This is a genomic window from Pseudoalteromonas sp. NS-SX12 (assembly GCF_057367955.1).
Map to the genome: position 1 here is coordinate 1,499,459 of NZ_CM170635.1, position 57,671 is coordinate 1,557,129.

At 40.2% G+C, this 57,671-nt stretch carries 49 protein-coding genes (2 of these 49 running past the window's edge); 23 read left to right on the top strand and 26 right to left on the bottom strand.

Annotation, left to right across the window (positions count from 1 at the left end; translation table 11 throughout):
• The 5 genes from AC2IOM_RS21115 to AC2IOM_RS21135 form a co-directional block, all read left to right on the top strand.
• Positions 1-331, top strand: the final stretch of a protein-coding gene (locus AC2IOM_RS21115) for a MipA/OmpV family protein (protein WP_100914972.1). Its footprint begins 473 nt before the window's first position; 331 of the gene's 804 nt are visible here — the last part of the coding sequence; its start codon lies off the left edge, out of view; the stop codon is at positions 329-331.
• A gap of 9 nt (positions 332-340) precedes the next feature.
• The gene (locus tag AC2IOM_RS21120) at positions 341-769 is read left to right on the top strand and encodes an excinuclease ABC subunit A (RefSeq protein ID WP_100914973.1); all 429 of its coding nucleotides are present in this window, start codon (positions 341-343) and stop codon (positions 767-769) included.
• A gap of 62 nt (positions 770-831) precedes the next feature.
• Entirely contained in the window at positions 832-1,047 is a 216-nt protein-coding gene (locus AC2IOM_RS21125; RefSeq protein WP_010559403.1) for a VF530 family protein, read from the top strand.
• A gap of 67 nt (positions 1,048-1,114) precedes the next feature.
• A complete protein-coding gene (locus tag AC2IOM_RS21130; RefSeq protein ID WP_010559402.1) occupies positions 1,115-1,375 on the top strand; it encodes a DUF3081 family protein in 261 nt (86 codons plus the stop codon).
• Positions 1,376-1,449: 74 nt separating this feature from the next.
• The gene (locus AC2IOM_RS21135; RefSeq protein WP_486360076.1) at positions 1,450-1,977 is read left to right on the top strand and encodes a hypothetical protein; all 528 of its coding nucleotides are present in this window, start codon (positions 1,450-1,452) and stop codon (positions 1,975-1,977) included.
• A 67-nt stretch (positions 1,978-2,044) separates the two neighbouring features.
• On the opposite strand, the gene AC2IOM_RS21140 is transcribed toward AC2IOM_RS21135, so the two are convergent.
• The 6 genes from AC2IOM_RS21140 to AC2IOM_RS21165 form a co-directional block, all read right to left on the bottom strand.
• A complete protein-coding gene (locus AC2IOM_RS21140) occupies positions 2,045-2,743 on the bottom strand; it encodes a TorF family putative porin (protein WP_486360077.1) in 699 nt (232 codons plus the stop codon).
• Between the two features lie 4 nt (positions 2,744-2,747).
• Positions 2,748-3,965, bottom strand: a complete 1,218-nt coding sequence (locus tag AC2IOM_RS21145) for a BCCT family transporter (RefSeq protein ID WP_486360078.1) — start codon at positions 3,963-3,965, stop codon at positions 2,748-2,750.
• A gap of 134 nt (positions 3,966-4,099) precedes the next feature.
• On the bottom strand, positions 4,100-5,749 hold the full coding sequence (betA, locus tag AC2IOM_RS21150; protein WP_486360079.1) for a choline dehydrogenase: 1,650 nt from the start codon (positions 5,747-5,749) through the stop codon (positions 4,100-4,102).
• 11 nt (positions 5,750-5,760) lie between these two features.
• Complete coding sequence (gene betB / locus AC2IOM_RS21155; protein WP_486360080.1) at positions 5,761-7,224, bottom strand: betaine-aldehyde dehydrogenase; 1,464 nt, start codon at positions 7,222-7,224, stop codon at positions 5,761-5,763.
• A gap of 2 nt (positions 7,225-7,226) precedes the next feature.
• Complete coding sequence (gene betI / locus AC2IOM_RS21160) at positions 7,227-7,817, bottom strand: transcriptional regulator BetI (RefSeq protein WP_010559396.1); 591 nt, start codon at positions 7,815-7,817, stop codon at positions 7,227-7,229.
• A gap of 591 nt (positions 7,818-8,408) precedes the next feature.
• Positions 8,409-8,801, bottom strand: a complete 393-nt coding sequence (locus tag AC2IOM_RS21165) for a hypothetical protein (protein WP_486360081.1) — start codon at positions 8,799-8,801, stop codon at positions 8,409-8,411.
• Between the two features lie 139 nt (positions 8,802-8,940).
• On the opposite strand from AC2IOM_RS21165, the gene AC2IOM_RS21170 reads away from it, so the two are divergent.
• Positions 8,941-10,881: a TonB-dependent receptor plug domain-containing protein gene (locus AC2IOM_RS21170; protein ID WP_486360082.1), complete on the top strand. Its 1,941-nt coding sequence runs from the start codon at positions 8,941-8,943 to the stop codon at positions 10,879-10,881.
• Between the two features lie 58 nt (positions 10,882-10,939).
• Here AC2IOM_RS21170 and AC2IOM_RS21175 read toward each other — a convergent pair whose 3' ends face one another.
• Complete coding sequence (locus AC2IOM_RS21175; protein WP_336436762.1) at positions 10,940-12,310, bottom strand: hypothetical protein; 1,371 nt, start codon at positions 12,308-12,310, stop codon at positions 10,940-10,942.
• Between the two features lie 175 nt (positions 12,311-12,485).
• Between AC2IOM_RS21175 and AC2IOM_RS21180 the strand changes: the two genes are divergently transcribed.
• The gene (locus AC2IOM_RS21180) at positions 12,486-14,525 is read left to right on the top strand and encodes a S9 family peptidase (protein ID WP_486360083.1); all 2,040 of its coding nucleotides are present in this window, start codon (positions 12,486-12,488) and stop codon (positions 14,523-14,525) included.
• A 72-nt stretch (positions 14,526-14,597) separates the two neighbouring features.
• Here AC2IOM_RS21180 and AC2IOM_RS21185 read toward each other — a convergent pair whose 3' ends face one another.
• From AC2IOM_RS21185 to AC2IOM_RS21215, 7 genes are all read right to left on the bottom strand, one after another.
• Positions 14,598-15,632, bottom strand: a complete 1,035-nt coding sequence (locus AC2IOM_RS21185; protein ID WP_486360084.1) for an NAD(P)H-dependent flavin oxidoreductase — start codon at positions 15,630-15,632, stop codon at positions 14,598-14,600.
• Between the two features lie 124 nt (positions 15,633-15,756).
• Positions 15,757-22,782: an Ig-like domain-containing protein gene (locus tag AC2IOM_RS21190; protein ID WP_486360085.1), complete on the bottom strand. Its 7,026-nt coding sequence runs from the start codon at positions 22,780-22,782 to the stop codon at positions 15,757-15,759.
• A gap of 760 nt (positions 22,783-23,542) precedes the next feature.
• Positions 23,543-24,025 carry an MgtC/SapB family protein gene (locus tag AC2IOM_RS21195; RefSeq protein WP_105171920.1) on the bottom strand — a complete coding sequence of 161 codons (483 nt, stop codon included), beginning with the start codon at positions 24,023-24,025 and terminating at the stop codon, positions 23,543-23,545.
• 15 nt (positions 24,026-24,040) lie between these two features.
• A complete protein-coding gene (paeA, locus tag AC2IOM_RS21200) occupies positions 24,041-25,369 on the bottom strand; it encodes a polyamine export protein PaeA (RefSeq protein WP_486360086.1) in 1,329 nt (442 codons plus the stop codon).
• A 272-nt stretch (positions 25,370-25,641) separates the two neighbouring features.
• Positions 25,642-26,196 (bottom strand): rhomboid family intramembrane serine protease, encoded by a 555-nt coding sequence (locus AC2IOM_RS21205; RefSeq protein WP_486360087.1) that lies wholly within the window; start codon positions 26,194-26,196, stop codon positions 25,642-25,644.
• A 247-nt stretch (positions 26,197-26,443) separates the two neighbouring features.
• Positions 26,444-26,758, bottom strand: a complete 315-nt coding sequence (locus AC2IOM_RS21210; protein WP_105171918.1) for a hypothetical protein — start codon at positions 26,756-26,758, stop codon at positions 26,444-26,446.
• A gap of 164 nt (positions 26,759-26,922) precedes the next feature.
• A complete protein-coding gene (locus AC2IOM_RS21215; RefSeq protein WP_486360088.1) occupies positions 26,923-27,876 on the bottom strand; it encodes an alpha/beta fold hydrolase in 954 nt (317 codons plus the stop codon).
• Between the two features lie 166 nt (positions 27,877-28,042).
• Here AC2IOM_RS21215 and AC2IOM_RS21220 point away from each other — a divergent pair, with 166 nt between their 5' ends.
• Positions 28,043-29,197, top strand: a complete 1,155-nt coding sequence (locus AC2IOM_RS21220; protein WP_486360089.1) for a murein transglycosylase domain-containing protein — start codon at positions 28,043-28,045, stop codon at positions 29,195-29,197.
• Here AC2IOM_RS21220 and AC2IOM_RS21225 read toward each other — a convergent pair.
• Entirely contained in the window at positions 29,194-29,823 is a 630-nt protein-coding gene (locus tag AC2IOM_RS21225) for a LysE family translocator (RefSeq protein WP_486360090.1), read from the bottom strand. The two genes, AC2IOM_RS21220 and AC2IOM_RS21225, sit on opposite strands and share 4 nt — an antisense overlap.
• A 481-nt stretch (positions 29,824-30,304) precedes the next feature.
• Here AC2IOM_RS21225 and AC2IOM_RS21230 point away from each other — a divergent pair, with 481 nt between their 5' ends.
• The 5 genes from AC2IOM_RS21230 to AC2IOM_RS21250 all read left to right on the top strand — a co-directional run bounded on the left by AC2IOM_RS21230 (position 30,305) and on the right by AC2IOM_RS21250 (position 35,502).
• Positions 30,305-30,532 (top strand): hypothetical protein, encoded by a 228-nt coding sequence (locus tag AC2IOM_RS21230; protein WP_486360091.1) that lies wholly within the window; start codon positions 30,305-30,307, stop codon positions 30,530-30,532.
• Positions 30,533-30,724: 192 nt separating this feature from the next.
• Entirely contained in the window at positions 30,725-31,102 is a 378-nt protein-coding gene (locus AC2IOM_RS21235; RefSeq protein WP_486360092.1) for a hypothetical protein, read from the top strand.
• A gap of 479 nt (positions 31,103-31,581) precedes the next feature.
• Positions 31,582-31,986: a hypothetical protein gene (locus AC2IOM_RS21240; RefSeq protein WP_486360093.1), complete on the top strand. Its 405-nt coding sequence runs from the start codon at positions 31,582-31,584 to the stop codon at positions 31,984-31,986.
• Positions 31,987-32,223: 237 nt separating this feature from the next.
• On the top strand, positions 32,224-34,371 hold the full coding sequence (locus tag AC2IOM_RS21245; protein ID WP_486360094.1) for an alkaline phosphatase family protein: 2,148 nt from the start codon (positions 32,224-32,226) through the stop codon (positions 34,369-34,371).
• 360 nt (positions 34,372-34,731) lie between these two features.
• Complete coding sequence (locus AC2IOM_RS21250; RefSeq protein WP_486360095.1) at positions 34,732-35,502, top strand: hypothetical protein; 771 nt, start codon at positions 34,732-34,734, stop codon at positions 35,500-35,502.
• 32 nt (positions 35,503-35,534) lie between these two features.
• Here AC2IOM_RS21250 and AC2IOM_RS21255 read toward each other — a convergent pair whose 3' ends face one another.
• The gene (locus tag AC2IOM_RS21255; protein WP_010559376.1) at positions 35,535-36,266 is read right to left on the bottom strand and encodes a glutathione peroxidase; all 732 of its coding nucleotides are present in this window, start codon (positions 36,264-36,266) and stop codon (positions 35,535-35,537) included.
• 239 nt (positions 36,267-36,505) lie between these two features.
• Between AC2IOM_RS21255 and AC2IOM_RS21260 the strand changes: the two genes are divergently transcribed.
• Positions 36,506-37,474, top strand: a complete 969-nt coding sequence (locus AC2IOM_RS21260) for a DUF4382 domain-containing protein (protein ID WP_486360096.1) — start codon at positions 36,506-36,508, stop codon at positions 37,472-37,474.
• Here AC2IOM_RS21260 and AC2IOM_RS21265 read toward each other — a convergent pair whose 3' ends face one another.
• The gene (locus AC2IOM_RS21265) at positions 37,475-38,167 is read right to left on the bottom strand and encodes a glutathione S-transferase family protein (RefSeq protein WP_486360097.1); all 693 of its coding nucleotides are present in this window, start codon (positions 38,165-38,167) and stop codon (positions 37,475-37,477) included.
• A gap of 156 nt (positions 38,168-38,323) precedes the next feature.
• On the opposite strand from AC2IOM_RS21265, the gene AC2IOM_RS21270 reads away from it, so the two are divergent.
• Positions 38,324-38,974, top strand: coding sequence for a hypothetical protein (locus AC2IOM_RS21270; protein WP_486360098.1), 651 nt, complete (start codon positions 38,324-38,326; stop codon positions 38,972-38,974).
• 104 nt (positions 38,975-39,078) lie between these two features.
• On the opposite strand, the gene AC2IOM_RS21275 is transcribed toward AC2IOM_RS21270, so the two are convergent.
• Positions 39,079-40,008, bottom strand: a complete 930-nt coding sequence (locus AC2IOM_RS21275; RefSeq protein ID WP_486360099.1) for a hypothetical protein — start codon at positions 40,006-40,008, stop codon at positions 39,079-39,081.
• A 312-nt stretch (positions 40,009-40,320) separates the two neighbouring features.
• On the opposite strand from AC2IOM_RS21275, the gene AC2IOM_RS21280 reads away from it, so the two are divergent.
• The 4 genes from AC2IOM_RS21280 to AC2IOM_RS21295 all read left to right on the top strand — a co-directional run bounded on the left by AC2IOM_RS21280 (position 40,321) and on the right by AC2IOM_RS21295 (position 46,272).
• Positions 40,321-42,291 (top strand): BCCT family transporter, encoded by a 1,971-nt coding sequence (locus AC2IOM_RS21280; protein ID WP_486360100.1) that lies wholly within the window; start codon positions 40,321-40,323, stop codon positions 42,289-42,291.
• 338 nt (positions 42,292-42,629) lie between these two features.
• Positions 42,630-42,935 (top strand): DUF1294 domain-containing protein, encoded by a 306-nt coding sequence (locus tag AC2IOM_RS21285; protein ID WP_486360101.1) that lies wholly within the window; start codon positions 42,630-42,632, stop codon positions 42,933-42,935.
• A gap of 137 nt (positions 42,936-43,072) precedes the next feature.
• The gene (arfB, locus tag AC2IOM_RS21290) at positions 43,073-43,483 is read left to right on the top strand and encodes an alternative ribosome rescue aminoacyl-tRNA hydrolase ArfB (protein ID WP_100915022.1); all 411 of its coding nucleotides are present in this window, start codon (positions 43,073-43,075) and stop codon (positions 43,481-43,483) included.
• Between the two features lie 203 nt (positions 43,484-43,686).
• Positions 43,687-46,272: a TonB-dependent receptor plug domain-containing protein gene (locus tag AC2IOM_RS21295; RefSeq protein WP_486360684.1), complete on the top strand. Its 2,586-nt coding sequence runs from the start codon at positions 43,687-43,689 to the stop codon at positions 46,270-46,272.
• 47 nt (positions 46,273-46,319) lie between these two features.
• Here the strand turns inward: AC2IOM_RS21295 and AC2IOM_RS21300 are convergent, their stop codons facing one another.
• Together AC2IOM_RS21300 and AC2IOM_RS21305 are read right to left on the bottom strand one after the other, a co-directional pair.
• On the bottom strand, positions 46,320-47,552 hold the full coding sequence (locus AC2IOM_RS21300; RefSeq protein ID WP_486360102.1) for an EAL and HDOD domain-containing protein: 1,233 nt from the start codon (positions 47,550-47,552) through the stop codon (positions 46,320-46,322).
• A gap of 108 nt (positions 47,553-47,660) precedes the next feature.
• The gene (locus AC2IOM_RS21305; RefSeq protein WP_105171899.1) at positions 47,661-49,034 is read right to left on the bottom strand and encodes a DNA-binding protein; all 1,374 of its coding nucleotides are present in this window, start codon (positions 49,032-49,034) and stop codon (positions 47,661-47,663) included.
• Between the two features lie 888 nt (positions 49,035-49,922).
• Between AC2IOM_RS21305 and soxR the strand changes: the two genes are divergently transcribed.
• Positions 49,923-50,363: a redox-sensitive transcriptional activator SoxR gene (gene soxR / locus AC2IOM_RS21310; RefSeq protein ID WP_486360103.1), complete on the top strand. Its 441-nt coding sequence runs from the start codon at positions 49,923-49,925 to the stop codon at positions 50,361-50,363.
• 191 nt (positions 50,364-50,554) lie between these two features.
• On the opposite strand, the gene AC2IOM_RS21315 is transcribed toward soxR, so the two are convergent.
• Together AC2IOM_RS21315 and AC2IOM_RS21320 are read right to left on the bottom strand one after the other, a co-directional pair.
• Positions 50,555-51,940 (bottom strand): aspartate ammonia-lyase, encoded by a 1,386-nt coding sequence (locus tag AC2IOM_RS21315; RefSeq protein ID WP_486360104.1) that lies wholly within the window; start codon positions 51,938-51,940, stop codon positions 50,555-50,557.
• Between the two features lie 161 nt (positions 51,941-52,101).
• Positions 52,102-52,986: a LysR substrate-binding domain-containing protein gene (locus tag AC2IOM_RS21320; RefSeq protein ID WP_486360105.1), complete on the bottom strand. Its 885-nt coding sequence runs from the start codon at positions 52,984-52,986 to the stop codon at positions 52,102-52,104.
• Positions 52,987-53,054: 68 nt separating this feature from the next.
• On the opposite strand from AC2IOM_RS21320, the gene AC2IOM_RS21325 reads away from it, so the two are divergent.
• Positions 53,055-53,639, top strand: a complete 585-nt coding sequence (locus tag AC2IOM_RS21325) for a hypothetical protein (protein ID WP_486360106.1) — start codon at positions 53,055-53,057, stop codon at positions 53,637-53,639.
• Between the two features lie 35 nt (positions 53,640-53,674).
• Here the strand turns inward: AC2IOM_RS21325 and AC2IOM_RS21330 are convergent, their stop codons facing one another.
• A complete protein-coding gene (locus AC2IOM_RS21330; protein WP_486360107.1) occupies positions 53,675-53,959 on the bottom strand; it encodes a DUF1496 domain-containing protein in 285 nt (94 codons plus the stop codon).
• Positions 53,960-54,099: 140 nt separating this feature from the next.
• Here AC2IOM_RS21330 and AC2IOM_RS21335 point away from each other — a divergent pair, with 140 nt between their 5' ends.
• On the top strand, positions 54,100-54,906 hold the full coding sequence (locus tag AC2IOM_RS21335; RefSeq protein WP_486360108.1) for a hypothetical protein: 807 nt from the start codon (positions 54,100-54,102) through the stop codon (positions 54,904-54,906).
• A gap of 6 nt (positions 54,907-54,912) precedes the next feature.
• Here AC2IOM_RS21335 and maiA read toward each other — a convergent pair whose 3' ends face one another.
• Both maiA and hmgA read right to left on the bottom strand, forming a co-directional pair.
• On the bottom strand, positions 54,913-55,539 hold the full coding sequence (gene maiA, locus AC2IOM_RS21340; RefSeq protein ID WP_486360109.1) for a maleylacetoacetate isomerase: 627 nt from the start codon (positions 55,537-55,539) through the stop codon (positions 54,913-54,915).
• 99 nt (positions 55,540-55,638) lie between these two features.
• Positions 55,639-56,934, bottom strand: a complete 1,296-nt coding sequence (hmgA, locus tag AC2IOM_RS21345) for a homogentisate 1,2-dioxygenase (RefSeq protein ID WP_138633186.1) — start codon at positions 56,932-56,934, stop codon at positions 55,639-55,641.
• 226 nt (positions 56,935-57,160) lie between these two features.
• Here hmgA and AC2IOM_RS21350 point away from each other — a divergent pair, with 226 nt between their 5' ends.
• A complete protein-coding gene (locus AC2IOM_RS21350) occupies positions 57,161-57,586 on the top strand; it encodes a MarR family winged helix-turn-helix transcriptional regulator (protein WP_486360110.1) in 426 nt (141 codons plus the stop codon).
• A gap of 70 nt (positions 57,587-57,656) precedes the next feature.
• Here AC2IOM_RS21350 and AC2IOM_RS21355 read toward each other — a convergent pair whose 3' ends face one another.
• Positions 57,657-57,671 carry the end of a TonB-dependent receptor gene (locus AC2IOM_RS21355; protein WP_486360111.1) on the bottom strand. The gene runs 3,078 nt beyond the window's last position, so 15 of the gene's 3,093 nt are visible here — the last part of the coding sequence; the start codon falls outside the window, past its right edge; the stop codon is at positions 57,657-57,659.

Here is a 57,671-nt window from a genome sequence, read left to right on the forward strand (position 1 = left end):
GCAGATTTATCAAGATGGTCAGCATCAGGTAAACCTTACTGGACGTTTTAGTACCCGTTTTGGCAGCCATGCTTACAACAGCTACTTTTATCACGTTGCTGAACAATTTCAAACAATTGACCGTTTGTCTTTTGATGCTGATGCGGGTTATCTTGCATCGGTATTTAGTTTAGGATTAACTTACGATAACGATTGGCTTTGGGCCGGCGGTTTTCTTCGTTATTATAATTATTCACACAGTGCAAATCAGCAAAGTCCCCTGTTGCGTGATAATCACAACGTTGCACTTGGTTTTGGCTTTGCATGGAAGTTCTATTCATTAAAAAATTAGGGAGAAGTAATGAAAAAATTAATTCTTGGTGTTTCGCTTGCACTTGCTGCAAGTACTGCAACGGCGCGTGATGATATTGGTCGTTACTCGGTTGAAGAGCTATTAAGCACAGCAAAAGCTGAGCAAGCGCTTGACCCAAACATTAAACTATTTTTTGGTAAGCAAAAAGCGGGCGAAGTAAAGTCAACTTACGGTGAAGTGCAAACCAATAAAAAAACCAATGCGTTCAACAAAAGTGATAAAGAAGCGTGCCAATGGGTAATGCTTAGCGCATTGAAATCATTACAAGAGCGCGCGCGTAGAGAAGGCATGAATGCCGTAATGAACATTAGTTCGTACTACAAAAAACGCGAATTTGTAAGTGAAACTGAATTTGAATGTGGTGCAGGTTTTGTAATGGCCGGTGTGACATTAAAAGGTGATTTGGTTAAACTATAAGAGTTCAACCATTCTTTAAAAAAAGCCCGTTTAGGGCTTTTTTAATATTTAAGGCAGCAAAAATGCAAAACCAACCAAATAACCCATTACATGGCTTAACGTTAGAGAAAATTGTGACACAATTGGTCGAAGAGTATGGTTGGGATGGTCTTTACCGCGAGATTAAGATTAACTGTTTTTCAAACGATCCTTCAATCAAATCATCGCTAAAATTTTTACGTCGTACCCAATGGGCACGTGATAAAGTTGAAGCACTTTACCTTGATACGTTCCGCTAACTGATCTAAACGTCCAGTAACTCACTATAATTAAGTAACAATTTGAGAAATCAGGGAGTGCTTAATTATGAAAAACGAGCTAGACGCCAAACTATTATTGAAAGTATTCGACCTTATCTACCAAAAAGGCGAAGACTTTGAAGACGGTAAACTCTATCAAGGGATCACCGCGTTTTCAGATATTGACGGCTACACCATTTACCTGAAAGGAAATGGTGTATTGCTACGTTTTGGCTTTCACAACACCTATCATCTTGATTATGAACACAGTAAATTAAAAGACGTGTTTATGAGCAAACTCGAATCTTTGGTTAAAGAAGTAGAATAGCGCGTTCCCTTAGCTACTTAACTAACTTAAATCTAAAAATTTAAATTAAAAAACGCGATACGCGCGAGGAGCTTATGAGACAGATAGTTATTGTAATTCTTTTGCTGTTAGTTACCGGATGCACAACGCATTATCCAAACCAAGATATTGAAGGTAAACGGTTTCCAAATGTCACAGGCACGAGTTTAGAAAAGCAAACCGTTAGTTTACCAGCGCATGTTGCTGGCAAGCCAAGTATATATTTAATTGGCTATAAACAAGATTCGCAATTTGATATTGATCGCTGGTTAATTGGACTTGATATGAAAGAAGTGGACGTGGTTGCTTTTGAATTACCTACTATTGCAGGCATGTTTCCGCGTATGTTTAGCACGCAAATAGACGAGGGTATGCGGCGCGGCATTCCAAAAGAGTTATGGGGTGGGGTAATTACAATTTATGAGGACGGTGAGCGTATTCAGGCTTTTACCGGCAATGAAAAACCAAACAACGCAAGGGTTTTGTTGCTAGATGAAAAGGGTAACGTTGTTTATTTTTATGACAGCGGTTTTAGCGTTGCTGCGCTCAATGAGCTAATTACCCGTTTGGCAGAGCTAGGTTAATTTAATTTAGGTAAAAGAAAAGGCGCAATGTGCGCCTTTTTACTTTTATGCGTTTAAATATTGCAGGTTACAGCGAGAATGTTCTTGAAATAGAGAACACTAAGCGCTCATCTGCGGTGTCCCAATCAAGGTTCGTGTTTTCTGCCGCAAGCTCTAGGTTAAAACCTTTAAAGCTGGTTTGATAGGCTAATCGATAGTGATGGTATGACGAATTATTGCCATCCCATAACCACTTATCGCCATCAAGTGAGTTTGATACATCAAAACTTGCACGTAGTGTATGATTTGGCGCGATTTCATAAGAATGCGCTAGCATCGCAATAGTGTGGCCTGCACCTGTGCCAAAGTAATCCCAGCTGTACCAGAAGTTAAACTCGGTATTACCCAAGGCTGATGAATAGCCAAATTTTGCATAAGCTTCTGGGTAGTTACCATCATCTGAATAGCTTGCACCGTGGTAGGTGTAATACGCGATACCATAATCAAGGCTTAACGCATCGTTAAGGCTGATATAGTGACCAGCATAAAAGTCCCACTCAATGTTAGTGTCGTCACCAAAATCTACATTTGATGCCCAACTACCCGCGTAAAAGCCATTTTCAAATGATTTGTCGAGACTAACCTGTAGCGCTGGGTCGTTCATGGTTTGGCTAACACCGTTGAAAGTGTAGTCAGATGCCCCAGTTACCGTTGTACTCCAATCGGCATGCGCCACGTTTGTCATTACTGCAACCGGGATTAGTGATAATTTAATTAAATTTTTCATATGATCAGCTTATTGTCTCTATTTTATTAAAATCAATTGCGTTTTCTTTTGGTGAACTATGAATCGTCTTAACTGTTTTGAATTTATTAACCAAAATAAAACCAAAACCAGCAAAGAAAATTGCAATAACAATGGCACCAACCCATTGGATTTGTAGAAAGTTCAGTTTAAATAATAGTGTTAAAAGTGAAAGTGCAACAATATTTAGTAACAGATAATTGCGCTTACCTAAACGGGCAACGGTAAGGTTAAGATTATCTGTGTATAAGCGGATCAGTGAATCTAGTGAATTGATCACAAACACAATACCAACAAATACCATGGCAAAGTTCACCAGACCATCGGTTGCAATACCGGCATCATGGTAGTGATACAGCACGGCAAACCAAGCAGCAATTGGAATTGATGGGAAAATTAACATCGCTGCGAGTACTTGGTAGGTTTTAAGTCCACCAACAAAACGAGAGGTGAATTGACCTATCATAATGCTCCACGCAAACCACCAGAATAAATAGAATTCATGGTAGTCGTTAAGCGGCAATACAAAATGGTGAATATTCGCAAAGTAGTCGCCAATCAGTGCTAAGTTATTTGTATAGGCACTCATTTCGCTGTCGCCAAATAAAAAGGCGCCTACCCACATAGCAACAATTAACGCGATAAATACCCAGGTTGTTGTAATACTTAAAAAGCGTACATAACGAATACTGGTACTTGAATAAGCAGCAAAACAAATTGCAGCAAATACAATTAAGTAAAACGTTGGCACAATTGATTCGCCATCACCTACCGCAGGTAGGTACCATGGTAAGTTACTCAGTAACAAAAAGGCGGTAAACGCACATGTGCCGATAATCACCACGTTGTTAACCAATTTTACCAGTGGAATTTCGAAAAATTTCACTTTAGGTTCAATTACACAGAAATAAAAACAGGTCAAAAAGTAGAAACCCCAAATTAAGAATCCCCAAAAACCAAACTCAATTGCGAGTGGGTTTGTGAAACCATATTCTGGGCTTGCTTTTATGTCTGCATAACCGGCAAACTCGGTTAGCGGAAACATGATAAGGCCAACGTCGAGGCCAGATGTAAACAGAATTGCAACAAAGGTAAAGGTTTTAACAGGGGTGACCCCCACTACTTGCATATTGCCCCATTTATATAAAATAAAGGCGATTGAAAGTAAGGTGAACAAAATGCCAGCACTAAGCCATAAGGTCATTGTCACCCTCCCAGTATAAGTAAAAATAGTCCATAGTTTTCCTATTTGTTGTTGTCATAGTTAATCAATAGCGAGTTGCTATTTGTTGAAAATAACGATGAAAGTTGTGATGCTTTCATCGCTACTACCAATTTTTAGCGCTGTTGCTGCTGCCAATCTGGCTTAATGCCAACAGGCACTGCAGTTGAATTAAGCGCTGGCTTTGCCAAAATGATGTCAGCCGCCTTTTCTGCAACCATAATGGTTGGCGCATTTAAATTGCCATTCGGTATGGTTGGGAAAATAGAAGAGTCAACCACGCGTAAATTACTTATTCCACGCACTTGTGTATTTGAATTTACTACCGCCATATCGTCTTCTCCCATTTTGCATGAGCAACTTGGGTGATAAGCACTTTCAACGGCATCACGCACAAAGGCATCAATTTCTTCATCAGTTTGAATTTGTTCGCCAGGTTGAATTTCACCGTCGCGGTAATCATCAAACGCAGGCTGTGCGATAATTTCGCGAGTTAAACGCACGCAAGCGCGGAACCCTTCAATATCGTCGGGGTGCTGCAAGTAATTAAACTGAATCTTTGGTGCAATACTCGGATCAGAGGATTGAATTGTCACTGCACCACGACTTTTCGGTTTGTTGTGGCCTACATGTACCTGAAAACCATGGCCATCAAAAGCCGATTTACCATCGTAACGAATTGCCGCAGGTAAAAAGTGATATTGAATATCAGGCCATTCAACGCCCGCTTTTGAGCGAATAAACGCACAGGATTCAAAGTGGTTAGTAACTCCAAGACCTGATTTTGCAAACAACCATTGTGCGCCAATTAATCCTTTTGAAATTAACCCCAATTTACCGTTTAACGTAATTGGCTTTTTACATTTGTACTGAAAATAAAACTCTAGATGATCTTGTAAGTTTTGACCGACACCCGGTAACTCGTGCTGCACTTTTACGCCGGCTTGTTCAAGCACGTCGCGTGGTCCAATGCCCGATAATTGCAAAATATGGGGTGAGCCAATCGGCCCCGCGCTTAAAATAACCTCTTTATTAGCAATGGCACGATGCGCTTTCCCTTTAATGGTGTAGTTCACACCCGTTGCTTTTTTGCCTTCCAAACGTACTTTAGTTACCAGTGCATTGGTTACTATGGTTAAATTCTTGCGGTGCTTTATTGGATCTAAATAAGCGCGACTTGCCGAGCAGCGAATGCCGTTTTTAACGGTCATATGCATTGGGCCAAAACCTTCTTGGTTTTCACCGTTGTAATCATGAGTATGATCATAACCTGCTTGTTTACCCGCTTCGATAAATGCGCGGTACAAAGGGTTAGCCATCTCATTACCGTTATTAACGCCAAGTTCACCATTGCCGCCGCGATAATTATCTTCACCTAAATACCAGCTTTCGGCTTTTTTGAAGTAAGGTAAACACGCTTGGTAATCCCAGTTTTCGGCGCCGTGTTCGGCCCATTCGTCAAAGTCTTTTGCATGACCACGTACATACACCATGCCATTAATTGACGAAGAGCCGCCCAATACTTTGCCGCGCGGGCAGTGCATACTGCGATTATTAAGGTAAGGCTCTTTTTCAGTATGAAATTGCCATGCGTATTTATCGCCATTCATTGGAATTGATAACGCCGTTGGCATTTGAATAAAAATACTTTTATCCGAACCACCGGTTTCCAGTAAAAGTACCGAATGTTCAGGATTTTCAGATAAACGGTTGGCGAGCACACACCCAGCTGAGCCTGCGCCGACAATAATATAATCGTACTGCATAAAATTACTCGCTAAAATGGGCTTTCAATTTGGCTCATGCCAACATAAATTGATTTGGTTTGGGTGTAGCTATTTAGTGTTTCAACACCGTTTTCGCGGCCAATACCCGAGCGCTTGTATCCGCCAACGGGCATTTCAGCAGGCGAATTGCCATAGCTGTTTATCCAACAAATACCGGCATTTAATTGATGAATCACGCGGTGAGCACGTTTAATATTTTGACTAAAGACACCCGCGGCTAAACCAAGTTCTGTGTTATTAGCGCGTTTAATCACGTCGTCTTCATCGTCAAACGGCAGTACACACATCACTGGGCCAAAAATTTCTTCTTTGACTATGGTCATGTCGTCACTGCAATCGACAAAAATAGTTGGCGCAACGAAGTTACCGTTAGGTGCAGATTCTGGCGTTGCCTGATAACCCCCAGTTAAAACAGTGGCACCTTGCTGTTTACCAAGCTCGATATAGTTTAAAACTAAGGCTAAGTGTTTTTTCGAAATTAGCGCGCCTAAATTAACATTTGGATCGAGTGGATCGCCCATTACAATGTTATTCTCGGTGCGTTTTTTTAACTCTTCGATAAACTCATCGTAAACATTTGTTTGAACATAAACACGGGTACAGTTGGTACACACTTCACCTTGGGTATAGAAGTTACCAAGCATTGCAGCGCTTACCGCTTCGGTGATTTCGGCATCATCGAACACGATTAGCGGCGATTTACCGCCAAGTTCCATGGTCACTTCTTTTAAGTTACTGGCCGCACTTTGCATCACTTTTTGTCCCGTGCCCACTTCGCCGGTGAACGAGACTTTTTCAATATCTGAGTGTGTAGTTAACCATTGACCAACATCGCCTGCGCCGTGTACCACGTTGAATACACCTGCTGGCATACCAGCTTCATTAAATATTTTGGCAAGTTCAATCGCACCGCGAGGTGTTTCTTCAGATGGTTTGAAAATTAAAACGTTACCTGCCGCAAGTGCCGGGCCCGACTTCCAACAGGCAATTTGAAGTGGATAGTTCCACGCACCAATACCAGCGCAAATGCCTAAAGGTTCTTTTCGCGTATAAAAGAAGTCATTACCAACCGTTTGCTGCGAACCAAGTTGTGTTGGTGCAAGGCCTGCAAAATATTCAATAACATCGGCACCTGTTTCAATATCCACACAGTCGGCTTCTTGAATTGGCTTACCTGTATCCAGTACTTCAATTTTTGCCAAATCGTCGTTGTGCTCACGCAATAGGGCAACCACTTTTAATAAAATTCGACTACGTTCTACAGCGCTCATTGCTGACCAAGTGGCAAAACCTTGCTTGGCACTTTCAATGGCTTGCTCTTTTATAAAGTCGTCTGCGATTTCAGTTTGGTAAATAACCTCGTTTGTAGCGGGATTGATAACATCAAACGACTGACCTGATTTGTTTTCAAGCAGTTCGCCATGAACAAAGTTGAGCAATTTAGGAAGAGACATAATTAATCCTGACACACGGGAATTAGAGAGTTAACGTAGTTTTTAGCAAGCAATTCGGCATTGCTAAATTCGGCTTCGTTTGCTTTGGTTAATACGGCACGTAACCAAAGGCCGTCGATCATCGCTGCGCTAAGGGTTGCAGCTTGTAATGCTTGTTCATAAGGCAATAACGTTTTGAACGAATACAGTAAATTGCTGTACAGACGTTTTGCGTTAACCGCTTGCAAGCGGTGTAATTGTTCGTCATGCATTGATTCTGCCCAAAAACTCAGCCACGTTTTGGTGACATGAGCCTGCTTTTGTACAACTGAGAAATTTGCTTCGACGATTAACATAAGACGTTGTTGCTGACTTATGTTTTCGTCGATTTTTGAGATTAAGCTGGATTTTAAACTGGTTAGTAAGTAACGCACGGTCGCTTCAATTAACCCATTCTTACTACCAAAGTAGTGACTGATAATGCCCGAGGACAATCCAGCACGTTTGCTAATGGTATTAATCGTTGTCGCTTTTAATCCGAGCTCTGCAACTGAGTTTAATGTGGCGTCAATCAGCTGTTGACGACGTATGGGTTCGTATCCAACTTTAGGCATATTTTTATTAATTGATCGTTCAATAAAAATAAATTCTAATGAACTCTAACTAATATTTCAAATCTAAGGGCGCGTTTACGTTTGTGTTTATGTACGCTTTTGCAATGATATTAAGTTTTAAGTTGCTGAATTTATTTGTTTAATTCCGTCACTGAAATTATTTAAAAATAATTTGTTTTGTTGTCATATTATTATAATTAAAACTATTTCTACTGTAAGTAAATTGCTGTTCCGATAAATGCGGGGCAATTTTTAGCTGGCGTTAATTTAAGAAATGGCTCTCAAAAAGAGGCTGTTTGGTTAATGAAGTTTATGTGGATGAATAGGGTATTAAGGCAACAATACCGATTCACTTAAGTAGCTGCTCATTCTAGCGGACTAAACATCATGCTCACTGCGTTAGAATTTATCAATGTAGAATAAGTACATACGAAAAATTTACGCATTGTTATCGGTTCATTTATCCAGGACTGTTCTTGTTCTCATAGTTAACAGAATTGGCATAATAAAAAAGAGTAGTGGGAAGTTTTTTTGAGATGGGTAAACAGGGTAACTAACCTTTAATTACGGTAAGTTACCCTTATTTTAGTGTTAAGCAATGAGTTGCTTTACTACAGCAAGTTGTTGTTCGCTTGTGGTGGCTTTCGCAAGTTGCGATGCCAAGTTGTTGCCATTTATGTCAGACAGTAATTTTGCTAATGCATGTTTTGATAACGTTACGTCAAAATAATCATTAAGCTCATGGCCTCCAAACCAAATAAGTCCGGCTTTTTCTAGCCAATCAATAGCGGCGCTAATTTCTATTGCTAAATCGAGCGGCGAATCGCAATTAAAGCCACCTTGATTAATTAACATGTGCGCTAACGTAGAGCATGAAATGTCTATTTTATTGGGAAATGCCGTTTGAGTTTGTTTCATTACATGGCATACCACAGCTTGAAACAAGGGCATATTAGGCAGGTTTATACTGATTGGATCGTTCATATTTTTCTTTAACCACTTGCTGTTGCGGCACTTTTTACTATTCTTAAAACATACATTTTGTAAGTATCATACACTAATAATAATGCCAATATTGCCTTTTCGTTGTGTAACACTGCTGCCGTTTGCGCTTATGCTAAGTGTGTCTGAACATGCTTTTAGTGCAACAAATTCCGATCTCTTCGCGCTCGATTTGTATCAGCTGAGTGAAATTGAAGTCACCATTGCCAGTAATACACTGGAAACAAAAGCAACGGTTCCCTCTACTATTACGGTGTTTGATGAAAAGCAGCTCACAGCCTTAGGTGTAAACAATGCGTTTGATGTATTGAACTATGTGCCTGGAATGCAAATGGCTCGTGGAGATTGGGTAGGTGCTGTGCCAAAAGAGCATGCCAGAGGGGTAAGGTTAGACAATGGCTATTTGTTAATTTTACTTGATGGTGTGCGTTTAAACGAAACATCGTTTGGTAAAGCCACGGTTTATACTCCCTATATTGCGGCGTCTGTGCTTGAAAAAGTTGAAATCATTCGTGGCCCTGGTTCGGCCCTTTACGGCAGTAATGCGTTTTTAGGTGTGGTTAATTTTATTACTAAAAAAGCACATAAAAGGTTTGAAGTTGCGATTGGCGAGCACGGTTATAAAGGGCTAAGTGGCAGTTACGCAAATACACAGGAGCAAATGAGCTTCAGTGCGAATGTGTCGTTACAACACAGTGATGGGCAATCATACGACGTAGGGGAACAATTAACGGTTAGCGACCCTTTGAAGCATGTATTTGTAAACGCACAATTAGACTACCAAAATAGCGAATTGCGTTTTCATTTTATTGAAAATCAACTGGATGAGTTTATAAACCTCGGTGGTTTTAGTAAACAAAATGTACATACCAGTCAGTCTGCCAGTATTAGTCTACAGCACCAAATATGGCAAAATGATCATCATGAAATTGACGCGCTGGCAAGCTACGCTAATTTTCAAATTGATTCTTCTGGCATGGTGTTACCAACAGAAGCGGGTATTGTAAGTAATGATTTTCTTACTGGGCCAAACTGGCGAACGCAGTGGAGCAAATTAAAGTTTACCCATAACTACAAGCTATCAAGCGATAAGCAATTAAACTCTGGTTTTGAATACCGCCATGCCAGCCAATATCAAGCGGGTGTCACCACCAACTTTTATGATTTTGGAAGTCAGTTAATAATTCCAAACGATGCGTTTTATTTAGGCGAGTTACAACGGATTAAGAACATTCCTGAATTTGCAGCGCTACGCGCTTCGCATGATTTTTATGGCGCATACAGCCAATTAAAGTGGCAGTTAAATCCAAGCTGGTTGTTTTTTATTGGTGCGCGATACGATGACATTAAAGACCTAGATAGTAAATTATCACCACGTTTTTCAGCGATTTGGCATGCATTTGATAATCAAACTATTAAGCTTCAATACGGCGAATCATTCAGAACTCCGGTTAATAATGAGCTTTACTCAAGCGACAGTGTTACCAAAGGCAACCCTAATTTAACGTCTGAATACGTTAAAACAACCGAGTTGGCGTGGCTTTATAATGGCAAAAGTACGTCGCTTGAAGCTGTGCTATTTAACAATCAACTAAGAGACTTTATTAATTTAGTACCAACCGCTGGAACCAGCTTTTTTACCTTTGAAAATAGTGTTAATGAGAATATGTCTGGGGTGGAATTATCAGCTAAAAAGCTCTATCAAAAGTTACAAATAACCGCTAACTATACGCAGTTATTTGACGAGCCAATTAATCAAAGCTTTAAGCGTTTTGCTAATCTACAGTTAAGCTATCCAACCGATTTTATCGATATTCATATCAATGCCTTGTGGCGTGATAAAATTGAAGCTGAGCGCAGTGATGAATTTCGCTATTATCAACCGAGTTACACGTTAGTAAACATAAAATTAGCGCGTAGTTTTGAGCGGCATACGCTGTCACTAACAGGTGAAAACCTATTTGATAAAGACTATAGCATTTTTGATCCGCGAGTTTGGGATGGCGCGGTGCCAGGAAAAGGCAGGCAACTGGTGTTAAGTTACCAATATGCCTTTAACTAGCACAAACGATTGCTTTGCTCTCGTTTAAATTACGCTTTGGTTTAGCTATCAGCGAGCCCTAATCAGGCATTGCTTCAATGCCTACAATTGCAGAGCGGTTTAAGGTAATTTTGTAGCGTTTAGCTGTTTTTGTACCATTGGCCGAATAGGTAACCACTAAGTTTATTTGATAACGCCTTTCTACCGATTGACCCGATACTTTGCTGCCATCCAAACTGTAGAGCTTGCCTGCACCTTTTTTTAAGTACCTGACAAATGGGGTTAAGTTAAAAAACACTTGCTGCTGAATTTCTTCATAGCCCGGTAAAAAAGCTTTAGCAATCACTTTACTATCACAGCGATAATGAATTAAGTGTGCCGCTTGCTTGTTCTGTTGACGTCGTTTTTTAAATAAATTCTCGACATCATCGGGTAGTGCTTTTCGACGAATATGCTCAAGCCAGACGGTTTGGGTATGAATGGTTTTATTATCTGCACTGCTTTTAAATATATGTCGCCATTTGGGGCGCCCTTGCCTTATTTTGCGCCAAATTACGCGGGTTAAATCTTCTTTAAATGTTTCACGTAGGCCATAAATAACCCCCAACATGGCAATCAGCGCTAATGTAACTTCTTGGAAATTTGAACGCGCATTAAGAACTAAAAACATCACAAACGCCATCATAACCGCTGTGACGGTGCCACGTACCAAACGCTGCAAGTTTAAGTTAAGGTTTTTGGTTTCTTTACTAAACACCACACCATATTCGATTAGCCTTTGCAGTAAGCGCATTTTGTTGGTGATGCGATTGGGGTCCTCTAGGGTTTGTTTAGAATTGTACTCACGCTCTTCACGGTAGGCACTTTCACTGCGACAAAAATCACGCAATGTATCACGTGCTTTTGCAAACTCACTGCTTTTTGGACCTTTTGACAACAGCTTTAAAAACATTTGTTCACAGTGCCAACTTAAGTAGTTATCGGCGTTGTCGAAATAAGATTTTAGTTTTTTATCTGGTGGTGTGTAGCGGCGTAATTTCTTCAATAGCACGCCTGCTTGTTCAACCAATTCAGTGGCTGCCGGGTAAAACACCTCGGCATCTTTAATGTTTAGAGTGTGTTTAATATCAGCCTCAAGTGCCAAGCGAATTTGGTATGAGTAAAGATTTAAATTCAAGCGATAGTCGGATTTTTCACCTTTTGACTGACTAATAAAACGGCTGCGCACTAAGGGTAAATGTAATTGTTCAGAATAATAGGCACTGTGGCTTTTCACATGGGCGTGAAAATAGTCTTCTTCGTTTAAGGTGCTGGTGTTGATGCCCATTTCTACGGGCAAAGAAAAATACAGGTCGAGGCGCTGCGTTTCTTTGGGAAGCAATAAATAGCTTAACTTAATTGATAAGCTTTCATCTTGACTGAGTTTTACGTCTCTGTCGATATTGAGCACTCCTTTTCTGCTTTAGTTATCGCTATTAAGCATAGCATAAATCTACTTTAATAACATGATGTTAAATTATTAAACGCGTTTAAACTCGTCAATATGCAATCTATCTTAGGCATCTTGCAAAAATGAATTGAGTTGCTACATTGCCTAAGCAACCAATAAAAATGGACCCTTTTTTATGAGTAAAATAATAAAAACGACGCTGTTAGCAGGATTAGTCAGTTTAAGCGTAGGCCAGGCAATTGCCAGTGATAATGCAACTTGGCAATATGAAGATGTGTTTAACATTGAATATGCAGCATCACCTCAAGTTAGCCCAAGTGGTGACAGTATTGTTTATGAGCGTCGTAGCATGGACATTATGAGTGACAGTACACGCATCAACTTGTGGCAGTATAACCTTAGCAGCAATGCCCACACGCCGCTGCTGTCGGGTAAGGCTCAGTATCGCATGGCGCGTTTTTCACCGGATGGAAAAAAGCTAGCGTATATTTCAAATGAAGAGGGCGATAATCAACTTTATGTGCGTTGGTTGCAAAGTGGCGACACGGCTCGCGTAACGAATGTGGAACATGGTGTAAGTAGTATAAGTTGGTCACCAAATGGTCAATGGATCGCGTTTTCTATGTTTAAACCACAAGAGGCGAAAGGTATTTTTAGCGAAATGCCGAAAAAACCAAAAGGGGCTAATTGGGCCGGTACTGCAAAGTATATTGATCAAATGAGTTATCGTAGCGACGGACGTGGATTTTTACCCCATGGCTATCGCCATATTTATATTGTGCCAGCAGAGGGCGGCACGCCTCGTCAAATCACTAAAGGCGATTTTCACCATGGCGGTAATATCGCGTGGAGTCCAAATGGTGAGCAGATATTTATCAGTGGCGACCGTCACCCTGATTGGCAAGACAGACCACGTGAGTCAGACATTTATCAAATTAATGTTGCTACGGGCGAAACCACTAATGTGACTAAGCGCGGAGGCCCTGATGCTGCGCCAGTGATGTCGCCAAATGGTAAAAAAATTGCGTATTTGCGTTTTGATGATAAAAAACTATCGAGCCAAAACAACGACATTTTTATTATGAACAATGACGGTTCTGATGTTGAAAATTTAACTGCGAAACTCGATAGACCAATAGGCAACCCTAAGTGGGATACAAAAGGCCGTGGTCTTTACTTTAGCTACGACGATTTTGGCCAAAAATACGTAGGCTATGTAAACCTGAAAGGAAAAATCACAGAAAAAATTGCCAAACTGGGCGGTCAGTCTTTAGGGCGTCCGTATACTTCGGGTGAATTTGCGGTAGTAGATACGAATGAACTGGTTGTGACACTAGCCAATGCCAATCGACCTGCTGACCTTGCGATGGTTAAAAAGGGAAAAACGCGTAAAGTCACCTCTTTAAATGAAGATTTACTCGCCCATAAAACAACCGCTGAAATGGGTGAAATCACCGTTAAATCAACGGTTGATGGTCGTGATATTCAAGCTTGGTATGCGCTGCCACCTAATTTCGATAAAAATAAAAAGTATCCGCTGATTTTAGAAATTCACGGAGGCCCACATACGGCTTATGGTCCAAATTTTAGTACTGAAGTGCAGTTAATGGCTGCAAAAGGCTATGTTGTTGTGTGGGCGAATCCGCGCGGCAGTACGTCTTACGGTGAAGATTTCGCGAATCTTATCCATCACAATTATCCTTCGCAAGATTACAACGATTTAATGGATGTTGTTGATGGCATGGTTGCGAAACCGTATATTGATAGTAATAACTTGTTTGTGACGGGTGGCTCTGGTGGTGGTGTTTTAACTGCTTGGATTGTGGGTAAAACTGATCGCTTTAAGGCCGCTGTAGTGGCTAAGCCTGTGATTAACTGGCTGAGCTTTGCTCTGACCGCTGATGGTTACTCGTATTTTACAAAATATTGGATGCCAGGCATGCCATGGGAGCATGTAGAGCATTTATGGGCACGTTCGCCACTCTCGCTGGTGGGCAATGTCACCACACCAACAATGCTATTAACTGGCGAAGAAGATGTGCGTACGCCGATGAGTGAAACTGAGCAGTATTATCAAGCATTACAACTGCGTAAAGTGGATTCGGCAATGGTGCGTATTCCTAAAGCAAGTCATGGTATTGCGGCAAGGCCAAGTAACTTGATCCAGAAAGTTGGCAATATAATGGCGTGGTTTGAAAAATATCGCACCCAATAAAGTGTGTTTTAGGTAATAAAAAGCCCCAAAATATCGGGGCTTTTTATTGACTAATTAATTGGGGTTAACACATCAAACTTGTTTATTAGCAAGTGTTTGAATACGCGTTTCGGCCCCTGAAACAACATCGTTGATGATTTGCTGTACCGACTTAACTTCATGAATAACCCCTTGCGATTGACCGATAAATTGCACACCGTGTTCTAAATCGCCATCGATGGTTGCAGCTTCAAGTTTTTCGGTAGCGGCACCAAATAATGACAACATTTTTATTTTATCAAACTGGGCTATTAAGCCGACAAGCAGTTTCCACAACGGCATATCGACCATTTTTGCTGCTTTAAATGACTTAATGGTGGCGATTAAAAAGTTCATAGGCTTTTTAGTGGCTTTTTGTGCTGCGGGTGTTTTCATTACGCGCGCATAAAGACCATCAAAATTCTTGGAATAAATAGTATCTGCGACGCGCTTTTCTATCACCGCATTTTTAACATTTTGGTGAACCGGACTCTCAAGGCTGGTTGCAAAACGAGAGCCCATTGCGACTGCGTCTGCGCCTAGGGCAAGAGCTGCCACTAAACCTCGACTGTCGGCAAAACCACCTGCGGCAATTACAGGAATATCCACAATATCGGCAATATTGGGTACTAAACATAGCGATGTAACTTCACCGCCATGAGCGGCTGCTTCATGTCCGGTCACTAGTAGTGCGTCGACCCCTGATTTTTGTGCTGCAAGGGCGTGTTTTTCTGTCACCACTGTGGCAATTACTTTACCGCCATATTGCTTAGCGCCTTCGACAAGCCAATCACCTTTACCAAGTGAAAAGTTAATCACAGGTACTTGTAGCTCGAGCGCGATTTTGGCGTTTTGCTTCGCGCCAGGCATCATTAACGTAATGCCAATGCCAAATGGCTTATCGGTAAGCGAGCGAATTGTTGCAATTGCATCTCGGGTTTGTTGTTGGCTAAGTGGACCTGACGCCAAAATACCTAATCCGCCAGCATTACACACGGCCGCGACTAACTCTGGTGTTGAAATCCAGCTCATGCCGGGTAATACGATAGGGTGTTCAATGCCAAAAAGTTCGGTAATGCGTGTTTGCATAGGTATTGCCTGTTTAACTGGTCAGATGTGTTAGAGTTTACAAACTATTAACCCAAGATGGAATAGTTTTCGGCAATAAAAAGGCCTGCAATTGCAGGCCTTTAATAAGTTGACTTAACGAGTGTTATTTACACACACCATTTGCATTGGTGATACGGAAGCGAAGCTGCGTATCATTATAGTCGCCATCACCACCGGTATCGTCACAGTTTATGTAACCTGTGTTATTGCTACCTAAAATAGTCTTACAGCTACCATACTTCCAAGTACGGTTATTTTCTTTAAATTGGTAAGAAATAGAGAAGGTGTTACCACCGGTTAATGTTGCCTGTTCTACCCAGCTACTGGTGTTGCTTGGCTGAATCCACGACGTTATAGCGCTGCCATTAGAAAGCACTTTATACGCTTGTTGATAATCGGCACTACGTTTGTGGGCGAATGCAATGCGGGTACCTGGTGCAAAAGTTAAACCATTGCCAGATTCTGTAATACATTGGGCTAATGCTTTAGTTACATTGATATTCACTTGGCTTGAAGCGGTGCCACCTTTGCCATCACTAATACCGTATGTAACGACTACTAGACCCTCATAATTTTCAGGTGCTTGATAACGCACTGTACCGTTACTGTTAATTGTTGCACTACCATGGCTGGCACTAACACTGGTTACGGTTAGAGTATCGCCATCAGGGTCGTTGTCGTTACCGAGTACATTAATTGACGATAAACGCTCACCTTGCGTTACCGATGCTGAATCTGGGTTCGCAACCGGTGCTTGGTTAGTCGAAAGTACTGTCACTTCAAGTACCGCTTGTGCTGTACCATTTGTTTTACCATCGCTCACAGTGTAAGTAATACGTGCTTTACCAACCCAGTTTGCAGGTGGGGTAAAGGTAATGGTGTTATCACTGTTTACCTGTGCTACGCCAACGTTTGCAACAGCGTTTGTAACGCTAAGGGCATCGGAGTCTTGGTCGCTATCGTTTGCAAGTACATTGAAGCGTGTTAGCGACGTATCTTGATCAATTGTTGCAACATCGTTATTTGCTGACGGTGCGTTGTTTTGTTTAACACGTACATCTACTAAAGCACTGTCAGTTAAACCTTCTGGATCTTTGATGGTGTATGTAATCCAATCTTGACCATGGAAGCCAACATCTGGTGTGTAGGTCAGGTTTTGGTTGCTATCAATTACCACGGTACCGTGATTAGCAACCGCAGAAATCAGTGTTAAATCATCACCGTTAAGATCTGAGTCGTTCCAAAGTACATCAACGTTGTAAAGAGGCGTGTCTTGGAATGCTTGAATGCCATCATCTACAGCTACCGGTGGTTGATTTACCGAGTTTACTACCACAGTAATGGAGCCGGTTACTGAACCACCGTTACCATCTGACACTGTGACATCAATTTTCGCCGTTCCAACAAAGTCTTTGGTTGGCGTAAAGTAAATAATGCCATTGCCATCTACTGAAACGATACCGTCATCAGTTGATACTGAAACCGGTTTAGCGTTGTCGCCATCTTTATCTTCAATTTTATCGAGAATATTAATCGCGTTATTTTTTGAGTTTTCATCAACGGCAACTGATGCTGGTTGCATTGTAGGCGCATCGTTAACAGGCATTACATCAATTGTAATGTAGCCAGTCGATTGATTTTCGCCATCAGTGATGGTGTACTCAATGCCGATTTCGCCATTAAAATCAGCATTTGGTTTGTAATTAATAAGATTACCGTTAACCGTTACTTTGCCTTTTGCAGTTGTTGCCGATACCAATGAAATTGATTGACCGTCTGGGTCTTCATCATTTTTTAGTGCGTCAAAGCCAGTAACTGACTCATCTTCATTGATTGAAAGGTAATCACTACGTGTAATTGGCGCATCATCAAGTGGTTTTACGGTTACTTTTACAACACCTTCTGCTGTGCCACCTTTACCATCTTCTACTTGGTAAGTGATGGTATCGTCACCGTAGTAATTTAGGTTTGGTGTATAACGCAAGCTACCGTCTGATTTTACTTCTACACTACCGTGTAACGCAGTAGCCGATACTGCTTTTGCAGGATCTTCATCAACATCTGAAATATGTTGAGTTAAATCAACGACATTATTTTTAGAGTCTTCATCCACTTCAATGATTTTCTCAGTTGTTGTTGGATCGTCGTTTACCGCATTTACCGTAACAACAACGACTGCACTGTCACTTAATTCACCATCGTTAATGGTGTAGCGAATAGTATCTTTACCGAAGAAGTTGTCGTTTGGCTGGTAACTTAGCGTGCCATTAGCGTTGATAGTAACAACACCGTGGTCAGACTCTGCTTGAGTTACTGTTAATGTATCGTTGTCAGGATCACTATCGTTTGCTAGCACATCAATCACATCGATTTTCTGGTCTTCATCGGTTTGTGCTTCATCGTTATTTGCGTTTGGTGCATCCGTTTCACCTGTTACCAGTACATTGATAACACCTACTACCGAACCTCCGTTACCATCGACTACCGTGTAGCTAATCTGATCGCTACCAGCATAATTTTCTTTTGGCGAATAGCTTAGTGTGCCATCAGGGTTAACGCTTACTTCACCGTGGTTAGCTGTGGCATTCGTTACCGTTAAGGTATCACCATCCACATCATTGGTATAAGGGCTGGTATCAACAATCTCATTTTCGCTGTCTTCTGCAACCGTTAGCGAAGCAATCTCTGCGGTAGGTAGATCATTAACTGGTGTCACTGTAACGGCAATCTTTGCGTTTAATTCGGTTTCACCATCACTTACTACGAAAAGGATTTCATCGTCACCAAAGTAATTTTCATTTGGTTTGTAAGTAAACTGTCCGTTACCGGCATCAATTAACTGGCCGTTTGTTGCAACTGGGTTGCCAATAATTGAAAGTGCTTCACCTTCTGGATCAGTTACGCCTTCTAGCAAGTTAATATTGGTAATCTCAACATCTTCTTTTGTTGTAAGCGTGCGTTCTGTTTGACGTGGTTCATCATTTACAGCCGCAATTTCAACGGTAACTTGGCTTGTTGCTACGCCACCACGACCATCGCTAATGCTATAAATGATAATATCTTTACCATTGTAATCAGCTTTTGGTTGATAGTTGATACTGTTGTCGTCGTTTACAGTCACTACGCCGTGTAATGATGTAGGCGTACCTAAAATAACCAGCGGATCGAAGTTTGGATCTTCGTCGTTTGCGATAACCGCAATTGATTCAGCGAACTCATCTTCATTGATTTCAAGGGTATCTGGGTTTGCGATTGGCTCAGCATTGTCATCGTCATTAATAAATACATTGCCAACCACGTTATCCACCACTAACGCAAAGCTTTCAGACTGCTCAAATTCGTCATTCGTGAGTGTTGCTACTTTAACAAGTACAGTATCTGTGTTTTCAGGTAACGTAATATCTTGTGTTGAAGCAAGTAAAACGGTTTGCCAGCTCTGGCCTAAGTCAAAGCTGACCTCAACGGTTGTGTCGTAGTCTTCTTGTGCAAGCGCATTACCGTCAACTAACTGGAACGGGAAGCTAATTTCGCGTTCTACTTTGCTATCTAACGTAACCTCAAATGTGGTTGTAGCACCTTCTGACACAGGATCTGGCATTGCAATAACCGACATCACTTGTGGTTTTGGTGCTGTGCCGTCTGTTACTGATACTGCTTTTGCGTGTTTGCTGGTTTCTTCAAACCATGCCGATAGCTCATAAGCTTCATTTTCTTCAACGCTATCATCAACTAAAGACGTTACTTTAATTAATACATTTTGAATTTCAGCTGGTACGTTAACCGATTTATTTTCAACCAGCGACATTTCTTGCCAGGTAACGCCGTTATCAAGTGAAACGTATCCTGAATTTAAGAAGTCGTCATTGGTGGTATCATTTAAACCAATCACATTGAAGCTGAGTGATTGCGATTTCTCTAACTTACGGTCAAACACAACATTGAAAGTGACTTCTTCACCTTCCATCATTGGGTTTTTATCAGTGCTGATAAAATCAATTACCGCATTTTTAGGCGTCGCATCAATAAGTAATACTGGCGCTTCAATTAAATCGAGTTGCTCTTGCTGAGTCCATGCATGTAATTGCAGGGTTTCAATTTCTTCGTCTGCCTGTTGATCTTTAATAATCGATACGCGAACAAGGAAATCTTGCGTATCTTTTTCAAGCAAGAATGAATTCGCTGCGCTAAGGTCGATTGTCTGCCAGAAAGCGCCACCGTCAAATGAGAATTCAGCTTGAGGATCAAAGTCGTCAATTGCTGTTGCATCGTCTGACTTTAGTTCTACAAACACGTTTTGTGTCATGACTACTTGTTTATCTAAACTTAATTCAAATACTGCGTAGTTGCCTTCAGAAACTTCATACTCTCGCGGCGCATTTTCAATTAAGCGTGCAGGTATAGAATTTGGGTTATCCAGAATTTGCGCTGCAATAGTGTCTTCATTCACGCTGAAGTTATATGTTTCGGTGTCTTCAGCTTCTTCGTCTGCTAATGTTGCAACCTTAACCTTAAACTGATTAATTCCCTCTGGAATAGTGATTTCCAACTCATTGGTAATCGTTGTGGTTGTCCACGTGCTACCGTTATCAGTACTGTAATTTACCTCGGTAGCATAGTCTTTATTTTGTATTGCAGAGTCATCTTTCAACGCAAGTTTATAAACAGCAGGTGCACTGGTAGCTTCCGCTAATACCACTGTAAATAGGTGTGGTTCACCCTCGATTACTTGTTTTGTATCAAGGAAAATGCCAGCTACTTCTGGTGCAGTGTGCTGAACTTCATTTTCGATGATAAGCGCCTGCGCTTTACGGTCGATACCGTCGTCTTTACCCCAAGCTGCAAGCACTAGCTGTTCTTGTTGTTCGTCAAGAGTGTCGTTAGCAGTTGTCACTTTTACATCAAAACAACGCAATCCTTGCGGTACTGCAACTGTCGCAGTATTCGATAGGTCAATTTGTGTATTAAATGTGATACCTTGATCGAAGCTGATATATGCAACTGGGTCAATGTCGGCAAGCACCGCAGTGTCAGGGTTTACTTCTAAATAATAGTCTTGTGTTTGTGTAGTGGTACCGTCTAAACACACATTAAATAGTGCTGAGTTACCTTCAGATACTTTAAATGGCGTTGCCGTAATGCTACTTACTTCAGGGAAGTCATCGCTATTTTCGGTGCGGTCTGAAATGGTAACTGTTGTTGTTTGTGTATCCGTGCCACCGCTAATTAAGTAGGCAGCTAGATTGAAATCTTCGCTGTTTTCTACTTCATCGTCGCGCAAAGTATGTACGCGAACATCCACATATTCAGTGCCTTCAGGAATAAGAGGGCGTTGTTTTGATGATAAATCGTATTCCATTGGCCACGTAATGCCGCCATCAAGCGAGATTTCTGCATTTGGATTGTAATCTTGTTGCGCGGTTGCTGCGCCATCATTTAAACGCAAACGCAGTTTTGCATCATCATTAAGTGGTTGATTAAACTGAACTCTAAAGGTTACAAATTCACCTTCTTCTACATTACTATCGAGCGCAAAAACCGAATGCACCGCGTCTTTTGCTAAATCAAGATCTGCGTCTTCGTCATGAATGCGGATAATTTCAAATTCATGATCAGATTGGTCAGCACGGTGCCATGCATTAAGCTTTAATGCCTCAAAACCTTCGTCAATATCATCTTCATAAGATTCAAATTGGATATCAACATAGCGACCACCTGGTGGTACCAAAATTTCTTTGCGCGAAGATAAGTCAACGTTTTGTACAAAGGTTTCACCACGGTCGAATGAAATATTCGCGTTGGCTGAAAAGTCATCGCCCAGCGTTGCCGAAAGTGCATCAAGCTCAAGGTTTAGTAAAGTTGGCAGAACTAAATCTTTATTGAACTTCAAACGGAATTTAATGGTACGGCCTTCTTCAACAAGGTCATCAGTATGACGTGAATAAACTGCGTTGACGCGAAGATCACCTTGGTTACTTGATGGGTCGAGAATATCTTGATTAAGTGTTAGGCGATCCGACAGTGTATCTCTGTGCCATGCTTCGAGTGTGAAGTATTCTGTATCTTCATCTTTGCCGTCATCATTTAAATCAAGCAAAATATCGATATGACGACCACCTGGCGGTACTGAGATCTTTTGTGGGCTGGCTAAGTCCACTAAATACGGATAGCTTTCGCCACGGTTAAATGAAATAAACGCTGTGGTATTAAAATCTTGCCCTTTTTGTGCGGTACCGCTGCTTAATTTTAAGTTTAAATCTTTGTCATCATCGAGGATTTTGTTGAATTTCACGCGGATGTGCGCTTCATCACCTTCTTCAGGACTTTTATCTAGGCTGTAAATTGCACTGATTTTATAGTAGCTGTCTTCACCACCAGAATGGTCTGAACCATCGCTGCCACAGTTAGCCGATGCTAAATCGGTAAAACGGTGAGTACTGGTTGATAAATAGCTGAGTGATGATTTACCCATGTCGTAAGCGAAAAATTCAGAGCCACCTAAATTATCCTGACGTGAGAAAATTAATTCGCCTACCTGGTTTTTAGCGGCCCCTGTCGCTAATGCTAGGTTATGCTGGTTAACAATCTCAACGGTTAACGCTGTTGTATCAACGCGATACAAACTGTTTTTACTGACTAAATATAAGTCGTCGCCAATAAAGGTTAAATCACCCCAGTTTTTATCTTGTTCATTGCGAAAGCCTGTAAGCTCTCCATAAATTGCGACATAGCCTGTCGTTGGATCTATGGTAAATAAGGTATCGTCGTGTGCGGCCCACAGTAAATTTTGGCTCGGATCGCTTACCAAGCGGTAAGTGAATTTAGTTTTACCAACCTGATGATGTGAACCCGAGTTAATATCATAATATGCAAGGTAACTGTGGCCATTATTTTGTGGAACTGAAACATAATATAAACGCTGTGACGCTTTATCGAGTGCGATTGCGGCAGAATCATAAAGTGCGATTGAGTTTGACAGGCTTTGACCTGTGTATTCATCTAGCTTGTGAATAACACCTTGGCCTGCATCACTGGCAATACCATAAATCGGGCTGTGACATTGTGAATAGGCCGAAAAACCTGACGTAGCAAGGGCTGCACATACAAGGGTTCTGACAGCGTTTAGTTTCATAGGGGCTCCAACTGGCTAACAGAGTAAAATATAAAGAAATTTTTTCCGAGATTTTACGTTAAGTTGAAACGTAATGAAAACGTTTGTCGTAAAAAATGATTAGAAAATTATTACACTTTATAACAGCCAAAATTATTCTAAGCACTTTAGATACTTAAAACCAAAGCCCGTAAGCTTAGGGGGAGTAGGGAAAATGCGTGCTTAAAAGCAGCTGTTTATAAAGATGTTTTGCATTGTTCTATAGCAAAAATGTAAATAATCAAATACAGAAACCTTAGTTTCTATATGGATATTTTTAATCACTAATTTATTGATTAGTTGCATGTTATCGATCAAGCAGGGAATACTAGGGTCTGTTGATCTTTTCTGTTCTATTTTTGTTCTGTTTGAGCGTGCTTTTATCGCGGCGCTCGATGTGTGGCCTAGTAATCTAAGCGAATATCGAGCAAAGCTTCCGCGTCCTGCTCTCGCCCCTTACCTACATCCATGTAGGCAACAGTGAGAAAAGTGCGCTCAAAAGAACCGTTCGGCAGCGCTTGATTGGCTTTTCTACTGTGTTATCGGCTGGCTCACATAGAATAACTATGCCACGCAGCCTCTGCCTTGTAGAAAACCCAATCAAACTGCTGCAAAAACGAACTTGAAAGGTCAACAGACCCTAGGTGTTTTACGCAGGTAGATTTATTGTTTTGAACGTAATTCGTCACGTTGCTAAAAGTACAGATATTTACGCTTTAGCGAGTAAGTAGCGCTTGATGCGCTACTTATTGCGTTTTTTCCAACCATTAAAGCGTGCATGAACGCCGCGAGTAAGTGAGGTAAAGTAGTCTTCTAGCACGTCTACACCGTATAAAATACCGACCACTAATATACTCAATTTAATTGCGCCTAGTTCGCCCGAAATATCAATCGCAACACCTATTGCGGCGAGTACCCAAATAGTAGCCGCTGAGGTAACTCCAACCACAATACCGTCTTTGGCAAGCATAACGCCTGCACCTAAAAAGCCAACGCCTGTGACAACTTGTCCGATAATACGCGATGTATCAGTGACATCATTATTCAGTGAGTTTGACGCAGCAATAAACATGTAAGTACCAAGCACAATAAGGGCCGATGTTCGAATCCCCACAGGCTTGCCGCGTAGTTGACGTTCTAAGCCAATAATAAAGCCACAACAAATTGCAGCACCAACTTTTGTCCATTGAAATGGGCTTATTGATAAATAACTAATAATATCCAATTGTTATCCATGTAATTACGTATTCGCATCAGTTTGATGCTGTGGTTTAGGGTCAATTAATGTTTCATCGAGCAGACGAGTGATCAGCAGCTGATCAACTCGAATGCCATCGATATCTACCGCTTCAAATTTATAACCTGCATGAGTCACAAAATCTGCGCGCTTTGGAATGCGCTTCATCATGTAAATAATAAACCCAGCTGTTGTTTCGTACTGATTTTCGTCAGGGAATTCATCAATTTCAAGCAACTTCATTAAATCAACTATAGGTGTTGCACCATCAACAAGCCACGAATTTGCGTCGCGTTTAACAATTTGCTCCTCACCATCAAATTGCACTAAATCCCCCATAAAACAACTCATTAAATCCTTAATGGTGACAACACCAACAATTAGCGCGTATTCATTTACCACTAAAGCAAATTGGGTCGATGCCGATTTAAACGCATTGAGTGCCTCTGATAGCGTTAAGGTTTCGGGTAAGTAAACAACCTCTTTAGTTAAAATATCGAGATTAAGGTGTGCTTTACCCGTTTCAAGAATTTGTTTAAGAATGACTTTAGATTCAATCGTGCCAACAAGCTTATCTAACTGACCATCACATACTAAAAATTGATTGTGCGGATGCGCTAAAATCTTGCTGCAAATACTCTCGCTATCTTCGTTAATATCAAAAAAGACAATCGATTCACGCGTCGTCATAACCGTTGGCAAAGTGCGTGCTTCTAATTCAAACACGTTGCCAATTAAACGATACTCTTGCTGTTGCAATGAACCATCTTGTGCACCAGCTTCCATTACCGCCACAATGTCTTCCGTTGTAACGATTTCTTCTCGCTGGGTCGGTAGCTTAAAAATACGCAGTACAATATTGCTAATGCCATTAAATAAAATCACAAAAGGTGTTAGTGCAAGTGTTAACCAATTCATTAGGCTAACCACTCGTAACGCGACCGTTTCAGGCATAATCATGGCAATGCGTTTAGGCAATAGGTCAGCAAACAAAATAAACAGCGATGTAATAATCAAAAACGACAGTAAAAAGCTAATTTGTCCTGCTAAATCACCGGTATACACTAGGCTAACAAGCTCTGATGTGTAAGGTGTTAAGGTTTGCTCGCCAATTATCCCGCCAAGAATGGCAATCGCGTTTAATGCGATTTGGATCATCGCAAAAAATCCGCCGGGCTGTTCTTGTAACTTAAGCACAGCATTAGCATTTTTACTGCCTTCGTCAGCCATAACACGTAACTTAATTTTACGGGCAGCAGCAATGGCTATCTCCGACATAGCGAACAACGCGCCGAACAGAATAAGCAAACTAATACCCAATAAATCACTCATTTCATTCTCCAAACTAGATGTGAGCATAATTGACCAATTCGCGTTATGAATTAATTTTGGCACAGTCCGGTGGAGAAGCAGCAATCAAGTATTAGTTGCTGTATTTTCACGCCTTGGGTGACGCTTTTAGTGCTTTCAGCAATGTTTTTAGGCTTAAAAACATGCGAATTGGAATTTATCTGAAAGGTGATAAAAGCGCGCAATTATTATGCAAATTAATGCGCGCTGCAATCTATTTTTTAATAATTAAATTTTCATTAAAAAACAACGTTTTAAGGATTATTTTTCGGGGTGGCATTAAAAACTTTTCCCGCAATAAGTCCGGCAATAAAACCAAAGAAATGACTGCTCCAACTCACACCTGGAATAAATTGCGTAAGCGAATAAATTACACCGGCGTATAAAAAACAGATGATAATGGCGAGGATCAGGTTAAAAATATTTCGGCTAAATATGGCATTGCTTAGAATATACGCAATAAGGCCAAATACCATGGTACTTGCACCCGCGTGGTATCCGTCAAAGGCAAATACCCATACTGCGCTACCAGCAACAATTGAAATAAATAAGTACACTAATAAAAAGCGCTTTAGCCCTTGTTGTAATGTAATAAACGCAAGCACTGCGAGCGGAGCTGCGTTTGATAACAAATGCTGCCAGCTGTGATGGATCCACGGCGCAAAGATAATTCCTGCTAACCCGTTTAGTGTTCTGGGGTAGATACCTAAACCTGATACCGCGCCTTGGCTAATGGCATTTACGAGTTGCACACTGAACAAAATAGCAAGTAGTGTAAAAATAATTCTTATAGGCTGCTTTATATGCATGATGCGTTTTATGCGTAGTTATTTACGTTGTTTGATTTGTAGTTACTCACTCTATCGTTTTCAATGGTATTGGCAACCACTAAATTTGTAAGAGAATAATTTACTGGCGGGCTAATATATCGTTATGGGTAAATTTCAAGTGGTTCTCAAGGTGCTAGTACGGTGTAATCTAAGTGCGCTTGGTATCGGGAGTTAGAAAAATAGACGCTCATCATAGTCAGTGAATATGATGAGCGTTAAAGCCGCGTTATTTTTTTAAAATTTCCACTACTTCACGTGTTGCTTCGATTAGGCGAATTAACTTGCCATCAATACTTACTGTAATAAGGCCTTTGTTATCAACAGGCACAATCACTTTGTGATGGCGATAAATATCATATTCGATTGGTTTGCCTACAACAATTTTCTTTTGCCAACCAGGTGGCAGTTGACCTGTGCGCTCATATTTTTTTTGTAAACCAGGTGGAAGCGATTTATCACCATGCTTTTTATCATTTTTTGCAATAAGGGGCGATGTGATTAAGGCTAAACTCAATAGTGAAATAACAACGGATATTTTCATAATTTACCTATTACTTGACGACATTTTCTTTGCTACATAAACGCGATGAGTCTTAAATTACTGGGACTAAGCGCTAAATCGTATTTTATGTTTTCACTATAGAATGACTTTAAGTTGATTGTGAACCCACTTTTATTAGTATTTTTAACTGAGGCTTTTGCGTATTAGGAAAAAGGAAGGTGATTTGCTGAATTTTGCTTTGCCATTTGCTTTTTTAAATGACGCTTTTGCGCCTTTTGCACGTGTTTATATATCCACTTGGTTAATTTGGTCATTAATTCAGGGGGAAAGTCATGTCCCATGCCATTGATGGATTTCAGTTTTGAACGTTTAATTGCTTGCGCCGTTTGATAGCCCGCTTTAACAGGAATAACCGGGTCGTGCTCACCGTGAATAACAAGTGTAGGCACTTTAATCGCAGCTAATAAATGTTTTCGATTTTGGCTTGCCGCAATCGCTGCAAGTTGCCGTTTTATGCCATTGGGGTTAAGGCTACGCTCTACATTCTGTTTGGCTTGTTGATACAGTGCTTGCTCATTTTGCGGGAAATTAGGACTGCCTATCAGCTGATTTAACTTTACCGTGTAGTCTATAAATGCATCTTTACATAGGTTTTTGGGTTGATGTTTAGCGAGTGTAAACAATACCTTTAAGCCCTGTTTAGAAAGGGGAATATTGTAAGACGAAGACATGATAGAGGTTAGGCTGAGCACTTTCTTTTTATGCTTAGCTGCAACAATTTGCCCAATCATGCCGCCCATGGATGCACCAATTATATGGGCTTTTTTAATTTTAAGTGCTTTCATCAGCCCAACCACATCACATGCCATTTCATCAAGCGTATAGGGGGCTAAGGCCCCTTTATTAAAGGGCTTTGTTAGCCAAATCTTTAGCAGATTAGGGTTGCCACATTGATCAAAATGACTTGAAAGCCCCACATCGCGATTATCAAATCGGATCACCCGCAGTCCTTTTTGTGCTAATCCGTAATAGAACGGATCTGGCCAAACCGTCATTTGTGCACCTAAACCCATAATGAGAATAACTGCGGGGTGTGTTGGGTCGCCGTAGTCTTCATAGTGGAGGCGCACGCCATTTTTTAGTCGTACACTCGGCATAAGTTACCGCTAATTTGGCAATATAACTGTAAAGTAACAAAGCTAGTTTTCAGATAAATGACAACGCGGTAGCACGCTAGGCGCTAGTAATTGGTTATGTTTTATATTGATTTTAAAGTGTTTTATTTTACACTAACCTTAAGTTTACGAAGGCGTAGGTTAGGGCATGCAACACAGATTACTATTAATTGGGTTGTTATTAAGTGTTGCAAGTTGTAAATCGACCGTCGATGTAAAATCACCCAGAGCACTGGAAAAACTCTCTAAGCAAATTGAACAAAACCCCCATGATATTGTTGCCATCGCCAAAGGTGTTGAGCAATCAAAAGCCGCTATCAAAATGGATACGCGCCGAATAAAGCAACTTTTTGATGAGCTAGATACCATCATTAAACGTATTTGGGGCAATAAACACAGTTCGCTGCCAAGTAACAAACGCTATGTAAAGTATTCAAACAATTATCAAGCGCGCGCCATTGTCGATTTTGAAAAAGGCACAGTAAAAGTAGAAACCATTGCTACAAAAAAGGTAGCTTCAAAACTGGCACAGGCAGTGTTTGAAACACTACTAACAACCGATGATCCGTCAACGACCGATATATTTTCAAGTAATGCCCCTAACCTAAGTGGTGAACCATTTTTGTATCCGCAAGTTCGTGACCATGACGGTGAGTTAGTGCGCTTTGAGTGGCGCGCTAGGCGTTACGCAAATTATCTTGTGGATCACTATACAAAGGTAGAGCACGACGATAACCGTCAGTTTAGTTCTGTGAGCTTTAAGCTCGTTAACGAACATCAGCATTTGCGTCATTTAAAGTACAGCAATGCGGTGTTAGCTGCAGCCAAACGTTATAATATTGATGCTGCGCTCATTTATGCGGTGATTGAAACTGAGAGCGCGTTTAATCCGTATGCGGTAAGTCGCTCTAATGCGTATGGTTTAATGCAAATAATGCCTGCAACTGCAGGGCGAGATGTGTTCAAGCTTGAAAAAGGAAAAACTGGGCAACCAAGCAAAGCACAGCTTATGCAGCCAAACTATAATATTGATATTGGCACCGCTTACTTAAAGATTTTAAACACCCGTTACCTAAAAGGTGTGGCGAATAAAAAAAGTCGAGAATATACGGTTATTTCAGCCTATAACGGTGGTGCGGGCAATGTGTTAAAAACCTATCACAGCAATCGCGATACCGCGGTTAAACTGATTAATCGACAAAACCCAAGTGCGGTGTATCAACGTTTGCGCCATCACCACCCTCGTCAAGAGTCCCGCAGATACCTAGAGAAAGTCACAAACGCAAAACAGAAATATCACTAACCGCGGTTTGATAATGATAATAAGGTGCCTGCGCTGATAAACACAGAGCCGGTTAATCTGTTAAAAAGACGCATTCTGTTATTGCGATACAACCAATTTGACGATTTAACCCCGAGCACTACGTAAAACATTAACCAGCTTAATTCTAACAATATAAAGGTAATGGCGAAGATACTGTACTGACTAAGCAAAGAGCCATTTAGATTGATGAATTGTGGAAACAAGGCAGTGAAAAAGACAATTGCTTTAGGGTTACTGGCACCGACAATAAAGCCTTGAAAAAAGTTATCTGTTAGTAACCGTTTGTTTGATGAATTGACTTCTACTTTTGCTAAATTATTCGCTTTTGAGCGAAACGACTGAACTCCCAAATACACCAAATATGCAGCGCCTAAATATTTTACTAATGTAAACGCAAGCTCCGATGTTGCGATAAGCACGCCTAATCCGGTAAATGAAAGCGTAAGAATAAGAGTAATAGCAATTAAACTGCCAAGTGCAGCAATAAAACCGCCGAGCGTGCCGGAACTTACCGCGCGTGTCATACAAAATAACGCGCTTGGCCCCGGTGATGCGGTTAGCACTAACACTGACAAAAAGTACATAACCCACGTATTTATATCCATTGTTATTCCTAAGCGGTTTTTGTTTAAGTTAACAGGTAATTTGTAGTGCGGTAATTAAAAACTTTGCAGTATTTAAATTTTTCAACTTTAACAATTTGAATTATTTAAAAACGGCCTTATTAAAAGAATATGGATAAACGTAGCGTACACATAATAAAAACACTCTTACTGCTGTTAGTTGTAATATCAGCGCTGCTACCATTTAATCTAACCCGCACGTTAATCTCACAGCCTCAACCAGCGATGAATGCAGCCGCGTCAAAGTTGGTTTCATCCAATAAATACATTCGCAAAAACACAGCTTATACTTTCACTACCAAACTTCAGTTTAAAAGCTTGTTGCAATTTGTTGCCACAGGTTACGATTATGTGACCCCTTTCATTAGCTTTTTAAAGCGCGATACCTACCTCTTTAACAAATCTTATAGCCATATATAACACGTCCTTTGTCACTAAATTTAAATTTTTAAAAGGAAACGTTATGACACAAGCAATCACACTTTTTGTGCTAGTTTTTGTTTGGGCATTTTTACTGTTTTTGTTTTGGAAAATGGTTGGTTGGGCGAAAAAACGCAAAACCGGCGCGTATGTTTTTGGGGCATTAGTTCACATGGTGTTACCTGATCCAAAAGTTGAGCAAACCATTGCCATTGTAAAGCAGCAAAAAGAACAAAAAGCCGAAGCAAGTGACGAGCAAAGCGAGAAATAAATTAAGCCAGCATTCGCTGGCTTTTTTGTGTAAATATGAAATTAACCTTCGTTAAGCGTTTAAAACGTTTTAAAACTCTCTTCGCCTATCCAATTAAATGTTCGTTTTTACAATGCATAAGCGCTATTCTTGTATAAAGAGTGTGAAGTTAATAACTTACTTAAAGTAATAAAAATAGCTGTTGTTTAAACTATGATTGAACCTGTTTATAGCGTGTCACTTAAACATAATCTTGTGGTCGTTAAGATTGCAGGGAACTGGGATATTCAAGCTGATATTGGTTATTTAACCTTGCTTGATGAAACCATTTCGCGGGTTAGAAATGCTCCTTGGGCGCTCTTTGCCGATTTACGTGGATGGCGAGTGTCTGAAGACGTTATTAACTATAAACATAACAAAACGATTCAACTTGCAAGAAGTAATCAAATAGCGGAGTGTTGGCTGGTTGATAGCGAAGAGCAAGGTCAACATATTCAACATCATATTGAAAATGCAGATGTCCCGTTTATTAAAGTCACTAATTTGCAACAAGCAGAAAACTGGCTTTTGCAGTATGGCTGCAAAGTTTAATTTATTCAGCAAATTTAGCCACGGTTAAACGGCTTTGAGTGTATTTTTAACTCAATACATGCCGCTTTTTTGAAAGTCGATTTTCGATAACGTTGATTATGTACTTTTGAAAAACTTGCTTACTTAATACTTTTCTACATATCACTTTATTTTGTGTACAGTAACTTAATCTCTAATTGCGCGGTTATTTTTACAAAGAATGTTAAACAGAATTTTACCAAACAAGGCAATACGCTAATGTATACCGAGCGGCGCACGCGCTGGTTTTTTCGTGTGTTTAGTATTGCAACTGCACTGGGGCTGATAACCATGTTAGATGGTGATTATTCCTATCGCGTTCAGGGTAACGAAGTCATAGTCAATGCGACTGACCAGCCTGTTAAATTTTACACAAGCGCTATTGTTGATGGGCTTTTGTGTGTTGTTTCAACGTGGATAGGGTTTTTTAGTAAAGATAGACCTACTATAGGAAAGCACTAATGGGTTATTACATGCTTTTTGTTAGTGTGGTGTGTTTATCTGTCGCTATTTGGCTACTTATAACGCGCTTACGCTTTTGTGCAAACGCAAGTATTTATCAAGGTAGCGTAATTGATTTGGTAACCATAAATCGTGATGGCTTATCTAACGGTGGGCGCAATAAACATTTGTTAATTGAATACTTTGATAATCACGAAAGAAGAGAATTCTTATGTGAAGATGCCGTCATTGCAGCTTTTTATCATATCAACGATAACGTTGAAGTACTGGTAGGTGGTGAAGGTAAGCATCAACGTGTACGCATCAATAATGTATTTTCCCTTGCTGTACCTTCAATCGTACTCACTATTATTGGCTTAGGCAGCTTGTTGGGGGCAAATTCAATTTTTGGTTGGTGGAGGTGAAGTTTAAAGGTTGTTCTAAATTGGCGCTATTGCTTTTATCGCTGGGGTTAAAAACCATTCCTTATTAGCCTGTTAAATGAAGCTTGGATTTAATTTAGAAATTCTCATTACGATTTGATGTATTTTTAATCAAATTGTTACTGCTTTGTCACTTCAAAATCACTTAATAGTAATACGTTAGCTTTAAAGTTTTTATTGGTCTAGACCAAATTAAAAGTCAATCTAACAGGAATTACTATGAAAACAAAAAACATGTCGTGCAGTTACCCAATAAAGCAAATTGCGAAAGTGTCGTTGTTGCTGGCTGGTGTGGCAATGTCCACTTCTGTCTTAGCAAAAACACATTCATTGCTGATAGCCGTTGATGGCTTGCGTGGCGACGGTATTGAAAATGCGCATACTCCTAATCTTGATAACTTGATTAGTGGTAATTGGGCGAATGGTTATAACACCGCATTTGCACATTATGCGCAAACAATGAAGGACGCAGCGCCAAACAGTGGCCCTAATCACGTGGGTATTATGACGGGGGTTACATCAAATAAAAGTGGTGTTACAGGCAATAATGACGTGGCGGGGGGCAATTATGCCACGTACCCGCATTATTTGACCTTATTAGAGCACGCAAATCCATCGCTAAACACAGCCTATTTGGTGACATGGAGCACCGATATGCAAATTGCCAATAGCGCAGATGTAAAAATTGATGCAGATGATGCAACGAATACACAAAATGCGGTTGATATCATTAATGGCACCTTTACAGCGTCGAATTGGCAGCAAGGGACTGATGTTGATGCATTATTTCTGTTTCTTGATGACGTAGATGGTGCAGGGCATGCATGTTGTTTTGCGGCGTCAGATAACGGTTATATAAATGAAATAAACGATGTTGATAGTCAAATTGGTCGTATATTGGCTGCCATTAAAAATCGTCCTAACTTTGACAGTGAAGATTGGCAAATTGTTCTGACATCTGATCACGGTGGACGTGGTTCATCGCACGGTATTCATGCAGCAGATAACTATACTATTCCATTTTTAGTGTCATCTAAAACCGCTAAGCAAGGGTATTTAGTGGGCGTTCCTCATAATTATGATGCAGCGCCTACAGTACTTGCCCACCATGGTTTAGCTGTGCCGGCAAGTATGGATGGTGTTGTGCAGGGTAACTTAGTGCGTGTTGTTAACGATAATGGCATAAAGCAAGACCTTAAAACCTATTTACCATTTGATGGCAACTATCTTGATGCATCAGGTAATTCGCTTCACGCTCAAGTAGGCGGGGGCACACCAAATTTGCAAGCGGGTGGTAAGTTTGGTCAATATGTAAAGCTAAACGACGATCAAGAATACCTGACATTAGGTAAACCAACAGAATTGGATTTTGGCACAGATACAAACTTTACCTTGATGACCTGGTTTAGAGTAAGTGGCGACCAAGCCGGTGATCCTGTGATTGTTGGTAATAAAAACTGGGCAAGTGGGGCAAATCGCGGCACATTATTACTTGCTAACGAAGGCAATGGCGATGACTTTGGCATTAATTTAGCGTCATCAGGTGCCGACAGAAAAGACATAGATCCAATCGATTACAACTTTAATGGCTGGTGGTTACTGGTTGCAACGTTTGACCGTAACGGTGTTGCCACTATGTACGCGGGAAGTCCAACGGGTGAGCTTAATAGTATCGCTGGTGATATTGCTAATGTGGGTGACATTGACTCAGAGCTTAATTGGAATATTGGGCAGGATGGTACCGGTAATTATACTTATAATTTAAAAGCCGATTTGGATGATTTTGCCGTGTGGCGCCGTGCGCTAAGCCTTGATGAAGTGCGCACTATTTATAACAAAGGGCAAGGTACTGAATTAAACACCTTACTTAACAATGTGCAAAATCGCTATTTAACCCAGCAATCAAACATTCAAGTTGGTCAAGATGTGTCTTTGGTGATCACAACCGAAGTTAACGGCGAAACGTGTGGTTTGGAATGGGATAACAACCGCTTTTTTAATGAGCGTAATGCAAAATGGGATTGCACTGGCAATGCCGATCCAATGACGTTTACAGTTACTGGCATCACAAATGATGGCAACAAATTAATTGCAGATGGTTATTTAGTCGCCAATGGTAATAAAGGCGCGTTTGAATGGGACTCATCTAAGCATGCTAATGAACGCAATGCAAAATTTGATGAAAACTCATCGGGCGACTTAATCTCAATTTGGCTATTGAATGACAGTAATCAAACACGTATTGTCACCGAAGCAAGCGGCCAAACATGTGGCTTGGAGTGGGATGCATCTAAACTCAGTAATGAGCGAAATGCCAAGTGGGATTGCACACCAAATATGGACACATTTCGTATTGAACTACTCTAGCACGTGTTTTTATTTAAGGTTTGAATTCTGTCCAAATCCAAACTGTTTTGGTCGCAGTGTCGCTTTGTAGGCTTTGTAGGCTTTGTGGTCTAGGTAAAAAAGCGACAACAAAGCGCTGCAGAAATAGACAGTAGGGTCATCACGCTCTATAACACTAACCCACTACCGCTTTGGTAGTGGGTTATGTCTTTTATCTCTTTACATTATTACGCGCTATTGATGTTGTAAGCCGTGTTGTAGTCATCGATTTACAAGGTGTTTTAATTATGGCTGCTGATTACGTTTATTTACACAATGGTTTGAATTAGAAAAGAAAATCACCGTATCATTGACACCTATTTTATTAAAAAGGACTTTCTTTTGAACAAGCTGATTGTCATAAGCACGGTGGTATCAAGTATTGTGCTTGCAGGGTGTGAATCGACGCCTGAAGTGAAACCGCGCATGGCGCGATTTGATAGCCCCGAAGTTAATAGCCAACCTTTCCATTTTAACATTACCGCAGGCTCCGATAGCTCAAACCAAATCGCCATAAATAAAAATAAAAAGAGCGAACGAGATAATACGCTGCGTTTCTCAGCGGCGATGACACTAGGTAAAGGTTTTGAGGCACGTTTTGTTGATAACGGAGAAAATCAAGTTAGCTTAAAATACCAAATGTTAGGCGCACCGCTTGAGCTGAAGAAAACGGGCAACCTGTCGTTAGCTGGCAGCCTTGGTTATATTTGGGCTAAGCGCAGCGAAAGTCCTACAAAGCAATATAATGATTGGTCAATGGAACAAAAAAGTTATGACTTGTCCTTGATTGCAGGATATCGCTTGAATCGTCAAGCCTTATTGTACGGTAGTGTGTTTTATCAAAATGGTGATGTAGATGGTAAATATTATCTATTCGAACACTATGATGTGGAGCAAAATGTAACCATTAATGAGGGCTGTGGCTGGAATAAAACGTGTGTAGCGTCTTATTTCTCAGACAAAGGTAATGCGTATGGTTTGAGTCTGGCTTTAGAGTATGAATTGTTAACTTGGCTTGCAGTCACCGGAGAAGTTGTGCATCACCGTGCCGAATGGTTTGAACGTACTAATAATGAGACGGGTGCGCATTTCAATGTAGAGTTTAGGTTTTAAAAAGGCTGCAGATGCAGCCTTTTTATATATGGTTAGTCCTGAAAGTAGCTTTCTAAATCGTCTGAGCCACCAATGTGCTTACCACCAATAAAGACTTGTGGCACGGTTTCTCGCCCTGACATAGCTTTTAAGCTTGTTAACGTTGCGTCTTTGCCCAGAACAATCTCTTCATAATTAAAGCCATGCTTATCGAGTAATCGTTTTGCATTTTGGCAATATGGGCAGTTCGGTTTAGTAAATAATGCAACAGGCTTTGGTTTAACCGCATTCGGGTTGATGTAATCAAGCATGGTATCGGCGTCTGATACTTCAAACGGGTCGCCGTCTACCTCTGGTTCAATAAACATTTTTTCAATTACGCCATCTTTTACTAGCATTGAGTAGCGCCAACTACGCTTGCCAAAGCCAATCGCGCTTTTGTCAACAAGCATACCCATGCCGTGGGTAAATTCACCTGTACCATCTGGAATTAAGCGAATATTGTCAGCTTCTTGGTCATTTGCCCATGCTGACATAACAAAGCTATCGTTAACCGATACACATAAAATATCGTCTACGCCATTCGCTTTAAAGGTATTGGCAAGTTCGTTAAAGCGTGGCAAATGGGTTGATGAACAGGTTGGTGTAAATGCGCCTGGTAGTGAAAATACCACCACTGTTTTGCCTTTAAATAAGTCATCTGTTGTTACTGTTTGCCATTCGTTGTTAGCAAAAATTGGTAAAGTGACTTGTGGTACTGATTGTCCTGAAATATCTTTCAACATGGTACGCCCTTCTATATATCTGTATTTTTAACTGGGTTTAGTATGCCAATTAACTAATCTAAGCTCTAATGGATTAAATGGGTGTAATTAATCTATTTAATCGATTGTGCAAGGTTAGTTAAATTTTCCTCATGCTATTTGATTGTTTTTAATGAACACCGCGAAACTCATACAATGTACGTATCTATAAGCCTTATGCAATCTACTATAATGGTGTAGTGCGAACAAAGGGGTCCATTATGAAAATTTATTTAGTATTACTTTTATCTATGTTAATTGTCGCGTGCGGTGGCAGCTCATCTAACGATGATGATGTAACGGTACCGCCAGTAACAGGCGAACAACAAGCAAAGTTTTCGCTAGGCGTAAGTGATGCACCGGTAGATGATGCAATTGCAGTGGTAATTGAAATAGACACAATTAAAATTTTAGCGCTTGATGACGCAGGCGAAGTGTCAGAAGAAACGTTAGTTGAAGAGTTTGTTTTAGAAGATGGAACAAGTGTTCAGTCAATCGCTATTAATTTGCTTGAATACCAAGGTGCAGATCAAAAGAAGATCATCGATGAACTTGCTGGAATTACCTTAGATCAAGGTAACTACAAATTAGAATTAGTAATTGTAGATGCTGGCTCTTACGTAGAGCTTGATAATGATGCGAATTTATACGCAATTAAAGTGCCTAGCTCGCGTTTGCGTTTAGGTGAATTTGCAGTTGATGCAGCACTTGAACAACAAGGTGACACACCTGCGTATACCATAGAGTTTGATTTAAGAAGTTCGCTTGTGCAGCGTGGTAACGATCCATCGAAAAACGGTTTTATTTTAAAACCACACGGTATTAAGGTGGTAAGTAATGCAGGCGGAATCAGTGGTACTATTTCAGCTGAAAATTTAAACTTAGGGCCGTGTACTGTGTATCTGTATTCAGGTGATGCAACTGAGTTAGGTGATTTGTTTGATGCTGAAGATGAAAGCTTTACTGGTGAAGCACCTACGGTATCTGCGCCACTTGCTAGCGTGAATGCCAGTGTTGCCGGTGAATTTGAGTTTGGTTTTGTTGAAGCTGGTGATTATGTTGCAGCGCTTCGCTGTAACGACTTAGTTGATGACAACATTCAATTTGATGGCTTAACCATTCCATCACCAGAAGGTCAAAGTACATCTGTTACAGTGACCTCTGGTAATGTAAGCGACGTTAATTTTTAACTAAACACCACATGATTCATAACAGCGATTGATGTAAGCCACTAAATTAGGCTTTTGTTCAATCGCTGCTTTTATTGGTGTTTCAAGTTTTCCATTTAATAGGTTGGTTAATGTTGCATAGGCCGCGCAGTCATATTGGGTCATGTAATCAGATACAAAATACGGTTTTTCTCCAAGTAAGTTAGCCAAATGCGTTACTGCTTCAATTGCAAAATCATATATTTGCGCTCTTGAATGTCGCCCAAGCCCTTGCGCATAAATGCTTTTTATTAGGTTCTTTCTTACTAAATTTGGTACAAAGAGTTTGAGAACTACGGGCATTTCTGAAAATAACTCGGTTTTAGTTGTCGGCCAAAAAGCGTCATCAACCCAGCGGCTATAAACTAAGCACCAATACAGTTTTTCTTCAATTAACTCTTTAATCAAATAACCAAGTGCATGCTGCTCGTTGCTTAGTGAAGCATCAAGTTGCGCTGTTTGATCTAATTGCGCGAGAATAATATTTGAGTCGGCGACTAATTCGTTGTTGATCAATGCCACGGGGAACTTCTTTTTTGGCATTTTTTCTGAATCGATACGATATTTGACTTGGTATTCTATTTTGGCCAATTTGCAGTAGGCTTCAAGCTTAAGCGCAAATGGGCTTGCGTTGGTAAGGCCAAAAGCGGGTGGAAATTCATAGAGTGTTATCATAATTACTGTCCTTGTTGTTTTTGTTAATAATAACGATTTGTTTGTCAGGGAGTGTCAGTAGTGATGTTTATGTGTATTTAATGACCAGACTAACTGATAACGCTTCAAAAATCTCTAAAACCATGATTGAATTAAGCAAAAAAGCAAACACTACTTATGTCTGACATTATTTTACTGATTGAAAATAACGCACAAATTGCCTTAAGCCTGATTATTGTGCTGATTTTTATTATTCTTTTTAAACAGCATCAACAAAAGGAGAATGCGGTTACGGATAATATAGCAGGGCATGCACACCTAAAATTATTCGAAATAACGGCTAACCAACTTCTGGTATTTCAAACGTTATTGGGCGAAATGATTTTTCGTCATAAATCTGAAATCGCTGAAAAGTTAGATGCAGCATCAAAAGCCTTTTTAGAAGATACAAACGCAGCGGTAGAGCTAAATAATCCAAATAAAGAACTTCAGTTAAAAAAAGACTTTCAAGCGCTTATCAGCAATACTCGGCAGACGGTGCAAGATGATCAATTAAAAATAAGCTTGGCGGTAAAACAAATCGAAATGCTGGCGTCAAATGATCTCGCTTTGTGTGTGCTTAATATTCAAAGTAAAGTGGCTGCAATGTTGTTGCATACGGATGCGTACCTAAATCATTTATCGAACATCGCTGAAAGCCCGTTTGACTCGCGTTTGCAAACAAAGTTAGCGCTAAGTAATGACGACCAAACTGTACTTTTAGCATTAATTGACGAATTAAATGCGCAGTTTAAGCAAGAGAAAAAACGTTTGTTAGTGAGTAAGTAAGGGATATGGGGCTGCCATGTGCTTTGTAAATGACGTAATAAATATATCTCGACAAAACACATGGGCTCGCACCTAGTAGTATATTCAAAGTTTAAAGTTAAGACTTAAACCACAAGGTCAATTTGTTGTAATAAACCAACTTGACCGTTGTTATTCAAATAAAATCCCGACTGACGGACTGCGCCTTTGAGTTCACCGTCGTTACGGATATTAAACGGCGTTTGGGCGTGTTGTAGCCCTATGGCACCAATATTTGCGTCACTTAGTGATATAAGTCGGTCTTCATTTTCATTTTTAACCCATACGTGTAGCGACTGAAAAATACTGTCGTTTTCATCAATAAAGCCGTTTGTGTCTTCATCGTATTGGCTAAGGTCGTTAAAGCCATTACCACTCAGTGCACCAAAAAGTTCGTTACCGTTATCAATTTTGCCATTGTTGTTTCGATCAAGTGCTAAATAGCCAAACCCTTTGTCAAGATGTGCAATTTTATCTTGTTCACCATCAGCGTCGATATCAAAGCCGTGTTCACTAGCGCTTAAAGAAACCGGCTTATTGGTAAAACTGATCACAAGCGGGTCTTTCATATTTATGGTTTCAATTGATCGTTGATACTCAGTATGAGTTTGCTCAAACGCCAACTTGAACTCAAACCTGATCTGACGACCACTTTCAAGCTTGAGTTCTCCTGCAAGTTTTAGGTCGTTACTTTGATGTTCATGGTTAAGTCTTTCAACGATAACTTCGATAGGGCCGTCTGGTTGACTCGTGTCAGCTTCTACTGGTTGGCTTGTTTCGGGCTGCTCCATCTCGTTTTTGTCAAACCAATCAATTTCTTTACCGGTAAGCTCTTGAATAAGTAATTTTAGAATATGAATTTTTGCATCGTCTTCAAGTGAAATATCCTCCAAAGAATGCTCTACTTTTTGCACACTCGGTTCGCTCGGTGGAGTGATGGGAGTTTCTCGCCGCTCTGATACAAATTCACCGACATACGTGTTTTCAAGTTTTACATTTGCGCTTTCAATTTTCATGTGTCATCCAATTACAATTATCCGTAACTTATCATCGGCATAAAAAATTTAAAGTTGAGTGTTTTTTGCACTGACTTGCACTTTGTTACTCAGGTAATTTGCTAAATGTTTATAGAGTTGAACGTAAATGCATTTACTATCGTTAAGATGTCGAACTATTTCTATTGATAGGTTAATTATGGAAATCACGCTTTTTTTAGCGCGTCATAGTTATATTTTAAAGTTGTAAATCGGGTGAATCGTATAAAAAGTTAAGAATACGCCTTGATATTGCATTATAATAATTAGAGTACTAAGCAAATTCCCTGACTTATGCAAACTAAAACAAATGTTCTAAATAAAGCGGTTTTTTTACCTGCGTCTTTTGTTATATCTGTTCTTTTGATTGTGGCGATTATGGCGCCAGAATTTTCCAATGAACTATATAACTCATTGCAATCAACCATAGTTACGAACGGTGGTTGGTTCTATATCTTGGCGGTCGCCATTATCCTTGGTTTTGTCTTGTATTTGAGTTTATCGCGCTTTGGCTCGGTGAAACTCGGGCCGGATCATTCTACGCCAGACTATAAGTTATCGACTTGGATAGCCATGCTGTTTGCTGCGGGTATGGGCATTGGTTTGATGTTTTTCGGTGTTGCTGAGCCGATTATGCATTATGTGTCGCCACCAACTGCTGAGGTCAACTCCCTTGATGCAATTAGAGAAGCGATGAAAATAACCTTTTTCCATTGGGGTTTTCATGCGTGGGGAATATATGCCATCGTGGCCTTGGTGCTTGCGTATTTTAGTTATCGTCATCGCTTACCGTTAACGCTTCGCTCTGCATTACACCCGATTATTGGTGATAAAATCTATGGCTGGCAAGGACATGTCGTTGATGTGTTTGCGGTTGTGAGTACGGTATTTGGCGTGGCCACATCTCTTGGGCTTGGCGCAAGCCAAGTAAACTCAGGACTGAATTATTTATTCGATATTGATGTAAGTGTACTTAACCAAGTGCTTATTATGCTTGCAATTACTGCACTTGCATCTATTTCAGTCGCAACTGGGCTTGATAAGGGCATTAAAATTTTGTCTGAAACTAATATGTTGCTAGCCATTGCCTTGTTGATTTTTATTTTTGTACTTGGGCCTTCGGTATTTCTACTTCAGGCATATGTACAAAACGTGGGCCAGTACCTGTCTGAAATTGTGTCAAATACATTTAATTTATTTGCCTATGAAAAGAAAAGTTGGATTGGTGGCTGGACCATTTTTTATTGGGGGTGGTGGCTTGCATGGGCGCCATTTGTAGGATTGTTTATAGCCCGTATTTCAAAAGGGCGTACCATTCGTGAATTTATATTAGGTGTGATGGTTGTGCCTACGGCCTTTACTTTATTATGGATGACTATTTTCGGTAATAGCGCAATTTATCTTGTGGTAGAGCAAGGTTATGTGTCGTTAATGGAGATGGTAAGTAGTGACTCGGCCGTTGCTCTGTTTGTATTTTTAGAAGCCTTCCCATGGAGTGCATTCTTAACCGGGCTTTCAATATTAATGATTGTTATTTTCTTTGTAACCTCATGCGATTCAGGCGCAATGGTAATTAATATGCTGTGTTCAAATGGTGAGGACGATACACCGCTTTGGCAACGCTTGTATTGGGCTATCGGCGTTGGCGTAGTTGCTGCGGTGTTAAGCTTAGTGGGGGGCTTGAATGCATTACAAACCATGACAATTGCCAGCGCGTTACCCTTTGCTATCGTGTTGCTATTTGCGTGTTTTGGTTTAGTTAAAGCGCTGCAAATTGAAGCTGCAAAGATGGACAGTTTACAAATGAACATAACGCCGACAAATCATTATGTTGATGGTGAAGACTGGCAAGAAAAACTCAATAATATTGTGTCAACACCTGACAAAAAGAACACGGCTGATTTTATTAATAAAGTTGTAAAGCGGGCGTTTAAAGCGTTGAAAAATCAATTCGAACTTAATGATATTCAGACCGAGATTATTATTAAAGATTCAGGGCTTATTTTAAAAGTGTATCACGGCGACGAACATGACTTTGTTTACGGTGTTCATAAGAAAAAACATGTACAACCGAGCTTTAACAGCGACGAAGACGAAGAGTGCTACTATCGCGCTGAGGTGCATTTAGTAGAAGGTGGTCAAGACTACGACATTATGGGATGGTCGGAGAATGCGGTTATTAACGATGTAATTGATCAATACCAAAAGCATATGCACTTTTTACATTTGTTGCGCGATGAGACGGTTACCGTAAGCAATAGCTAATAGAAATGGGGCGAACTGTGTGTCGCCCTTTTTTATGTATTCTGGCTAAACGTTGTTTGATACTTTGCTATTTCGTATCGTGTGAATGAGAGCGCAGCTTTTATTTAAAACTAACAAGACGACTTTTGATGCTGACCACAACAGCGATAAAACTTGGTGCGGTTGGTAAGTATTCTATTCGCTACCAAATTAGCTATTTAACAGGACTTTTATTGGTTTGAATTTTACAAACCTTACGTCTGTAATCTGATAGACTGCGTAGTGCTGATTTAGATAACCAATTTCTCATCTTAATGATCTTATTTGTAATATTATTTTGCCTAGTAATAGCCTGTTTAGTGTGGTTAACGTTATTGCCGTTTTGGCTCGTCCCTGTGTACATCGTGATGAGTGTTTTCACCTTTATTGTTTATGGTATTGATAAGTACAAAGCTAAAAAAGATAAAGTACGCGTGCCTGAATCGACGCTTCATATTTATGATGTGTTAGGTGGCTGGTTAGGTGCTGTATTTGCGCAAGCGTTTTTTAGACATAAAACACTAAAACAACCGTTTCGAAAATGGTTTTTGCTGACAATTAGTGTAAATATTTTGTGTGTTGCAATGCTGGCATTATTGCCTGTTTTAACAAATTTTAATCGCTAACACGTTATTGCATTTCCACAATTTTAACAGTTGAATGCGTGCGCGTTGTTTAATCCGGTTTTATGATTATAGCCGCCTCAATAGAGTTTAATGCGAAACACGCTAATTTTATCAATCTAGGTAACAGAGGGTTTTACATGTTACAAATTTCAAATTCAGTCAGTATTGCCGATTGGGAGCTTGAGTTAACAGCGATTCGCTCACAAGGCAGTGGCGGACAAAATGTAAATAAAGTGGCAACTGCAATTCACCTGCGATTTGATATTAAACGTAGCAGCTTGCCACAAATTTATAAGGAAAAGCTACTTGCTCTTAATGACAGCCGCATTACTAACGATGGTGTTATTGTAATTAAATCGCAATCATTTAGGACTCAGGAGCAAAACAAACAAGATGCCCTAGATAGGCTTAAAGCGCTTATTCAATCGGCGATGGTTGTGCAAAAAAAACGCCGCGCAACAAAACCGACAAAAAGCTCCCAACGAAAGCGATTAGACAGCAAGAAAAAACACAGTCATACGAAAGCGCTGAGAGGAAAAATTATATAATTCACGGTTTTAGTATAAAAATTGTGCTAACGATACATTTTATTCAATTTTATACTTGAAAAATCCCCAATTTAGTCTATTTATGTAAATAGTATGTTAAATACGTTTACATAATAATTAACTAAGTTGCTAGGGAAATTATGAAAATTAAAGCGCTACGTAAGGCAATACTACTTGCCTGCTCATCAACACTCGTATCAACCATGTCTTATTCTGCATTAGCAGAAGAAAATAACACCGAAGAGGTTAAAAAAGACGTCGAAAAAATCGCCGTAGTAGGTACACGCTCTGCGCCACGTTCAATCGCCGATTCACCGGTGCCGATTGATATTATCGGTGGTGATGATTTAGAAAAGCATGGTTCATCTGACATGCTTGAGCTACTTGTAAGCCAAGTTCCTTCATTTAATGTGCGTCAACAGCCTATCAGTGATGCCGCAACGTTAATTCGTCCTGTTAACCTTCGTGGTTTATCGTCTGACAGCACCTTAGTGCTTGTAAACGGCAAACGACGTCACCGTGCATCGGTTATTGCGTTTCAAGGTGGTGGTGTAAATGATGGTGCGCAAGGTCCAGATATCTCGGTAATTCCAAGCATCGCTTTAAAACAAGTTGAAGTGCTTCGTGACGGTGCTGCTGCGCAATATGGTTCAGATGCCATCGCGGGCGTAATGAATTTTGTGTTAAAAGATTCAGCCGAAGGTGGCAGTATCACGGTTAAATACGGTGAGTATTTTGAAGGTGACGGCGACACCACGACAATTGAAGGTAATATTGGCATGCCATTTACTGATGACGGCTTTGCTAACTTGTCTTTCGCATTAAAAAATGCCGATGCGACGAGCCGTTCAGTTCAGCGCCCAGATGCGGCGGCGCTTGCAGCTTCAGGTAATGCGTATATTAACGATCCAGCACAAATTTGGGGTAACCCTGAAATTGAAGACGATCTATCGATTTTTGGTAACGTAGGCCTTGATTTAGGCAATGATAAAGAATTCTATATGTTTGGTAACTACTCTGAACGTGATGCAACAGGCGGTTTTTACTATAGAAACCCACAAAATAGAGAGGCTGTTTACACAAATGCGCTGCGCTATGCTGACACAAATAATGATGGAATAATCGACGATGATGACGCACCATCACATTATCAATGGTTAGTTGCGGATATTACAGGTAACGGTATGGGGGGATGCCCATCTAATGGCAACCAACCAGGAGACCCTCTCGTATTTGAAGCTGGGAGCATGCTTACAGATTTACCTGCGTATTCAGAAGTTATGGGGAATGCAAACTGTTTTGCTGCAAATAAATATTACCCTGGAGGTTACACACCACAATTTGCCGGTAATATTGTTGATACATCGCTTACCATGGGTGTAGAAGGTGAAATTAGTGGCGGCTGGTTAGATGAAGTTTATTTTGATTTAAGCGGCTCAGTAGGTCGAAATGCAGCGGACTTCTACCTATACAATTCAATTAACCCATCATTAGGCTTTGACTCTCCGGTCGATTTTGATACGGGTAAATATATTCAACTTGAAAAGACATTTAATTTTGATTTAGTTAAATCACTTGAGGTTGGTTTAGACGATCCGCTTAACCTTGCTGGTGGTTTTGAGTTTAGAGAGGAATCGTTTGAAATTGTGTCAGGTGAAGAGGCGTCTTGGAAAGCTGGGCCTCTGGCTGATAACGGTTTCAACATTGGCTCTCATGGTTTTAAAGGTTTTGGTCCAGAGTCACAAGGAACTAATACTCGTCGTAACTGGGCGGCATATGTTGACGCTGAAGCGTATTTAACTGAAAGCTTGCTACTTGGCGCAGCACTTCGCTACGAAGATTATAATACCTTCGGTGATACAGCGAACTACAAGTTAACACTGCAATATGCGATTTCAGATGATTGGCAGATCCGCGGTTCAACAAGTACTGGTTTTAGAGCACCAACCGTTGGTCAGGCAAATGTTGTAAATACGGCAACATCGCTAGTAGGTGGTGAACTAATTCAAAGCTTCTTAGCGCCGCCAACAGATCCACTTTCTGCGTTTTATGGTGGTAAAGAGCTGACACCGGAAGAATCAACAAGTTATGCATTAGGTACTGTATACGAATATGATGATTTCTTCTTAACAGTAGATTACTACAACATTGAAGTAACAGACCGAATCGCGCAGTCTAGTCAAATCACCGTTCGTGAAGAAGATTATGCTGAACTTAGATCGCTCGGTGTACAAAACCCAGAGTTAATCTCGGCCGTTACCTACTTTGCAAATGACTTTGATACTACAACACAAGGTGTTGATATTGTAGCTAACTACTCAGCCGATTTACTCAATGGCGCAACAAAATTTGCGTTAGCGTATAACTGGAATGAAACAACAGTTGATTCGTTTAATCCGGATACAACAACTACAGGTAAAGTAAAACGCTTAGAAGAAGGCATGCCTCAGCACCGCGCTACGTTCACAATCACCCAAAACTGGGATGATATCAGCATGTTTGTGCGCGCTAACTACTTCGGCGAATACTTCGCAGTGCATGCCGATGATGATTGTTTAGACGGTTGTTGGAATGAAATTGCGGATTCATCATTTACCTTTGATGCGGAAGTGAGTTATTTCATTAATGAGAGCTTTAAAGCCGCTGTTGGTGCAAACAATATATTCGACCAAGAAGCACAAAAACTACCAACTGCTTCGTATGGTGTACTAGGTGCTAAATATTACGAAAGTGGTCCGTACGACTACAACGGTGGTTTCTACTACGTGAAATTAAGCTATATGTTTTAATATATAAGTTATATAACGTCAAAGCCCAGCCAAGTTGCTGGGCTTTTTTATAGCGGGTCTTCTTGCTGAGTACAGTTATATAAAATATCACTCCACTTTATAGCTTCATAATAAAACGCTGGTAAATCCGCTTGATCGAGCTTTAGTTTGTTACATTGTGATTCTATTTTTTGCCAATTACCAGATTCATAACTAAGCACGAGTTCAAGAATATTTCTATTGAGGTTCTCTTGGCCAATTAGTGCATCACTAATGTCTTTTCCGAGTGGGAGCTGCTTGATAATTACGTCCATAGAGCGATCGAAAATGGCATCTAATAATGAGAAAAGACCAACCAAGAATGATTTACTTTTTAAACTTGGCGCGATTTTTTGCGCAATTACATCGCAAAATTTGGCTCGAATGGTCGACATGCGAATTAGCTCGTGGGGCTTGTCTTTAGCAAAGTGTGCAGTAACAACTAGGTTTAAAAAACGCTTTGCGTTTTGGTCACCAAGGTAAATCAAGCCTTGTTTAATTGAGTTAATTTCTTCGCGAGTAGGAAACAGACCTGAATTGATAAAGCGTAGTAATTTGTAGCAAAGAGCAGCGTCTTGCTCAACCAGATTAGCGATTTTGTCGTAATTAAGCTCTTCTTTTACCAGTTCGGTATAGAGCAACACCACTGTTTGTGAGTGGCTTACTATATCTTGCTGTTCAATTAATTGCGGACGACATAAGAAGTACCCTTGAAAGTAATCGAAGCCAAGTTGTTTGGCGAGTTCGAAATCTTCATGAGTTTCAATTTTTGTCGCCATTAGTTTGAGGTTTTTTTGTTGCTTCAACTTATTGATATCAGCAATTACTGTGTTTAATGGCGTTCTGCTAATATCAAATTTCACCAAACGGCATAAGTTGCAATAAGGTTGCCAGTCAAAATCGGGAGTGTAGGGATCAAGCGCCAGCACATAGTTTTTGTGAAATAAGCTACGGCATGCTTCATAGACTTCTTGATTAGGCACGAAGTCTGTCATTAACTCAACAATAAAATCGTTGCTTGGTAACAGCTCAGGCTGCTTTTGCAATATACCAAGATGTGGAAACTTAATGAGCGCTTTTTTCCCCGACGTTAAGCGCCGTAACCCGATAATAAACTGACTATCGGCGATAAGTTTTGAGGTGGCAATAACCGGGTCTACGGTAGGAAATGAATTAGCGCGGCTATTACGAAATAGCAGCTCATAGGCGACTAATCTTTTTTTGTGATTTAATACTGCTTGACGTGCTGTGTAAATTTTCAATTTGTTTTTAAAATTAGCGATTTACCTTTCAATTTAGCTTTTTTTAGCGTTTTTGCAATAATAAAAAAGGGTCAAATGACCCTTTTTCAAATTCACTAACTAATATGGTTATGCTTGATCTTGTAGCGGTACAACGTTGTTTTGAGCGCGTATTTGTTCAAGCTCTAACTTAGCATCATCTACTTCACGTTCTAGGTCGCGAACACGTGCCATCGCTTTTTCGGCGCTTCGTGTTAAACGTTCTACAGTCGTTGCAGAGTTTTGCTTAATAAATTCAAGTTGCTCTTGTAGCTTCTCGTTTTCATTCTCATAGCGCCATGCGTTTTGTTGTTCGCTAACAAGTTTTTCTTCAAGTAGTCTGATCTTAGAAAGGTTTTGATCAGAGTTTTGCGTTAAGCGCTGAATAGTAGCGGTTGAATTGTTCTTAACGAAGTCCATTTGCTTAAGTAAGTTTTCTTTTTCACTTTCAAAGCTTGTCGCAATCTTCTGAGCCTCGGCCAGCTGTGTTTGCATTTCTTCGATTTGCTCTTTCGCACCTTTAACCGCTGTTTGCTGGTCTTGGTTATGCTGTGATAGCTCAAGATTTTGTTTCTTCATCATTTCGATGCTTTGCTCAGCTTGTTTAAGCTGTGCTTGCATTGCTTCTTTTGCTTGGCGAAGATCTTCAACTTCCGAGTTATGCTGCTCTGCTTTCGCTGCGTGTGTATTTGCAGTTTGCTCTAACTGTGAAAGCTGAGAAAGCGTAGAGTTTTTCTCTTGTAATAATGCTTGGATTTTCGAGTCTTTTTCTTCAAGTGCCGCTTCAAGAGTTTGTACTTGGCTAGCAACATTCTCAGTAAGCTCGCTTACTTTTGCTTCACCAGACTGTTTCAGCTCAGCAATGGTGCGTTCGCTCGACTCTTTTAATTCTGCAACGGTTGCAGCATTATTAGCTTTTAATTGCTCAATGGTGTTTTCATTGGCAATTCGCATATCTTCAATTGTTTGATTTTTAGACTCAGTAAGGTCTTGAAGTTGCTTTTCGTGATGCTCTTTTAGTGATGCAATTTCAACATCAGCATTGTCTTCAACTTCAGCGATTGTTTGCTTAAACTGGCTTGTTTCTTCTTCTAAACGCGCCTCAAGCATTTGCACTTTTTCGGTTAACTCACCGGTAATTTGTTCAGTTTTTTGTAGGCTAAGGATAGCGAACTTTTCGGCTTCAATAGCACGTTCGAGTTGAACTTCGAAATCACGATTAATAGCATTTGAGAAACGTTTAATCTCGCGGTGAAATGCAGCCATATACTCGTCACTTAGTGACCCTGTATCAGCTGTGGCTTGGCGTGTGTCTTGCGACTCACTGCGCCAACGTTGGTAGTGTGCAAGAATACTCGCAGTGCTGCCTTCACATTCTTGTAAAATGGCCTCAACCGATACTGGCTTTCCATCCGAAACCAGTTGGTCGCACAATTCTTTTACTTTTGCGTAATTTGTTGTCATTTCTCTATCCTTGTAGAGCATACATAGTTTTGGGGACTAATTTTTTGCCGTTAATGATAAAGTATTAATTTCAATTCAAGTCGCTTAGACTTTCACTTCATCTAAATGAAAATAACGGCATGTTGTAACAATAGCAATTTTGTCCAGAAAAGATCAACTCTAGTTAGCCTATTTAATTGCCAATTTAGAACTAGTTAGTGGTTTTATATAAGTATTAATTATTTTAAATCCTGTTTTATAACTTTTGGTTAATAATTAGGTACTATAATAAAAATTGTTTTCTTTTAACTAATTTAGTCGATTACTCGAAGTTTTAGCATTAAATTTAAGTAGATATATGCGTTAAATTGGAATTACTCGGACTGGTGTTTGCAATGCTGTCAAAAGCGAGTGGCAGTTATTATGAAAAATTATTTTGTTAGTCTTAACTTACTGTTTACATAAGGAATAAGGTTAACGAACGTAAACAAGTTGCAGCATACATGCGAGCTTTAAGCTCAGCCAAGTTAAATTACCATAAGTTTTTATGCGATTAACATATCGATTCGTGATTTAGCATGAGGCGTAGGCGAAGATTTGCATTAAGCAAGTTAATTATGGCCGTATTTTGAAAGTAACTTTAGAATACAAGGATAGTATCTTAATAGGTGCTTTTTTGCGTAGTGTAAACCTAAAACCATTACCCGTTGCATGTTCATTTTTATGTTTTCTAATATCTTAAATATGGTCGGTTTAATAATGTGAGATACGATTTATTTTCGCATTAACCGAGACATAGCTTGTTACGTATTTTGTCGTATTTTTTTTCGAGTCATACTTGAGTTCTTCATCACTTATTATAAAAATGTACGGGTATTTTATAGAATTAAACAGTGAACAATTTTAGTTATGGGTGATGCGAACCTTTCGGTTGGAAATATTGCAAAACGTGCTGGGGTAAAAGTCTCGACGCTCCACTTTTACGAAGAAAAAGGATTAATTCGTAGTTGGCGTAATAGTGGCAATCAAAGGCGATATAAACCGGATGTATTAAGACGGATCGCATTAATTAAAGCAGGCCAGAAAATTGGTGTTAGTTTAAGTGATATTAAAGAAATTTTGTCGCAATTACCTAATGAACGGACACCTACGGTTAGTGACTGGGAACACATCGCTACTGCGTGGCGTGATAAGTTAACCCAACAGATTTTATATATTGAAAAGCTAAAAGACTCTCTCACATCGTGTATTGGTTGCGGTTGTTTGTCGTTGGAAAGATGCCACTTATATAACCAAGATGATTGCTTAAAGGAAGAGGGCGAGGGAGCCGTTATTTTAGAGCGAAAGTAGTGGTGTAGAATTAGTTTGGATTGGTTTAAATTGCTGTTTTGTTAACAATTAATTTTTATGGCTCGTCATTTTGCATGCGATAGATTGGTGCGCAATAATCTATAAACACATCAGACAACGTTTAGTATTGCTTTGCTAAGAAAGTGTATAGCATTTGCTATACACTTAAATTTATTAAAAGTGCTTAAGCCCTACGCAGGTTCAGTCAATTTTTCTGGTTGCATAATATCTGCTAGTTGAGATTCACTAAGGATCCCTTTTTCCAACACTAAGTCTTTGATATTTTTACCTGAACTTAATGCGTCTTTAGCTATGTCGGTTGCAGCGTCGTAACCAATAAATGGGTTTAATGCCGTAACAAGCGCAAGGCTATTGTCTAGTAAATAATGACAGCGCTCATGGTTTGCACTAATGCCTGAAACGCAGTGCTGGTCAAACATACTACATGCGTTAGTTAGTAGCGCCATTTCTTCCATAATATTAAATGCGATTAACGGCTCCATTGCGTTTAATTGTAGTTGTCCTGCTTCAGCCGCCATACTGATTGCTGAGTCTAATCCAATTACTTGATATGCGACTTGGCTTACGGCCTCTGGAATAACTGGATTAACCTTACCCGGCATAATCGAACTACCAGGTTGCTTTGCTGGTAAATTTATTTCACTTAGCCCTGCGCGCGGTCCCATACTTAATAGGCGTAAATCATTGGCGATTTTAGACAACTTGATTGCAAGACGTTTAAGTGCTGATGAGTAAATTACAAACGCGCCCATATCAGAACTGGCTTCAATTAAATCTTCGGCGTTAACAAAGGGTAGCTCAGTTAAACATGCCAACTGCTTGATTGCTAACTCAGCATAGCCTTTTTTGGTATTTATCCCTGTTCCAACCGCGGTTCCACCTAAATTGATTTCATAGAAGAATGGGCTTAATTGATTAAGTAACTTTATTTCTTCACGTAGCGTTGATGCGAACCCCGCAAATTCTTGTCCTAATGTCATTGGAACCGCATCTTGCAATTGGGTTCTGGCGAGCTTAAGAATATGTTTAAATTCTTGAGATTTTTCAGAAAAACGCTCAATCAAGCCTTCTAGGCTGGCTATCAGCTTTGGCTGTTGTAGCAAGATACTTAGTCGAATGGCGCTTGGGTAAACATCGTTGGTTGATTGCGACAAGTTTACATCGCTATTAGGGTGTATAAATTGATAAGCCCCTAGTGGATGCCCTAACTTTTGCAGTGCGATATTAGCGATTACTTCGTTGGCATTCATATTGGTTGATGTGCCAGCGCCGCCTTGGATCATGCCAACAGGAAATTGATCATGATACTGGCCATCAATTAGATCATTGCATGATGCAAAAATTGCATCAGCTTTTTCATCGTTAATTAGACCTAGTTGCTGGTTTGCGCGAACACAGGCTGCTTTAACGTAGGCGAGTGATTTAATCATCGCAGGGTATTGTGAAAGTGTCTTGTCACTTAACGGAAAGTTATTTACTGCGCGCTGAGTTTGTATGCCATAGAGTACATTGTTTTCAATTGTCATTGTACCGAGAAGATCTGATTCTATACGCATTTCTTTTTTTGTCTTGTATTGGTGAGAGTCGGCGCAAGATTACCGATAAGCTAGGTTAAAGACTAATGCTTTAAATAGGTTTTGGATATGCAAATTATGCATGGCACTGGAAAGCTTTTATTTCACCTAGCGTTATAATGATTACTTTTACTCATTCAACCTTAGTTCAAATCGTCGTTTTCTAGTGCCTGTGTTATGCCTTGCCAGTAAATAGATTTTGTATGATCGCTAGAAGGAATTCGATATAAGCTAACGCTTAGGTTATCGATGGCATCAAACCCGGTGATAATGCTAAGCTTTTCTTCTTGAAGCTCTTTTTCAATCGCGAATTCAGGCAGCCATGCCATACCTAGCCCTTGCATCACCATGGTTTTTAAACTGTCTGCCATTGATGAACTCGCCACTTTATCAAGCCTGCTTTTTGTTTGCTGGTCTAGAGCATTATCAACGGTACGGCCGAGAAAAATTGAAGCTTGATAAGCAAGGTAGGGTACTTTAGTTGCCGTTTGCCACGTATTAACTTGGGAACTCAGTGCGACCGGCAATAGTTTTACTGCGCCAAGTTCAAAACGTTCATAACCTTCACCTAGTAATTCTTCATCATGAAACGCGAGTAAATAGTCACAATTATTACTTTTGAGTAGCTTCGTACAGTCGTCAGCATCGGCGATTTGAAGCTCAGCGCTGACATTAGGTAACTGTCGCTTTAGAGTTTTTAATATTTTTGGAAACACCCCTAACGCCAATGTATGAGTTGCGGCGATTTTTAGCTCTTGGGCATAACTTGTTGCCCGTAACTTTTCAGCCGAGTTGTTGAGTAAATGTAGTACTGATTGTGCAGTTGGCTGAAACGCAATGCCTTCTTTTGTGAGACTAAGCGGGTTGGTGCGTCTATCAATGAGTTTACACCCCAAACTCTTTTCTAATGCTTGAATTCGACGGCTAAACGCCGGCTGGGTTACAAATCGTAATTGTGCAGCTAAACTAAAGTTTTTAGTTTCACTTAGAATAAGAAAGTCTTGTAACCATTTTGTTTCTATGTTCATTTAACGTATAAAACTAATTTAGAGTACAGTATTGAGCAATGCTCACATTGATTTAAAGGGATCATACTATGCGCATAACAATGATGTTAGTTATTTTACTCGCAAGCTTTACATTAAGCGCAGCGCAATGCCTTAGTGCCCCACCGAGCAAAGTTGGTTTAGCAGATTTACCTGCTAATAATAAATTAACGCGCAGTCAAGAAGCGAGTTTGAATCGTTTGTTTAAAGATTTAAGCGGTTCGTGGGTTGGAAAAAGTGATGGCTTTTATTGCATTGGTGAAGAGCCTTCTAATGCGCGTAAGGTGGCTAAATCTCATAGACTGGAAATGGTTTTTGCTAATGATGACTCTATGGTTTTAAGAGCGAAAACCAACGCCCAAGAGCGTGATGAATTTACACAACGGATCCAAAGTTTAACCTTATATGCAAATCAAGGTTACCTGCGGTTTGACCAAAATAACGAGGCTGGCGATATTTGGATAGAGGCACTGTCATCTACTCATGTTAGTGTGTGGTCAGTTAGTCGAGCAGGTACTGTGTATCATCTTATTAATCGCGTGTTAAAGCGCAGCCCAAGTGCGTTTACATTAACTATGACAACATATAGCAACAAGCGTCTGACGAGCCATTATGTCGCGCGTATGTCTAATTAGGTTGATGTTTAGCAGCAAAGCCAATTGAGTCGCGTTTAATTTACCGTAATCTTGGGCTTTGTTTTTGGGTAAATAATATTGCCTTTTTTATCAAGCTGATACCATGCCACAGGGCCATTTTCTTGGTTAGGGTATCTTTGTGTACAAATTAACCTTGTGTCGTTAACCTCAATTACCGCACCTAAGGTATATTTTTTATCGTCATACCAACAGATTAAATGGTTCACCTCAGCTTCTAGCCAAATATGCTTTTTTGGTGTTTGCGCTGTCGCTAACGAAGAGACAATAAACATTGGAAGTACTAAAGCCAACACTCTCATTGTTGTTTCCTTATATTTGTGAATTTATTCATTCACTTCTAACCTTAAAGAGTTGCTAAGAGCAGAGTAGCGTAAATACCATGTTATGTCGTTTTTTTGCTTTATTTTTATTTTTTCTAAGTATACCTCTGCACAGTAAAGTGATAGATATCACGGTTGAAACCGATATTTATTTCTATGCTAAGGACATTATTGGCAAAACGCCAATCTTAGATATTACAGATTATTCGGGTAAAAATGCCCAGCGCGATGTCGTTGAATTTATTCTTATACAACAAGCGCTGCTATTAGGCGGTGCTGATATTCAATTTAACTTTATTTATGGCAATTACGATGCGCGTAATTTGAAGTTGCTAAACGAAGGCCTGTTACTGCTATCGTTTGATTCACTGTGGTTGAGTGCGACTGAGCGGTATAAGGATAATTTATATATTAGTGAGCCGCTCATTCGTAAAGGTGAGTACTACGCGGGTGTGTTTACATCAGAACAAAACGTTGCAAACTATAATGCAAAGACCTTATCGCTTTCGGACATGACAATTGTCTCAAGTAAAGATTGGCATGTTGATTGGGTCACGTTACAAAGTTTAAAACCTAAAAAGCTTGTGCATGAATCTGATTGGATCGTAATGGCTAAAATGGTAAGCCGAGGCTGGATTGATGGCATGTTAGCGCCGTTTAAAAAGCAGCATAACTTTTCTTACATTGGTCCCGACTATAAAATTTTTGCTATTCCCAATGTCAAAGTTGCGCTTAATGATAGTCGTCACTTTGTCGTTTCTAAAAAACATCCTTTAGGACAGCAAACGTTTGAAGCGTTACAGCGTGGGCTAAAAATACTGCGAGACCGAGGCCTAATTGAAAAAGCCTACCGAGAGGCAGGCTTTTTAAATGACGATGTAAAAGACTGGCGCACTATTAAAGTAGCTGATCCTTTATTCGACTAGGGTAACTTAGTTTGCATCAAGCTGGTTTTCAGGTGCGGCATCAATAAATGCTTGTATGCTGTTACAACGTTGATAAATCGCATTAATTTTTGGGAATTGTGCCATATCAAGGCCAAATCGTAATGCATTAAATACTTGCGGCACTAAGCATACATCGGCAAGGCTCGGAGTATCGCCACAACAAAAATCCGTTGCACCAATTTGCTTTTCTAGTTTTTCAAAGCCAATTTCGATCCAATGTAAATACCAAGCAGTTTTTTGCTCTTCGGTTACATTGAGTTTACCGGTTAAATACTTTAATACGCGTAAATTATCGATTGGATGAATGTCACAAGCAATTGCATAGGCAAAACTGCGTACTTGTGCTTTTTGCCATGGATCGTTCGGTAACAGTGGCGTTTGTGGGTGAATTTCATCAAGGTATTCTAAAATCGCAAGCGATTGACCTAACTTACCTTTTTCGGTTTCTAGCGCAGGCAGTAAACCTTGTGGATTGACGTTTAGGTAATCGTCACTTTGTTGTTCACTTTTTAGAAGATTTACCGGTACCATTTCGTGATCTAAGGCTTTTAAATTAAGCGCAATACGAACACGATAAGCAGCAGATGAGCGAAAATAAGTATAAAGTTTCATAAAATTAAATCCTTTAAGCACGAACAAAAAAGAACGGCTGTCCGTTCTTTTTACACTAACTTTGTTAAGTATGTGATCAGCAATTTAAGTGAAAAGATACTACTGACTAAAATATTTCTTAATACCTTTCCAGCAATCTAGGTAATTCTGCTGACGCTCTTTACCTTCAAGTGCATACTTGGTTGGTGAAATAACGTAACGCGATTCAAACATAAATGCGAGCGTGTTTTCATAACGCTGTGGTTCAAGCTCTGCATTTGATGCTTTTTCAAAGACGTCTGCTTCAGGGCCATGTGGCGACATGCAGTTATGTAAGCTCATTCCACCAGGTACAAAACCGTGTTCTTTTGCATCGTATACACCTTCAATTAAGCCCATAAACTCACTCATAATATTACGATGATAATAAGGCGGTCTGAAGGTATTTTCTGCAACCATCCAACGTGGTGGGAAGATCACAAAATCCACATTTGCAACGCCGGCAGTGCCTGAAGGCGAAGTTAATACGGTAAAAATTGATGGATCTGGGTGATCAAAACTTACCGTGTTCATTACGTTAAAACGCGAAAGCTCGTACTTGTAAGGCGCACTATTACCTGTCCAAGCAACAACATCAAGTGGCGAGTGACCGATATCGCAGCGGAACAAGTTGCCATTAAACTTAGCAACAAGTTCAAAGTCGCCTTCAATATCTTCAAATGCGGCAACAGGGTATTGGAAGTCACGCTCGTTGGTATAACCATTTGCGCCTACTGGACCGCGCTCAGGCAGAATATAAGGGTGACCGTAATTTTCACAAATATAACCACGCGCAGTAGCTTCAATTAGTTCAACCGAGAACTTAATGCCACGTGGAATTACTGCAATTTCCCCAGGTTTGATTGCAAGTTTACCGCATTCAGTATGAAGTACTATAGCGCCTTGTTGTGGCACAAAGAGTAATTCACCATCGGCATTATAAAAGTAGCGACCATCCATTGAGCTATTCGCTACGTAAACATGAATACCAATACCTGTTTGACCATTGGCACTGCCATTTGCAGCCATGGTGATTAAGCCGTCGACAAAGTCAGTTTTTTCAGTTGGAACATCAATCGGGTTCCAGCGAAGCATAGTCGGAGGCGTTGGCACCTCGGTGATTGGTGCAGTGCGCAGTAAACCGTTATCAAGCGGTGAATAATCGCCTTGTACAACAGAAGGACGGATGCGATAAAACCAATTACGACGATTATCTGCACGCGGTGCTGTAAACGCTGTGGTGTTGTATTGTTCAGCGTATAAATCGTACTTTACTTTTTGCGGTGAAAACTGGCCGATAGGCAATGCACCCTCAAGGGCTTCTGTTTCAAACTCGTTACCAAAGCCGGTTAAATAGTCATATTCTGGAAAACTCATAGTCACTCCCATTGTGATTTTTAACCAATATAGTCTCACGTGAGACTAAATGCAAGTGTACTTTGAATGGTTTATAACGTTATTGCTCGTCTTATGATCTATAGGGTAAACGGGCCAAGGGCATCTTGATTAAAAATGACTTAAGCGGTGTAGTGTGTTCTAGGCTTGCTTGTAAAACGCATAAGTTAGCGTCACACTAGCTGAAAATTTCTAAAACAAACACATTATGATAAGTCTTGATTCGTTCTTACCATATCGCCTGGCGCGTCTTAGTAATGCACTCAGTAATAGTTTTGCAAAAGTATATGCCGATAAGTATGGATTAACAGTACCCCAATGGCGTGTGATTGCGCATTTGGCGCAGCAATCAAACTTAACCGCGAAAGATATCTGCGATAGGGCAGAGCTTGATAAGTCCACCGCATCACGAGCGGTAAAGCAATTAATAGAAAAAGGCATTGTTGTGGGTATGCAAGACGAAAAAGATAAACGTGCAACGGTGCTTGCCCTAACAAAAGCAGGCGAACAATTGTTTTTCCAATTAGCAAATGATGCAAATAATTGGCAAGATGCATTATTTGATAAGTTAACACACGAAGAGCAAAGTACATTATTTACCATTATAAATAAGCTCGATGATGTGACCGATTAGTTTCGTAAGTTGCTTTAAAATCAAAAATGCCCAGCATGAGCTGGGCATTTTTAGTTAATAATACTTTGTATTAGAAGTTGTAACG

Bases quoted from the DNA above. Each gene is read 5' to 3' on its own strand.
- arfB (WP_100915022.1), top strand. From the start codon at position 43,073: ATGTTACAAATTTCAAATTCAGTCAGTATTGCCGATTGGGAGCTTGAG.
- AC2IOM_RS21190 (WP_486360085.1), bottom strand. From the start codon at position 22,782: ATGAAACTAAACGCTGTCAGAACCCTTGTATGTGCAGCCCTTGCTACG.
- hmgA (WP_138633186.1), bottom strand. From the start codon at position 56,934: ATGAGTTTTCCAGAATATGACTATTTAACCGGCTTTGGTAACGAGTTT.
- maiA (WP_486360109.1), bottom strand. From the start codon at position 55,539: ATGAAACTTTATACTTATTTTCGCTCATCTGCTGCTTATCGTGTTCGT.
- AC2IOM_RS21230 (WP_486360091.1), top strand. From the start codon at position 30,305: ATGACACAAGCAATCACACTTTTTGTGCTAGTTTTTGTTTGGGCATTT.
- AC2IOM_RS21130 (WP_010559402.1), top strand. From the start codon at position 1,115: ATGAAAAACGAGCTAGACGCCAAACTATTATTGAAAGTATTCGACCTT.
- betI (WP_010559396.1), bottom strand. From the start codon at position 7,817: ATGCCTAAAGTTGGATACGAACCCATACGTCGTCAACAGCTGATTGAC.
- AC2IOM_RS21245 (WP_486360094.1), top strand. From the start codon at position 32,224: ATGAAAACAAAAAACATGTCGTGCAGTTACCCAATAAAGCAAATTGCG.
- AC2IOM_RS21280 (WP_486360100.1), top strand. From the start codon at position 40,321: ATGCAAACTAAAACAAATGTTCTAAATAAAGCGGTTTTTTTACCTGCG.
- AC2IOM_RS21145 (WP_486360078.1), bottom strand. From the start codon at position 3,965: ATGACCTTATGGCTTAGTGCTGGCATTTTGTTCACCTTACTTTCAATC.
- AC2IOM_RS21165 (WP_486360081.1), bottom strand. From the start codon at position 8,801: ATGAACGATCCAATCAGTATAAACCTGCCTAATATGCCCTTGTTTCAA.
- AC2IOM_RS21135 (WP_486360076.1), top strand. From the start codon at position 1,450: ATGAGACAGATAGTTATTGTAATTCTTTTGCTGTTAGTTACCGGATGC.
- AC2IOM_RS21185 (WP_486360084.1), bottom strand. From the start codon at position 15,632: ATGCAAACACGCATTACCGAACTTTTTGGCATTGAACACCCTATCGTA.
- AC2IOM_RS21325 (WP_486360106.1), top strand. From the start codon at position 53,055: ATGCGCATAACAATGATGTTAGTTATTTTACTCGCAAGCTTTACATTA.
- soxR (WP_486360103.1), top strand. From the start codon at position 49,923: ATGGGTGATGCGAACCTTTCGGTTGGAAATATTGCAAAACGTGCTGGG.
- AC2IOM_RS21240 (WP_486360093.1), top strand. From the start codon at position 31,582: ATGGGTTATTACATGCTTTTTGTTAGTGTGGTGTGTTTATCTGTCGCT.
- AC2IOM_RS21275 (WP_486360099.1), bottom strand. From the start codon at position 40,008: ATGAAAATTGAAAGCGCAAATGTAAAACTTGAAAACACGTATGTCGGT.
- betA (WP_486360079.1), bottom strand. From the start codon at position 5,749: ATGCAGTACGATTATATTATTGTCGGCGCAGGCTCAGCTGGGTGTGTG.
- AC2IOM_RS21140 (WP_486360077.1), bottom strand. From the start codon at position 2,743: ATGAAAAATTTAATTAAATTATCACTAATCCCGGTTGCAGTAATGACA.
- betB (WP_486360080.1), bottom strand. From the start codon at position 7,224: ATGTCTCTTCCTAAATTGCTCAACTTTGTTCATGGCGAACTGCTTGAA.
- AC2IOM_RS21225 (WP_486360090.1), bottom strand. From the start codon at position 29,823: ATGGATATAAATACGTGGGTTATGTACTTTTTGTCAGTGTTAGTGCTA.
- AC2IOM_RS21350 (WP_486360110.1), top strand. From the start codon at position 57,161: ATGATAAGTCTTGATTCGTTCTTACCATATCGCCTGGCGCGTCTTAGT.
- paeA (WP_486360086.1), bottom strand. From the start codon at position 25,369: ATGAGTGATTTATTGGGTATTAGTTTGCTTATTCTGTTCGGCGCGTTG.
- AC2IOM_RS21320 (WP_486360105.1), bottom strand. From the start codon at position 52,986: ATGAACATAGAAACAAAATGGTTACAAGACTTTCTTATTCTAAGTGAA.
- AC2IOM_RS21215 (WP_486360088.1), bottom strand. From the start codon at position 27,876: ATGCCGAGTGTACGACTAAAAAATGGCGTGCGCCTCCACTATGAAGAC.
- AC2IOM_RS21315 (WP_486360104.1), bottom strand. From the start codon at position 51,940: ATGCGTATAGAATCAGATCTTCTCGGTACAATGACAATTGAAAACAAT.
- AC2IOM_RS21305 (WP_105171899.1), bottom strand. From the start codon at position 49,034: ATGACAACAAATTACGCAAAAGTAAAAGAATTGTGCGACCAACTGGTT.
- AC2IOM_RS21220 (WP_486360089.1), top strand. From the start codon at position 28,043: ATGCAACACAGATTACTATTAATTGGGTTGTTATTAAGTGTTGCAAGT.
- AC2IOM_RS21270 (WP_486360098.1), top strand. From the start codon at position 38,324: ATGTCTGACATTATTTTACTGATTGAAAATAACGCACAAATTGCCTTA.
- AC2IOM_RS21260 (WP_486360096.1), top strand. From the start codon at position 36,506: ATGAAAATTTATTTAGTATTACTTTTATCTATGTTAATTGTCGCGTGC.
- AC2IOM_RS21330 (WP_486360107.1), bottom strand. From the start codon at position 53,959: ATGAGAGTGTTGGCTTTAGTACTTCCAATGTTTATTGTCTCTTCGTTA.
- AC2IOM_RS21255 (WP_010559376.1), bottom strand. From the start codon at position 36,266: ATGTTGAAAGATATTTCAGGACAATCAGTACCACAAGTCACTTTACCA.
- AC2IOM_RS21180 (WP_486360083.1), top strand. From the start codon at position 12,486: ATGAGTAAAATAATAAAAACGACGCTGTTAGCAGGATTAGTCAGTTTA.
- AC2IOM_RS21205 (WP_486360087.1), bottom strand. From the start codon at position 26,196: ATGCATATAAAGCAGCCTATAAGAATTATTTTTACACTACTTGCTATT.
- AC2IOM_RS21235 (WP_486360092.1), top strand. From the start codon at position 30,725: ATGATTGAACCTGTTTATAGCGTGTCACTTAAACATAATCTTGTGGTC.
- AC2IOM_RS21210 (WP_105171918.1), bottom strand. From the start codon at position 26,758: ATGAAAATATCCGTTGTTATTTCACTATTGAGTTTAGCCTTAATCACA.
- AC2IOM_RS21120 (WP_100914973.1), top strand. From the start codon at position 341: ATGAAAAAATTAATTCTTGGTGTTTCGCTTGCACTTGCTGCAAGTACT.
- AC2IOM_RS21295 (WP_486360684.1), top strand. From the start codon at position 43,687: ATGTCTTATTCTGCATTAGCAGAAGAAAATAACACCGAAGAGGTTAAA.
- AC2IOM_RS21265 (WP_486360097.1), bottom strand. From the start codon at position 38,167: ATGATAACACTCTATGAATTTCCACCCGCTTTTGGCCTTACCAACGCA.
- AC2IOM_RS21125 (WP_010559403.1), top strand. From the start codon at position 832: ATGCAAAACCAACCAAATAACCCATTACATGGCTTAACGTTAGAGAAA.